The organism is Shewanella mytili (assembly GCF_046765975.1).
In the GTDB taxonomy this organism is placed as follows: Bacteria; Pseudomonadota; Gammaproteobacteria; order Enterobacterales; family Shewanellaceae; genus Shewanella; species Shewanella mytili.
This window is the reverse complement of sequence record NZ_JBKOUD010000016.1, coordinates 1-57671: the sequence shown is the minus strand read 5'-3', so window position 1 is coordinate 57671 and position 57671 is coordinate 1. Positions and strand designations below refer to the sequence as shown.

General features: G+C 55.4%; 51 protein-coding genes and 1 tRNA gene (1 of these 52 running past the window's edge). 24 read left to right on the top strand and 28 right to left on the bottom strand.

Translation table 11 applies throughout. The annotated features are described in order from the left end of the window. Nucleotides 1-343, top strand: partial view of an MATE family efflux transporter gene (locus ACIDEJ_RS13570; protein ID WP_411988600.1) — the 3' portion only. The gene continues 1067 nt to the left of window position 1, outside the view; 343 of the gene's 1410 nt are visible here — the last part of the coding sequence; its start codon lies off the left edge, out of view; its stop codon occupies nt 341-343. A 19-nt stretch (nt 344-362) separates the two neighbouring features. Here ACIDEJ_RS13570 and ACIDEJ_RS13565 read toward each other — a convergent pair whose 3' ends face one another. Further along, entirely contained in the window at nt 363-905 is a 543-nt protein-coding gene (locus tag ACIDEJ_RS13565) for an FxsA family protein (RefSeq protein WP_411988599.1), read from the bottom strand. A gap of 188 nt (nt 906-1093) precedes the next feature. On the opposite strand from ACIDEJ_RS13565, the gene cutA reads away from it, so the two are divergent. The 6 genes from cutA to ACIDEJ_RS13535 all read left to right on the top strand — a co-directional run bounded on the left by cutA (nt 1094) and on the right by ACIDEJ_RS13535 (nt 7755). Then, a complete protein-coding gene (gene cutA / locus ACIDEJ_RS13560; protein ID WP_411988598.1) occupies nt 1094-1426 on the top strand; it encodes a divalent-cation tolerance protein CutA in 333 nt (110 codons plus the stop codon). Then, a complete protein-coding gene (locus tag ACIDEJ_RS13555) occupies nt 1423-3219 on the top strand; it encodes a protein-disulfide reductase DsbD (RefSeq protein ID WP_411988597.1) in 1797 nt (598 codons plus the stop codon). Before cutA ends, ACIDEJ_RS13555 begins: the two co-directional genes overlap by 4 nt. Before the next feature lie 141 nt (nt 3220-3360). After that, a complete protein-coding gene (locus ACIDEJ_RS13550; protein ID WP_411988596.1) occupies nt 3361-4983 on the top strand; it encodes a cation:proton antiporter domain-containing protein in 1623 nt (540 codons plus the stop codon). 131 nt (nt 4984-5114) lie between these two features. Beyond that, nucleotides 5115-6269, top strand: coding sequence for a galactokinase (galK, locus tag ACIDEJ_RS13545; RefSeq protein WP_411988595.1), 1155 nt, complete (start codon nt 5115-5117; stop codon nt 6267-6269). 20 nt (nt 6270-6289) lie between these two features. Beyond that, entirely contained in the window at nt 6290-7360 is a 1071-nt protein-coding gene (locus ACIDEJ_RS13540; RefSeq protein ID WP_411988594.1) for an aldose epimerase family protein, read from the top strand. Continuing rightward, nucleotides 7360-7755, top strand: coding sequence for a DUF2391 family protein (locus ACIDEJ_RS13535; RefSeq protein WP_411988593.1), 396 nt, complete (start codon nt 7360-7362; stop codon nt 7753-7755). The genes ACIDEJ_RS13540 and ACIDEJ_RS13535 overlap by 1 nt, the downstream gene beginning before the upstream one ends. A gap of 8 nt (nt 7756-7763) precedes the next feature. On the opposite strand, the gene ACIDEJ_RS13530 is transcribed toward ACIDEJ_RS13535, so the two are convergent. The 5 genes from ACIDEJ_RS13530 to fdhD form a co-directional block, all read right to left on the bottom strand. After that, nucleotides 7764-8192 (bottom strand): hypothetical protein, encoded by a 429-nt coding sequence (locus tag ACIDEJ_RS13530; protein WP_411988592.1) that lies wholly within the window; start codon nt 8190-8192, stop codon nt 7764-7766. Between the two features lie 332 nt (nt 8193-8524). Next, the gene (locus ACIDEJ_RS13525; protein WP_411988591.1) at nt 8525-9502 is read right to left on the bottom strand and encodes an NAD(P)H-quinone oxidoreductase; all 978 of its coding nucleotides are present in this window, start codon (nt 9500-9502) and stop codon (nt 8525-8527) included. A gap of 151 nt (nt 9503-9653) precedes the next feature. Then, on the bottom strand, nt 9654-9878 hold the full coding sequence (locus tag ACIDEJ_RS13520) for a sulfurtransferase TusA family protein (RefSeq protein ID WP_411988590.1): 225 nt from the start codon (nt 9876-9878) through the stop codon (nt 9654-9656). Nucleotides 9879-9897: 19 nt separating this feature from the next. Beyond that, complete coding sequence (locus ACIDEJ_RS13515; RefSeq protein ID WP_411988589.1) at nt 9898-10941, bottom strand: YeeE/YedE thiosulfate transporter family protein; 1044 nt, start codon at nt 10939-10941, stop codon at nt 9898-9900. A 180-nt stretch (nt 10942-11121) separates the two neighbouring features. After that, nucleotides 11122-11952 carry a formate dehydrogenase accessory sulfurtransferase FdhD gene (gene fdhD, locus ACIDEJ_RS13510; RefSeq protein ID WP_411988588.1) on the bottom strand — a complete coding sequence of 277 codons (831 nt, stop codon included), beginning with the start codon at nt 11950-11952 and terminating at the stop codon, nt 11122-11124. A 139-nt stretch (nt 11953-12091) separates the two neighbouring features. On the opposite strand from fdhD, the gene ACIDEJ_RS13505 reads away from it, so the two are divergent. Further along, a tRNA-Sec gene (locus ACIDEJ_RS13505) sits at nt 12092-12186 on the top strand. Here the strand turns inward: ACIDEJ_RS13505 and selB are convergent. From selB to fdnG, 6 genes are all read right to left on the bottom strand, one after another. Then, a complete protein-coding gene (gene selB, locus ACIDEJ_RS13500) occupies nt 12187-14064 on the bottom strand; it encodes a selenocysteine-specific translation elongation factor (protein WP_411988587.1) in 1878 nt (625 codons plus the stop codon). After that, nucleotides 14061-15482 carry an L-seryl-tRNA(Sec) selenium transferase gene (gene selA / locus ACIDEJ_RS13495; RefSeq protein ID WP_411988586.1) on the bottom strand — a complete coding sequence of 474 codons (1422 nt, stop codon included), beginning with the start codon at nt 15480-15482 and terminating at the stop codon, nt 14061-14063. Before selA ends, selB begins: the two co-directional genes overlap by 4 nt. Nucleotides 15483-15548: 66 nt before the next feature. After that, the gene (gene fdhE, locus ACIDEJ_RS13490; protein ID WP_411988585.1) at nt 15549-16451 is read right to left on the bottom strand and encodes a formate dehydrogenase accessory protein FdhE; all 903 of its coding nucleotides are present in this window, start codon (nt 16449-16451) and stop codon (nt 15549-15551) included. Beyond that, complete coding sequence (locus tag ACIDEJ_RS13485; RefSeq protein WP_411988584.1) at nt 16452-17081, bottom strand: formate dehydrogenase subunit gamma; 630 nt, start codon at nt 17079-17081, stop codon at nt 16452-16454. Next, nucleotides 17078-17983, bottom strand: a complete 906-nt coding sequence (gene fdxH / locus ACIDEJ_RS13480; RefSeq protein ID WP_411988583.1) for a formate dehydrogenase subunit beta — start codon at nt 17981-17983, stop codon at nt 17078-17080. The genes ACIDEJ_RS13485 and fdxH overlap by 4 nt, the downstream gene beginning before the upstream one ends. A gap of 2 nt (nt 17984-17985) precedes the next feature. Then, nucleotides 17986-21003 carry a formate dehydrogenase-N subunit alpha gene (gene fdnG / locus ACIDEJ_RS13475; RefSeq protein ID WP_411988582.1) on the bottom strand — a complete coding sequence of 1006 codons (3018 nt, stop codon included), beginning with the start codon at nt 21001-21003 and terminating at the stop codon, nt 17986-17988. 595 nt (nt 21004-21598) lie between these two features. On the opposite strand from fdnG, the gene yegD reads away from it, so the two are divergent. After that, nucleotides 21599-22951, top strand: coding sequence for a molecular chaperone (yegD, locus tag ACIDEJ_RS13470; RefSeq protein WP_411988581.1), 1353 nt, complete (start codon nt 21599-21601; stop codon nt 22949-22951). Between the two features lie 86 nt (nt 22952-23037). Here yegD and ACIDEJ_RS13465 read toward each other — a convergent pair whose 3' ends face one another. Then, a complete protein-coding gene (locus ACIDEJ_RS13465) occupies nt 23038-23733 on the bottom strand; it encodes a 2'-5' RNA ligase family protein (protein ID WP_411988580.1) in 696 nt (231 codons plus the stop codon). 905 nt (nt 23734-24638) lie between these two features. Between ACIDEJ_RS13465 and ACIDEJ_RS13460 the strand changes: the two genes are divergently transcribed. Then, the gene (locus ACIDEJ_RS13460; RefSeq protein ID WP_411988579.1) at nt 24639-25199 is read left to right on the top strand and encodes a prepilin-type N-terminal cleavage/methylation domain-containing protein; all 561 of its coding nucleotides are present in this window, start codon (nt 24639-24641) and stop codon (nt 25197-25199) included. A 4-nt stretch (nt 25200-25203) separates the two neighbouring features. Here the strand turns inward: ACIDEJ_RS13460 and ACIDEJ_RS13455 are convergent, their stop codons facing one another. After that, nucleotides 25204-26409 carry an MFS transporter gene (locus ACIDEJ_RS13455; RefSeq protein ID WP_411988578.1) on the bottom strand — a complete coding sequence of 402 codons (1206 nt, stop codon included), beginning with the start codon at nt 26407-26409 and terminating at the stop codon, nt 25204-25206. A gap of 455 nt (nt 26410-26864) precedes the next feature. Here ACIDEJ_RS13455 and ACIDEJ_RS13450 point away from each other — a divergent pair, with 455 nt between their 5' ends. From ACIDEJ_RS13450 to ACIDEJ_RS13435, 4 genes are all read left to right on the top strand, one after another. Then, complete coding sequence (locus ACIDEJ_RS13450) at nt 26865-28163, top strand: c-type cytochrome (RefSeq protein ID WP_411988577.1); 1299 nt, start codon at nt 26865-26867, stop codon at nt 28161-28163. An 18-nt stretch (nt 28164-28181) separates the two neighbouring features. Continuing rightward, nucleotides 28182-28664: a (2Fe-2S)-binding protein gene (locus ACIDEJ_RS13445; protein ID WP_411988576.1), complete on the top strand. Its 483-nt coding sequence runs from the start codon at nt 28182-28184 to the stop codon at nt 28662-28664. Further along, nucleotides 28648-30951: a xanthine dehydrogenase family protein molybdopterin-binding subunit gene (locus ACIDEJ_RS13440; RefSeq protein WP_411988575.1), complete on the top strand. Its 2304-nt coding sequence runs from the start codon at nt 28648-28650 to the stop codon at nt 30949-30951. Before ACIDEJ_RS13445 ends, ACIDEJ_RS13440 begins: the two co-directional genes overlap by 17 nt. A gap of 85 nt (nt 30952-31036) precedes the next feature. Further along, nucleotides 31037-32092: an XdhC family protein gene (locus ACIDEJ_RS13435; protein ID WP_411988574.1), complete on the top strand. Its 1056-nt coding sequence runs from the start codon at nt 31037-31039 to the stop codon at nt 32090-32092. Nucleotides 32093-32117: 25 nt separating this feature from the next. Here ACIDEJ_RS13435 and ACIDEJ_RS13430 read toward each other — a convergent pair whose 3' ends face one another. After that, nucleotides 32118-32741, bottom strand: coding sequence for a nucleotidyltransferase family protein (locus ACIDEJ_RS13430; RefSeq protein ID WP_411988573.1), 624 nt, complete (start codon nt 32739-32741; stop codon nt 32118-32120). Nucleotides 32742-32949: 208 nt separating this feature from the next. Here ACIDEJ_RS13430 and ACIDEJ_RS13425 point away from each other — a divergent pair, with 208 nt between their 5' ends. After that, on the top strand, nt 32950-33168 hold the full coding sequence (locus ACIDEJ_RS13425; protein ID WP_411988572.1) for a hypothetical protein: 219 nt from the start codon (nt 32950-32952) through the stop codon (nt 33166-33168). An 11-nt stretch (nt 33169-33179) separates the two neighbouring features. Here ACIDEJ_RS13425 and ACIDEJ_RS13420 read toward each other — a convergent pair whose 3' ends face one another. Further along, complete coding sequence (locus ACIDEJ_RS13420) at nt 33180-34478, bottom strand: hypothetical protein (RefSeq protein WP_411988571.1); 1299 nt, start codon at nt 34476-34478, stop codon at nt 33180-33182. A gap of 293 nt (nt 34479-34771) precedes the next feature. After that, nucleotides 34772-35878 (bottom strand): glycerol dehydrogenase, encoded by a 1107-nt coding sequence (locus tag ACIDEJ_RS13415; RefSeq protein WP_411988570.1) that lies wholly within the window; start codon nt 35876-35878, stop codon nt 34772-34774. A gap of 205 nt (nt 35879-36083) precedes the next feature. Between ACIDEJ_RS13415 and ACIDEJ_RS13410 the strand changes: the two genes are divergently transcribed. After that, the gene (locus ACIDEJ_RS13410; protein ID WP_411988569.1) at nt 36084-36911 is read left to right on the top strand and encodes an SDR family oxidoreductase; all 828 of its coding nucleotides are present in this window, start codon (nt 36084-36086) and stop codon (nt 36909-36911) included. Here ACIDEJ_RS13410 and ACIDEJ_RS13405 read toward each other — a convergent pair. Next, nucleotides 36908-37555, bottom strand: a complete 648-nt coding sequence (locus tag ACIDEJ_RS13405; protein ID WP_411988568.1) for a MarC family protein — start codon at nt 37553-37555, stop codon at nt 36908-36910. The two genes, ACIDEJ_RS13410 and ACIDEJ_RS13405, sit on opposite strands and share 4 nt — an antisense overlap. A 260-nt stretch (nt 37556-37815) precedes the next feature. On the opposite strand from ACIDEJ_RS13405, the gene ACIDEJ_RS13400 reads away from it, so the two are divergent. Next, a complete protein-coding gene (locus ACIDEJ_RS13400) occupies nt 37816-39462 on the top strand; it encodes a LytS/YhcK type 5TM receptor domain-containing protein (protein ID WP_411988611.1) in 1647 nt (548 codons plus the stop codon). Nucleotides 39463-39475: 13 nt separating this feature from the next. After that, complete coding sequence (locus ACIDEJ_RS13395) at nt 39476-40219, top strand: LytR/AlgR family response regulator transcription factor (RefSeq protein WP_411988567.1); 744 nt, start codon at nt 39476-39478, stop codon at nt 40217-40219. Nucleotides 40220-40465: 246 nt separating this feature from the next. Here the strand turns inward: ACIDEJ_RS13395 and ACIDEJ_RS13390 are convergent, their stop codons facing one another. The 9 genes from ACIDEJ_RS13390 to lptM all read right to left on the bottom strand — a co-directional run bounded on the left by ACIDEJ_RS13390 (nt 40466) and on the right by lptM (nt 48106). Next, nucleotides 40466-40966: a hypothetical protein gene (locus tag ACIDEJ_RS13390; RefSeq protein WP_411988566.1), complete on the bottom strand. Its 501-nt coding sequence runs from the start codon at nt 40964-40966 to the stop codon at nt 40466-40468. A gap of 242 nt (nt 40967-41208) precedes the next feature. Continuing rightward, complete coding sequence (locus ACIDEJ_RS13385) at nt 41209-42390, bottom strand: MFS transporter (protein ID WP_411988610.1); 1182 nt, start codon at nt 42388-42390, stop codon at nt 41209-41211. 427 nt (nt 42391-42817) lie between these two features. Continuing rightward, on the bottom strand, nt 42818-43372 hold the full coding sequence (locus tag ACIDEJ_RS13380; RefSeq protein WP_411988565.1) for a HupE/UreJ family protein: 555 nt from the start codon (nt 43370-43372) through the stop codon (nt 42818-42820). 179 nt (nt 43373-43551) lie between these two features. Beyond that, nucleotides 43552-44268 carry an HAD-IA family hydrolase gene (locus tag ACIDEJ_RS13375; RefSeq protein ID WP_411988564.1) on the bottom strand — a complete coding sequence of 239 codons (717 nt, stop codon included), beginning with the start codon at nt 44266-44268 and terminating at the stop codon, nt 43552-43554. Between the two features lie 12 nt (nt 44269-44280). Beyond that, a complete protein-coding gene (gene xerC, locus ACIDEJ_RS13370; RefSeq protein WP_411988563.1) occupies nt 44281-45177 on the bottom strand; it encodes a tyrosine recombinase XerC in 897 nt (298 codons plus the stop codon). A gap of 2 nt (nt 45178-45179) precedes the next feature. Beyond that, a complete protein-coding gene (locus ACIDEJ_RS13365; protein WP_411988562.1) occupies nt 45180-45806 on the bottom strand; it encodes a DUF484 family protein in 627 nt (208 codons plus the stop codon). A gap of 26 nt (nt 45807-45832) precedes the next feature. Further along, nucleotides 45833-46660 carry a diaminopimelate epimerase gene (gene dapF / locus ACIDEJ_RS13360; RefSeq protein ID WP_411988561.1) on the bottom strand — a complete coding sequence of 276 codons (828 nt, stop codon included), beginning with the start codon at nt 46658-46660 and terminating at the stop codon, nt 45833-45835. 45 nt (nt 46661-46705) lie between these two features. Next, the gene (gene lysA / locus ACIDEJ_RS13355; protein ID WP_411988560.1) at nt 46706-47950 is read right to left on the bottom strand and encodes a diaminopimelate decarboxylase; all 1245 of its coding nucleotides are present in this window, start codon (nt 47948-47950) and stop codon (nt 46706-46708) included. 6 nt (nt 47951-47956) lie between these two features. After that, nucleotides 47957-48106, bottom strand: a complete 150-nt coding sequence (lptM, locus tag ACIDEJ_RS13350; RefSeq protein ID WP_411988609.1) for an LPS translocon maturation chaperone LptM — start codon at nt 48104-48106, stop codon at nt 47957-47959. A gap of 80 nt (nt 48107-48186) precedes the next feature. On the opposite strand from lptM, the gene cyaY reads away from it, so the two are divergent. Then, nucleotides 48187-48516, top strand: coding sequence for an iron donor protein CyaY (gene cyaY, locus ACIDEJ_RS13345; protein WP_411988559.1), 330 nt, complete (start codon nt 48187-48189; stop codon nt 48514-48516). 59 nt (nt 48517-48575) lie between these two features. On the opposite strand, the gene ACIDEJ_RS13340 is transcribed toward cyaY, so the two are convergent. Further along, nucleotides 48576-51005 carry a class I adenylate cyclase gene (locus ACIDEJ_RS13340; RefSeq protein WP_411988608.1) on the bottom strand — a complete coding sequence of 810 codons (2430 nt, stop codon included), beginning with the start codon at nt 51003-51005 and terminating at the stop codon, nt 48576-48578. A 201-nt stretch (nt 51006-51206) separates the two neighbouring features. Between ACIDEJ_RS13340 and hemC the strand changes: the two genes are divergently transcribed. The 5 genes from hemC to ACIDEJ_RS13315 form a co-directional block, all read left to right on the top strand. Next, entirely contained in the window at nt 51207-52139 is a 933-nt protein-coding gene (hemC, locus tag ACIDEJ_RS13335) for a hydroxymethylbilane synthase (protein WP_411988558.1), read from the top strand. A gap of 6 nt (nt 52140-52145) precedes the next feature. Then, nucleotides 52146-52871 (top strand): uroporphyrinogen-III synthase, encoded by a 726-nt coding sequence (locus tag ACIDEJ_RS13330; RefSeq protein ID WP_411988557.1) that lies wholly within the window; start codon nt 52146-52148, stop codon nt 52869-52871. Between the two features lie 36 nt (nt 52872-52907). After that, nucleotides 52908-54203, top strand: a complete 1296-nt coding sequence (locus ACIDEJ_RS13325) for a uroporphyrinogen-III C-methyltransferase (RefSeq protein WP_411988556.1) — start codon at nt 52908-52910, stop codon at nt 54201-54203. Then, a complete protein-coding gene (locus ACIDEJ_RS13320; RefSeq protein WP_411988555.1) occupies nt 54200-55369 on the top strand; it encodes a heme biosynthesis HemY N-terminal domain-containing protein in 1170 nt (389 codons plus the stop codon). Before ACIDEJ_RS13325 ends, ACIDEJ_RS13320 begins: the two co-directional genes overlap by 4 nt. 375 nt (nt 55370-55744) lie before the next feature. Next, nucleotides 55745-57671 (top strand): retention module-containing protein (locus ACIDEJ_RS13315; protein WP_411988554.1); only part of this gene is annotated, 1927 nt, incomplete at its 3' end.

The window sequence follows — 57671 nt, the reverse complement described above, 5'->3', positions numbered from 1 at the left end:
GCTGACCTTTTACATTCGGGTACTGCCGCTGGCCTATGGCGCGCTGGGGATGGTGATTCTGGTAGCTACCGTGCTCAACGCCTATCACCGTCCCATGGCATCCTTGTCGCTTAATCTGTGCCGACTGTTTTTGCTGATGCTGCCGCTGGCAGCATTGGGAGCTTGGTACGCGGGCGTTAAAGGCTTACTGATGGCATTGCCGGTGAGTAATCTGCTGATGGGGATTGCCAGTTACATGATTGCCCGTCAGGTGAAAGAGCCGGCCCATCTGCACCATGGCGAGTGCTGCCAGCATCCCGGCGCCCCGGGGAATCCCGAACCGAAGCGCCAAAGCCCTAAATAATCCTTGCCCGCAGCCCTCCTTAACGGCGCTGCGGCTTGTCATCCTCGTGGTTATCGCTGTGATCATCAGACAACTGATGGCTTTCCGGGCGCTTATCCGACGGGTCGGGCTTGTGCTCGTATTCACCGTCAATCACATCTCCCGATTTATTCTCCGGAGGCTGCTGCCCAAACGGAGGGCGGCGATAGTTGGACATCACCACCCGCAGCTGCATGCGCTTGAACAAAAATTTGGCAATCAGTTGCCGGCTCACGGGAGTCAGAAAAATCAGGCCGATAAAATCCGTGGCAAACCCCGGGATCACCAGTAAGATGCCAGCCAACGCCAGCAGCATGCCTTCCACGATTTCCGGCCCGGGCGCTTCACCGTGGGACAGTTTGCGTTGCACCACCATCAGGGTGCTCAACCCCTGGCTTTTCACCAGCGACACCCCCACCACCGCAGTCAGGATCACCAACGCGATAGTGTTGAAACTTCCCAGAACATCACCCACCTGCATCAGGATGGAGAGTTCCACCATGGGCAACACGATTAACAGTACCAGCAACAAGAAAAAAAGCATGGAGATCTCAATTATCTATCGATTGAACAAACTTAATGGGGATTTTGCGGTCACAATTCAAGACCTGCGTTGGCGCCCATACTCACTGTTTTGACAACAGTTTAATGCAACTGCCCCCCAAATACCGTAGAGTAGTCGGTCGGCTTGCCCTGTCAACCCATTATCCGTCAATAAACAGAGTGACACAGATGAACGGTAAAACGCCAGAATTCCTGCTGGTATTCTGCAGCTGTCCTGACCATAACACCGCCTTGCAACTTGCCCGCACGCTTGTGAATGAAGGGCTGGTGGCCTGTGCCCAGTTATCGGCGCCGGTAACATCCGTGTATCGGTGGCAGGGTGACACCTGTGAAAGCCACGAAATCAGCCTGCAGCTAAAATGTTTGGCGGCGGCTTATCCCCAACTGCAGCAACGCGTGCTGCAACTCCATCCTTACGAAGTGCCGGAACTGATTGCTGTGGATATTCAGCAGGGACTACCGGCGTATCTGCACTGGATAAAAGACAACACAAGATTATGAAACGACTCATCACCCTGCTGTTTGCCTCACTATTACTGTTGCCGTTAGCGCACGCCAGCGGCCTGAGCGACAAATTCCCTTTCCTTAAAAGCGAGCCGGAGCTGATGCCGGTAGACAAGGCTTTCGCCTTTGATGCTGTGCAACATGATCAGGTGGTGGAAGTCAGTTGGGTGATTGCCGACGGCTACTACATGTACCGGGACAAAATCTCCGTGACACTCGATGGCGGAACATTGGGAGAGATTGCCAAACCCCGCGGTGAAAGCCACCACGATGACTATTTTGGCACCCAGGAGGTGTACCGCAGTTATGTGGAAATCCCCATAGCTGTCAAGCAGGCAGGCGGCGAAGCCACCTTGAAAATCACCTACATGGGTTGCGCCGAAGGCAAATTGTGTTTCCCCCCCACCACCAGCACCTTGGCGTTAACACCCGTGGCGGAAAATGACGGCGTATTGGCCGGTGCCCAGGCAAGCGCCAGTGACAATGCCGCTCCGGCAACAACCGCCGCCGGCCCGGTAACCCAGCAAGACTCCCTGCTGGATGAACTGCTTAACAATGACAGCAAGCTGCTGACATTATTGACCTTCTTTGCCCTTGGCATTGGGTTGGCACTGACCCCCTGCGTATTTCCCATGTACCCGATCCTGTCGGGCATCATTGTGGGGCAGGGGCAAAAAGTCTCCACCGCCCGCGCCTTTACCCTGTCGATGACCTACGTGCAAGGGATGGCAATCACCTACTCCATTCTCGGGCTGATTGTGGCCACCGCCGGGATGCAGTATCAGGCCGCCTTGCAAAGCCCGCCGGTACTGATTGGCATTGCCATTTTGTTTGTCGCGCTGAGTTTGTCGATGTTCGGGGTGTATGAACTGCAACTGCCCTCGTCCTGGCAGCAAAAAATGAACACGCTTTCCAATAAACAGCAGGGTGGCAAACTCACCGGCGTCTTCATGATGGGGGTTTTGTCCGGGCTGGTGGCCTCCCCGTGCACCACCGCGCCGCTGTCAGCAGTGCTGGTGTATGTGGCCCAAAGCGGCAACCTGCTGCAGGGCTTTATCACCCTTTACATCCTCAGCATGGGAATGGGCTTGCCGTTACTGCTGATTGGCACCTCAGGCGGCAAACTGCTGCCCCGCGCTGGCGCCTGGATGGAAATCATCAAGCATGTGTTCGGCTTCCTGCTGATTATGGTGTCCATCATCATGCTGGGCCGTATCTGGCCAGGGCTGGTATCCGAACTGTTATGGTCCCTATGGGGCATCTGCCTGGTAGGCTACCTTATCCATCAGAACAAGCGCACTCAGTTCAACTGGCAGCAAACCGCCCGAGCCGTGCTGCTGCAACTGGCGCTGCTTGGCAGTTTTGCCTATGGTGCCCAGGCCGTGCTCGTGTCGCTGGGTTATGGCTTCGCTTCGCAAAAAGCCGAGATACATTTCAAGCATGTCAGCTCCTTGGCAGAATTTCAGGAAGAACTTGCCAACGCCAAGGCGGATGGCAAACCGGTGATGCTCGATTTGTATGCCGACTGGTGCGTGGCCTGTAAGGAATTTGCCAACATCACCTTTAAAGATGCTGCCGTACAGCAGCGGCTGGCACAAATGGTGCTGCTCAAGGCCGATGTGACCGCCATGAATGCCACCGATGAAGAGTTGCTCAATGCTTACGGCGTACTTGGGTTGCCCACCTTGCTGTTGGTGGGGGCCGATGGCCAGCTACGGGATGACTTGCGGATCACCGGTTTCATGGGGCCTGACAAGTTTGCCCCTCATCTGGATCTGCTGCTGGACTGAACCGGCACCGCCTGGCAGTTCAGCAAGCACTGTTTTAGCAACAGCGGAGTTACCTGGCGTAAACTCCGCTGTTTTTTAGGGCATTGAATGCCTTATAGTAAGCGCAGGACTCATTTTGCAAACTGACGGTATCTTGTTGCCATGGAACCTGCCATCCTCGTCATTACCCTCGCCTGTGGCCTGTTGGTCAGCCGGATTAACCTGCCGCCGTTAATCGGTTATCTGGCCGCCGGTTTCGTGTTGTATATCCTGGGGATACAGAACGAAAGCCTCCCGTTGCTCAACGCGTTGGCCAATCTTGGGGTCACCCTGCTGCTGTTTGCCATCGGCCTTAAACTTGATGTGCGCAGCCTGTTCAAGGCTGAAGTGCTGGCAGGCTCCTGTTTGCACCTGCTGTTTTCCATGTTGCTGTTACTGCCCCTGCTTAAACTACTGGGCATTATCGGCTTGTCCCAGCTGACCGGGCTTGACGGGACACAGCTGGCTCTGCTGGCCTTTGCCTTGAGTTTTTCCAGTACCGTGTTTGCGGTAAAAGTGCTGGAAGACAAAGGCGACATGCAAACGCTGTACGGCCGCGTTTCCATTGGCATCCTGATCATGCAGGACATTTTTGCCGTGCTGTTCTTAACCATTTCCAAAGGCAACATCCCCTCGCCCTGGGCATTGTTACTGCTGCTACTGCCACTGGCAAAACCCTTGATATACCGCATTTTTGATCGGGTGGGCCATGGCGAACTGCTGGTACTGTTCGGACTGGTCATGGCCCTGGTGGTGGGTGCCTGGCTGTTTGAGTCCGTGGGGCTAAAACCGGATCTGGGGGCCTTGCTTATCGGCATCATGCTGGCAGGCCACGCCAAGGCTTCGGAGCTTGCCAAATCCCTGTTTTATTTTAAAGAGCTATTTCTGGTAGCGTTTTTTCTCACCATCGGCCTTAACGGCTTGCCCAGTGGCAGCGACATTCTGTTGGCATTATTGCTGGTGCTGTTTGTTCCGGCCAAAATCATGTTGTTTGTCTGGCTGTTGACCCGTTTCAAATTACGCTCGCGCACCGCCATGCTCAGCGCCTTCAATCTGGGTAACTTCAGTGAATTCGGGCTGATTGTGGCCGCTGTTGCCACCGCCAAAGGCTGGTTGCCCCCCCAATGGTTAATCATCATTGCGGTTGCCCTCAGTATCAGCTTCCTGCTGGCTGCGCCCTTGAACAACCATGTTTGCAATGTGTACCAACGACTTCAGAAAAAACTGGTCCGGCTGGAGCGCCGTCCCCTGCATCCGGAAGACCGTCCCATTCCCATCGGCAACCCGCGCTTTCTGATCCTGGGGATGGGCCGCATCGGCAGCGGCGCCTATGACGAGCTGAAAAACCGTTTTGGTGGTGAAATCCTCGGCATTGAACACAAGCAGGAGTTGGTGAATTTTCACCGCCAGCACGGACGTAATGTAGTGAAAGGCGACGCTTCCGATACGGATTTTTGGGAAAAACTCGACCATGCCCCCAATCTGGAACTGGTGCTGCTGGCCATGCCTTATCATGCAGGCAACCTGTTTGCGGTGCAGCAACTCAAGAAGCTCAATTATCAGGGAAAAATCAGCGCCATCGTGCAATACGGGGAAGAAACCCAATCGCTGCGAGAATCCGGCGTACACAGCGTTTATAACCTTTATGAAGCGGCAGGTGCCGGTTTTGTGGAGCATGTGGTGACAGAGCTACTGCCGCCGGAGCCGCCCCGCAATGATGAAGGTGATAAAGTGTCCGCGGCCTGACCAGACAAAATCACCGTACCGCGAGCCAAATCCCGCTAACATCCGCTTGGATAGTCGTGATATAACAGCGGGATAGGCAAGTCTGTGCCAGACTGAAATCAACATGCTGTTTTGTGGAATACACCGAAAAAATGTCAAACCCCGCTCCCAGTGCAACCAAGCTGTTTGTGAAAACCTTCGGCACCAAGCCCGATGCCCTGTTCAGTGCGCCCGGCCGCGTTAATCTCATTGGTGAACACACCGATTATAACGATGGCTTCGTGTTGCCTGCCGCCATTAATTTTCACACCGTCATTGCGGTGAAAGTGCGCACGGATGACCAGTTCCGGGCCGTGGCGGATAACTACCCAGAAATTCGCCAGTGGCGTTATGGCGCCGAAGGGGAAATGGCGGCCAATGATGACTGGATCAATTACCTCAAGGGCTTCAGTGCCGCCGTGGCATTAAGCGGCCTGCCGGCCAAAGGGCTGGATTTGGCGGTGGTGGGCAATGTGCCCGTGGATGCGGGACTGGCCTCTTCGGCTTCGCTGGAGATAGCCTTTGGCTGTGCCATTAACGACACCAGCCAGTTACACCTGTCGCCCCTGGCCGTGGCACAACTGGCACAAAGGGGTGAAAACCACTACGTGGGCCATGCCTGCGGCATTATGGATCACATCACCAGCGCCATGGCCGAGGAAGACTGCGCCCTGCTCATTGACTGCATGGATCTGGAAAGCCAGCCGGTATCCATTCCCGATACCTTAAGCCTGATGATTATCAACTCAGGGTTACCGTCCGTACGCCACAGCGAAGATTTCAATGAACGTCGCCAGCAATGTGAACAAGTAGCGGAACATTTCGGGCTGGATACGCTGCGCCACCTGAGTCTGGCCAGCTTGCAACAGCAGCAGGCCACACTGGATGCCACCGCCTTTCGCCGTGCCCGCCATGTGATTAGCGAAAACCTGCGCACCCAAAAAACCGCCCGGGCACTGGCCACCGGTGATATTGGCCGCATCGCCCAGCTGATGGCTGAATCACACGATTCCATGCGGGATGACTTTGACATCGTGCCGCCTGCCATCGACACGCTGGTGCACATCATTCGCCAACAATTGGGTAGCCATGGCGGCGTGCGGATGACCGGCAAAGGCTTTGGCGGCTGCGTGATTGCCCTGGTGGAACATGAATACACCGACAAGGTGATTGCCGCCGTGGAGCGGCAATATCCGTCCGCTACCGGTCTGGAGGCCAGCATTTACCTGTGCAGTCCAACGGCCGGTGCCGCCCGGGTGGCCAAATAATCAATATGCAGGGTAAAGAGATGGAGCAGGTGCAACACAACCAGGTCACAGTCAGCATCCTTGAGCCCTGGCAAGACCCCCGGGGCGGCCAGATAGAACGCATCCTGCTGGATAACGGCATACTGGCGCTGGAAGTGCTCAGCCTTGGCGGCATTATCCGGGGGTTATGGGCACCAGACAGGCAAGGCAACCGGCAAAATGTGGTACTTGGCACTGACTCTGCCGCGGCATATCTTGCCCAAAAAGCCCATCTGGGCGGAGTTGCCGGGCGTTACAGCAACCGCATTGCCAACAGCCGTATCAACTGGCGCGATCGCAGCTATCAGCTGGACAACAATTTTCACGGCCACTGCCTGCACGGCGGCCATGAAGGCTTTAACCGCAAACACTGGCAAATGGATACGCTGCCAGATGGGGTGCGTTTGACCCTCAACAGCCCCGATGGCGACATGGGCTTTCCCGGCCATTGCCGGGTACAGCTGGATTACCGCCTGGCCGCCAATAACCTGTACGTGGAATTTACCGCCGATTGTGATGTCCCCTGCCCGGTCAGCCTCACCCAGCACAGTTATTTCAATCTGGATGGCAGTGATGACATCCGCCAGCAACACATACAGCTGCATGCTGACAAGGTGCTAGTGCCGGATGAGCATGGCATTCCGCAACGGATAATGGCGGTGGAAGGCTCGGTCTTTGACCTGCGCCGGGGCGTGATGATGGGCACCCATCTTGACAGCCAGCCACTGGCGGCAACCCGGGGGTATGATCACTGCTATCTCATGGAGATTGATGATGGGCCAGACACGCTATTACCGGTTGCCACCGTCAGCAGCCCCCTGTCAGGACGGGCCATGCGCCTCTACAGCAATCAGCCCGGCGTGCAATTTTATACGGCCAATTTCCTGCAAGGGACTCCCGGCCGTCAGGGGCAAGTGCTTCACAACTATCAGGGATGGTGCCTGGAGCCGCAAATGCTGCCGGACGCGCCCAATCAGCCCCACTTGCCCGGCAATCCCTGGTTGCTGCCCGGACAACAATATCACCACCTGAGCCGCTACCGTTTTACCAACGATGCGCCGGCGGACATGTGATGAACCTGCATTTTAACAGTGAGGATTTGGGGCAAATCACCATTGGTGCCTTTGCCTTGTCGGTGCCCATCGCCTTTTCCCAGGAAGCCTGGGAGCTGGCGGCCAACCTGCCGGCAGCCAACCTGTTACTGATCGTGTTACTCAGCCTGGGATTTATCGCCCTGTTCGCTTATCAGAGCGTATTTCAGGCACAAATACGCAGCCGCATCTGGGTGTTCCTGCTGCGGGTGGTACTGGCCTATGGCCTGACGCTGTTGGTCGTAAGTGTGGTGCTGCTGGCGCTGGACAAGTGGCCGGTGCTGACCACCCCGTTGCTGGCGCTGAAGCGTACATTGCTGATTGCCATGCCCGCCTCAATGGGCGCCATTATCGTCGACAGTTTCGATAAAGAGTAACTTACAGGTTACTCTTCAAAATCATCGTCATCCCAGCTGTCGTCGCTGTCATCCTCGAAATTATCGTCAATCACATCGCTGTCGCCATCTTCATCATCCAGTTGCGGCACAGGCTTGGCCTTGCGCGCCGGGGCGGTATCCTTGATGTTCGCCAGATTGATGCGGTCGGCATGTTTCTGCATGAATTCGGCCCGGGCGGTTTTCCAGGCGCCACCGAATTCGCTTTCGGCGGTCTTGAGTTGTTCGTCGCTCAGTTCGTGAAGGTTGGGTTTCACGATATCTTCCACATACTCCACGATGGCTTTGCGCTGCGTGTTGTACAGGTAGATGCGGCCGGCGGAGGCCTCGGGTAACTGATTGTCATGGATGACGATGGCATTGCCTCGTGAGGTTCTCAGTTCGCCATACCAAACTTGTTTCTTAGCAGTGTTATACATATATGCCAATACCCTTAAATCAACACATATACCAAAGGAATAAACCAAAAATACCCATCGTTGCTGCCATCTGCGGCGGCGCAATCCGCACGCGCCCCAAGGGCAATCAGACAACGCGTATTTTTACAGAATCTTTTACAGAATCAATGGCAAAAAGGTGATGCAGCAACCAAAAATGGTGCGTATTACACCGCAATTTTTCGGCCATTTGACGACAAAGGGGAATTTAGCCTAAAAACCCGTTAACGCAAACGAATTTATGCGAGAAAAATCCATTAATTGTTACGGGTGGCGAGTTTTCGACTGCCACCCATACAAAAAGGAATAAAAGACTACGGCGTTAGCACCACTTTGCCAAAATGCCGGCCGCTTTGTAGCAGTGCATGGGCATCTGCCGCCTGGGACAGGCTGAACTGCTGATGGATGTGCGGCTTGAGCAAGCCGTTGGCCAATAACGGCCATACCTGCTGGCGTAATTGCGCCGCGATGTCGGTTTTGGTGGCCACCGACAGCGGCCGTAATGCCGAACCGCTCCAGCTGATGCGCTTGAACATCAGCAAGCCCACATCCACCTGTGCCATGCGGCTTTCACGGCAGGCAACGGATACCAAGCGCCCGTCAGTGGCCAGTGCCCGCAAGTTGGCATTAATGTTATCGCCCCCGGCCATGTCCAGTACCACGTCCACGCCGCGGCCATCGGTAAAGGTTTTCACCGAGGCAATAAACGCCCCGTGCCGGGAGTCCAGCGCCGCATCCGCACCAAGCTTGATGCAGTATTGCCGTTTGGCCTCATTGCTGCTGGTGGCAATCACCCGGCAGTCAAAGGCCTTGGCAAGCTGGATGGCCGCCGAGCCGATGCCCCCGGAGCCGCCATGGATTAACACGGTTTCCCGGCGTTGCAGTGCCGCCCGCATGAACAAGTTATACCAAACCGTAAAGAAGGTTTCAGGGATGGCAGCAGCTTGTGCCATCTCCCAGCCCGGCGGCAGTGGCAAACAATGCCCGGCCCAAGTGAGCGCATACTCACTGTAACCGCCGCCCGGTACCAGTGCGCAGACGTTGTCTCCCGGCTGCCAGCGCTGCTCACCCTCGCCCACGGCCACAATCTCACCGGCAACTTCCAGTCCCAATACCGGTGAGGCATCTGCCGGCGGCGGATATAACCCCTGGCGCTGATAGAGATCCGGCCCGTTGACGCCGGCGGCAGCCACTTTTATCAGCACCTGCCCTGCCGCAGGCTCCGGCACGGGCACCTTTGCCACATGCAGCACTGATGGCTCGCCTGGGGTATCAAACTGAACTTGTCGCATAAGGCATCCTTTATCGCGGGAACGTGATGGCAAACCCGGCGTTTGCAATTATCGGCAATTACTGTAACAACCCGTATCCCTTACGTCACGGAAACAAAAAAGCACCGCCACAGCGGTGCTTTTGTCATCCCGGGTACGGGAAAAGGAACCCTTAGCCCTTGCGGATGGTCATGGTCCAGGCGGCATCACCCTTTTGGGCAAAATGCACCACGTCATGGCCTTCCTGTGCCGCCCAGCGAGGAATGTTCTCGGTGGCCTGGGCACAGTCATAATCCAGCACCACTTCAGCACCGCTAGCCAGTGGCGCCATGTATTTTTGCAATTCAATCAGTGGAAACGGGCACAGTTTGCCGGTGGTATCCAAATAGTGTTTCATCATCGACTCCTAGTAAAGGTTATATGCCGGCCAAACGCATGGGCCGGATCAGCATAAAATAATTAAAACTCCAACTCCCCAGCAGAATGGCCGGTATAAACAACCAGCCCTGCCAGGACAAAGTGGCGGTACCCACCAGTGCATTGCCCAGCATGCAGCCTCCGGCAATACCGCTGCCAAGCCCCATCAGCAAACCGCCAACAGCGCCCAACAGCAATGCTTTGGCTCCCGGATTACGCCAACGTTGTTCAGCGCTGCCTCTGGCAGCAATAAATGCACCGGCAAACAGTCCGATAAGGAAAAACCCGGACCAGCCAAAAAACTTGAGATTGCCGGTGGTCACAAGATCCCAGAGCTGGGCACTGGAACCACTGATCCCCACGCCGCCCACTCGCCCTGCCTGTAAACTGGCAGGCCAGGCCAGCAGGGCCAGCAGCCCAATCAGCACGGCGCTGACAAACGGATGCCAGCGTTTTTCAAACAGCAGATGGGCCAGTCCCTGTTTGCGGGGACTCATCAAGGCAACCGGGCGCCGTTGCCGCTTCAGGTAAACTGCGGCCAGAACCACGGTCAGCACGGTTAAGCACAGCACCACCAGCCACTGGGAGACCCCCAGGGTTTGATAAACGGTTTTATCCTGCAGCTGCAGTTGCTTGATGGGCGACACCAGCGCCTTGACGTCATCGGTGCGGATAAGCTTGCTGCCCACAATAAAGCCCAGCACGGCCAGCACACTGGCCGCCAGACCTTCTGCCGCACGGTAATAGGCACCGGTGGAGCAACTGCCTGCCGCCGCCATCCCTACGCCAAACAGCGCGCCGCCGATAATGGTGGCAAGCCAGGGAAAATGGCCGGAAGGCAATTTTACCCATTGCCACTCGGCCAGCAGGAACAAGCCGATACTTTGCACACTGATGGCAATCAAAATGGCAATCACCATGGTGAAATCTTTCTGCAAGTAGGTATCGCGAATGCCGCCTGCCATGCAAAAACGGCCACGCTGCATCACAAATCCCATGCCCAGCCCAATGGCACTGCCGGTCAATGCGGTGGTCATCATCATGGCTGCCTCCATAGGGCGGCATGGCCCGTGACAAGCGGCAGGCAATCTGCCCGATAAGCGGGGTAAAACGGTTGCGGGGTCATAAAAAGGCTCCAAAAAAGTACAACAATCCCAAAGCGGCTGCCCGAAAGCAGCCACTCACGGTTTCTCTTTCACATGTTCGTTAGATGAAAATGCGCGTTACAGGGTGTTTGTCGGCTCCAGCATGTTTTGCAAACGAAAGCCATGGCTGTATACGTTAGCCTTGCCTTTGCGACAAAAACCCACGAGGGTGATATTGCTCTTTTCTGCCAATTCCGCAGCCAGTGCTGTGACGGCCGACATGGCGAACAGGATTTGAATACCGGCGCTGGAAGCCTTTTGCACCATTTCAAAACTGGCTCGGCTGGTCAGCAGTACCGCTGCCGGTTTTTCCGCATCGCGGCGGGAAAACGCACCAATCAGTTTATCCAGGGCAATGTGTCTGCCAACGTCCTCGTATATATAAATCACGTCTCCCTGACTGTTTAATCCCATCGCGGCGTGGGTGGCGCCGGTCAATTCAAAGGTGCGTTGCTGCTTTTTGGCCTGGGTCAGGATGGACGGTAACAGTGCCATGTCAAACACCCCGTCTGAGGGCACGGTTTTAACCGGCTTTACCGCATCATCCAGCTGTGCCACCCCACACAACCCGCAACCGGTGCGCCCCGCCATGCTGCGGCGATGCTCTTTGAGCTCGGCAAAGCAACGCTGGGTAATTTCCACGTGGATAATAATGCCTTTTTCCACGTATTCCACATCAACGCCTTTGATTTCATTGATGTTTGAAACAATTCTTTCCGACAGGGTAAAGCCGACGGCAAAGGCTTCCAGATCCTGCGGGCTGGCCAGCATCACCGTGTGGGAGATGCCGTTGTAGGCCAGTGCCACCCGGACTTCATTTGCCAGTTTGTCGGTGAATTCTGAACGTTTGTCGCGTTCGAAAAGGGTGATATCTTTTTCAACTACAACATCTGCGCAATTACCGTACATAAACACCCCATCAAATACTTTTTTTGAAAATAACTATATTAAAAAACAAATGCATATCTCGATCACAAAGGTAAAAATGAGATAAAAGTTTCATTGAATAATCGCCCGTCATTCTTTATTATCTCCCGGTCTTTCTGATGGAAGAACGTCGTCTCCGGTGAGGCGTCCGGATTTCAAATCCGGGTGGGGCTGCCAGCAGTCCCGGGTAGGTTCGACTCCTATGTTCTTCCGCCACTATCCCTGTTCCCGAAACAACTCCCCGTCACGCAGATCCCGACTGTTGGAGCGGAATTTCCGACGGGTAAAACCACTGCGATCAAAAAACTCCAGCAGCTGAATGGCCACTTTTCGCCCCAACCCCACCAGGGTCTTGAACTCGGCGGTTTCCAGCGCATCATGGTAACGGAAATGCTCACGGATGCTATCTGCAATTTCACACAATCGGACATTGAGCATGTAACGGTCTTTCACGATGGCGTTGATGTAGCCCTGTTGCACCAGCTGGATGCACAAGGGGCGAATGTCATCCGCATCCAGCGTTAACGCGGTGGCCATGTCGGTCACCCATACCGGTCCGTCCTGTTGCAACAACCAAGGCTGCAACTGCTGCCAGAACTGCTGCGCCTGCGGACTTAACTGTTGCTTGTGCTCGGTCAGGCACCACATGGAGCCCCGCTGCAACAACCGTCCGTCGGCGACCAGTTGAGCCATGACCGCCTTGGCCACGGGCAGCGGCAGATGACTGTGGCTCATGCGCAGCAAGCGGCTCAAGCCCACGCCCAGTTGATCTGGCGAGTGCTGGTGAAACTCCCCCAGTACCGCCACGAAATGCTCGGCTTCCTGGGCCAGCAAGGATGGCGCCACCAGCCACTGCTCAATTTGGCGCAGTCCGGCCTGTTGCTGCAGTTGCTGCAACCCCGCATCACTCAACTGCCAGCGCCAGCGAACCTCTTCCAGCGGCAAGGCCGCTTTGGCGGTTAACAACTGCAAACTGCCTGCGGCATCCGTGGTCTGCGCCAGTGCCCAGAGGCTTTCCAGCCGTTGGGCCGTGCGCTTGCGGCGGTTGGGCACACTCAGCGCCAACACCCGCCCGGCGCCCAGGGTCTGCTTGCCTGCCGCATGGCGCAGGATAATCCGGTCATCCTGACACAATAACAACGGTTGCTGCAGCACCAGCTCCGCCAGTTGTTGCCCTTGGGCATTGGGCTCGCCCAGCAAAGACACATGGGCCAGCGTGTGCTCGGCGCCGTGGTGGCAATGTACGCTTTGCCAGTGCCCCAGTGCTTCCTGCGCCCTGAGCAGCACCACCGGTCGGCCACTGGCGGCAGGAGGCACCATGGTGCTTAACCAGTCACCCCGCTGCGGTGGACGATGATTGTCGGTGCCAGCAAGATTGAGCGCCACCCGATTACCGGCAGCAACCGATGTTACCGCCTGCCCTTGGGCATGAATGGCCCGCACCCGCAATGCATCTTTCTGGGCCGAGCTGTACAGGGTATCGCCCACGGCAACCGCGCCGCTAATCAAGGTGCCGGTGACCACGCAACCCGCGCCCTTGACGGTAAAGGCCCTATCCAGCGTCATGCGAAATGCCAGTTCATTCCCGTCAGAAATGGCCGACAGGCCGTAAATATGCTGCCGCAGAGCGTCAATGCCCTCGCCGCTCAGGCTCGATACCGGAAAAATGCCCGCAGCCTGCAAACCGAACGATTGCAGCAACTGCTGGCACTCTTCAGCCACTTGCAACTGCCGTTGGGGGCTGACCAAATCGGTTTTGCTGAGCACCAAGGTGAGGCTTTGCAATGGCAGCAGCGCCAGGATTTCGAGATGCTCGCGGGTTTGCGGCATCACCCCATCATTACAGGCCACCACCAGCAGGGCATGGCGGGCATGACTGACACCCACCAGCATGTTGTTGATGAATTTTTCATGACCCGGCACGTCAATAAATGCCAGGCGGCTACCATCAGGCATGGGTAAAAAGGCATAGCCCAAATCGATGGTCATGCCCCGGCGTTTTTCCTCCGGCAGCCGATCCGCATCCGTGCCGGTAAGCGCCTGAATGACCGAGGTTTTGCCATGGTCCACATGGCCTGCGGTAACAATGATCATAAGGCGTTACCCAGGCTTAGCAGCTCATTTAGCAATTCGTCAAAATCATCGGCACCGCGCAAGTCCAGCAGTAATTGCTCGTTGGCGATACGGCCGATGACCGGCCGGGCGGCGCCTTTGAAATGACGCTCCAATGCCAGCACCGAGCCACCATTGGTGGCGCTGAATGCCAGCGCCACTGACGGCAAAAAGGTATCGGGCTGGGAGCCGCTGCCCACCTGGGTATTGCAGCTGATGCTACTGAGCTGGTACTGGGGGGCGAAACGTGGCGCCAGTGCGCTTATCAGCCGCTGCGCCTCTGCCTGCAACTGGGACTGGCTGCGGGCGAATTTCGCCATGATGGGCAGTTGCTTATCCAGGGTTTGCGGATTGAGATAGTGACGCAATGTGGCTTCCAGTGCTGCCAGGATCAGTTTGTCGCAACGCAGCGCCCGCTTGAGCGGATGGCGCTGCATTCGGTCTATCAGCGCCTGTTGCCCCACAATCAGCCCCGATTGGGGGCCACCCAGCAGTTTGTCACCGGAAAAGCTCACCAGATCCACGCCGTCAGCCAGCATGGCCTGGGGGGTGGGTTCGGCTTTCAGGCCAAAGCGGCGCATGTCGGTGAGTGCACCGCTGCCCAGATCCGACAGCAAGGGAATGCCGTGCTGCCGGCACAGTTTGCCCAACGAGGCTTCGTCCACCGAGGCGGTAAAGCCGCTGATGTGATAATTGCTGGTGTGCACTTTCATGATGGCACCGGTGTTGTCGGTAATCGCCGCTTCATAGTCCCGCAGGTGGGTGCGATTGGTGGTACCCACTTCCACCAGCGTGCATCCGGCCTGACGCATGATGTCGGGAATGCGGAACGCGCCGCCGATTTCCACCAGCTCACCGCGGGAAACAATCACCTCTTTGCCGGCAGCAACCGCCGACAGCATCAGCAGAACGGCAGCGGCGTTGTTATTGACCACGCAGCAACCGTCAGCACCGGTCAGGCGCTGCATCAGCTCACTGATACAGTTGTCCCGGTGGCCGCGCTTGCCCGCCTGCAGTTCAAATTCCAAGGGGGTGGGATAACGCATCACGGAAGTCACCGCATCAATGGCCGCCTGGGATTGCTGGGAGCGGCCAAGATTGGTGTGCAAAAGCGTGCCGGTCAGGTTCCAGACCGGTTGCAAGCTGTGGCGATGGCTCGCCTGCAGCTGATCAGCCAAATACTCAAAAACTGCGCCTTCATCCGCCAGCCACTGGGGCAGGCAGCCGTTGTCGGCAATCTCACTGCGGGCCGCCGTCAGCATCTGGTTAACGGCAAGTTTAAAGGCGGATTTACCATAGTGCTGCAGCAGGGGCTGCAACGCGCTCATGCTCAGCAAAAGATCCATCGAGGGCAAGGCACGGTAAAGCTTTTCAGGCGTATCAAATACTTGGGTCATCATCTGTCACAAATAGCCAACAATAATGGGAGGGCAACCGCCCTCCCGGTGTAGTCAGGATGGCAGTGCCTACGACTCATGTGCCAGCAGTAACGGGTTAATCGTGGTGGCACGATAACCCTGTTCGCTCAGTTGGCCGTCCAGCCCCAAAGACGCCAGATCGTCTGCTACCACTTCCATTCGCGGATCTTTGGCAACAAACAGCATCTTGGTGTAACCATGGCAATTATCGCAACTTTCAATGCGAATATTGGCCTTATGATCATCCAGGGCCCATAACGACAACTGTTTGGCATCATCACAGTTAGTACACTGTGCGCGCACATAATGCCACTGTGTTTCGCATAAACTGCAATGCAGGTAACGCAATCCTTCCCTTGGCTCTTCCCGGATGACACTGGCCACCGGATGACTGCCGCAAACCGGACACAAGGTGGTTTGCTTCACCGCTGCCACGTCCATTCTGGCAATCACCATGGGCGCCCAATGGGCCCAGTACAGCGACAGCGCCGCCCATAAAAACAGGCTGTATTGGGACGGCACCTCACTGAGTTGCCCCAAACGCAGGCTGTCGCCATAGGCGGCAAGCTGCGCAGGGCTTAGCGACATCAGCTCGCGGATAACCTCGGCCACCTGCGCTGGCACCTGGGGCAGCAGTTCACTTAACAGTGACTGCAGCAGCCCCAACCAATACGGGTTACCAAGGGTATGCGCGGCCGCCAATGGCACCGGCACAGACATGTCGAGCTCTGGCGCCGGGCCAAAGGGCGCTGTGCTGGCAACGGTGAGCTGCGCACTCACCAGCAACTGGCACAGTTTGAGGTAGTCTGCCAGTGGCGATCCCTCGGCGAGGGTGGCCAGCCGCTGGCTGCGATGGCGATAAATCTCCAGGGGAGTGGCCGCCAACAGCGGTTTGAGCGCCAACGGGGAGGCATCTCCCGGACTCAAGGGGATCTCACTGGCAACACTCATTTACTTTTCCTCTTCTTTAAAGTCATCCAGCATCACCGGATGGTGCTTGCGGGCCCAGGCTTTGGAAACCTTGCCATACAGCATGCCGGTAATGGAACCTTCAATCCAGGTGGCCATCCAGAAATGCACCATAACTGCAAGCAGCATCAAGATGGCGCAAGCGGCATGGATGAGGGTTGCCCAGTTAACGGTATCAGCATCAAACATGGGGGCAAAATAGGGCTGCCACATGATCACGCCAGTCACGATAAAAGCGATCACAAACACCACGAAGGAACGAAACAGCATTTTCTGCCCGGGGTTGTAATGGCCCACCGGCGGAATTTTTTCCTCGTTTTGCAGCAACACCCACACCACGGATTTTATCCATGGCCAGTCGTACTTGTCCCACTTGTTATGGTGGTAGTAACGCACCAGCATCACCCCCAGCAGCAGGCACATGGCAATCCCGAAAAACGGGTGCATCACCTTGGCCAGCTGCGGGGTACCCACAATGCCGCCCAGCCACTGGAATGACGGATACAAAAAGGCAAAACCCGTCATGAAGGTGACCAGTCCCACCGCCACGATGCCCCAGTGGCACAACCGGTCAAACAGCTTATGACGTACAATCATCTCTTGCTTGCTCATTTGCTGTCCTCCTCTTTTGCCGCCGCGGCGTCAATGTAACCGGGCTGATCCTCCTCCACGATGTTGCGCCCCACCGTAATGCGGTGCATCAGCGCAAATGCGGCGGTGGCCAACAGCCCGGCGGTGCCCAGCGGTTTCAGCCAGTCCTGACGGATTTCCGTGGCCAGCGGCACTTTGGGATCCTTGGGCATGTAATAGCTTTCCGGATCGTTGATGTCGTGGAAAATCATCATCATTGCCGTGCCGCCCACCCCTTCGGGGTTGTATAACCCCGCATTGGGGAAGCCCCGCTGCTGCAACTCCGCCACCCGTTTTTCGGCGTAAAACAGCATGTCTTCCCGGGTACCGTAGCGCAGGGCGCCGGTGGTACAGGTTTTCACGCAGGAGGGTTCCAGCCCTACCGCCGTGCGGTCAGAACACAGGGTGCATTTATAGGCCTTGTTATCCTTGGCGCTGATTTTGGGGATGTCGAACGGACAGGCACTGGCGCAATAGCCGCAACCAATGCATTTGTCCGAGTCAAAATCCACCGTACCGTTGGCGCGCTGGATAATGGCACCGGCGGTAGAACAGGCTTTCAGACAGGCCGGATCGGCGCAGTGCATGCAGGCCGAGTGGGTAAACTGCCAGCGCAGTTTGCCCGCGTCCTCGATTTCGTTGTACTTCATCAAGGTCCAGCACTGGGGCGACAATGACGGCGGATTCTGGTAAGACCCGCTGAATTCGCCCACGTCCTCACGCAAGTCGTTCCATTCCGAACACGCCACCTGGCAGGCCTTGCAGCCGTTGCACTTGGTGGCATCGAACAGTTTGGCCACTTGCTTTACGCCACCTACCCGCGCCTGGGGAGCGGGTGTCATGTCCGCAGTGCCCGAGCGGCGAATGATATCTTGTTCAGCCATAATCAGATGCCCTCCGCCTTTTCAACGTTAACCAAAAATGCCTTGTACTCCGGAACCCCGGTGTTGGCATCGCCCATTTCGGTGGTCAGCACGTTACAGGTATACGCCTTTTTGGTCAGCGCATTGTGGCTGCCATGGCGGGGAATGCCCAGGGTATGCACAACCTGCCCGTTTACCTGTAATGGCCGCAGCCGTTTGGTGACCAGTGCCTTGGTGATGATATGGCCCCGTTTGGAGCTGACCTTCACCCAGTCACCGTTGTGGATGCCTTTCTCCGCCGCCAGCACTTCGTTCATTTCCACAAAGGTTTCCGGCATGGAAATCGCGGCCAGACGGCAGTGGGTGGTCCAGAAGTTAAAGTGCTCGGTCAGGGAGTAGGTGGTACAGGCATAAGGGAACTCGTCCTTGGTGCCGATGGTTTCCTTCACCCCGTCAAACCAGCGCAATACCGGACTGTGCACCACGTTGGGATGCAACGGGTTGGTACCGATGGGCGATTCTACCGGCTCGTAATGTTCCGGGAACGGCCCTTCTTTCAGCAGCTTGAGCGCGAACAGACGACCCACGCCTTCAGGCTGCATGATGAATGGCCCGGTGGTTTCCTGCGGAGTCAGCTTCGTGTTGAAGTCGCCAACATCAATCCCCTGCCACTTGCCGTCTTTCCACTCAACGATGGTGCGTTCAGGATCCCACGGTTTGCCGTTAACATCGCAAGAGGCGCGGTTGTACAGCACCCGGCGGTTCATGGGCCAGCAGAAGGTCCAGCCGGGAGTGATGCCTTTACCTGACGGGTCATGGTTGTCACGGCGGGCCATGTTGTTGCCCTCTTCCGTCCAGGAACCGGCATACACCCAGCAACCACACACGGTGCTGCCATCGGCTTTGAGCTCGGAGAAACTGCTGACTTGCCGCCGGCTGTTCCTGTGGTAACCGTTGAGCTCCTTGGTGATTTCTTCAGAGCTTGGATTATGCTCAATGGCATAGTGCCAGTTAACCGCCGCTATCGGCTCAGGCAATACGCCGCCTTCTTCCCGGTAGAGTTTTTTCAGCTCCAGCAGGATGCCAGAAACGATTTCCGAGTCGGCCATGGCTTCGCCCGGGGCATTGGCGCCTTTCCAGTGCCATTGCATCCAGCGTCCGGAGTTGACAATCGACCCTTCTTCCTCGGCAAAGCAGGTGGTGGGCAGACGGAAAACTTCGGTCTGGATGTCAGCGGTGTTCACCTCGTTAAAGCCAGGTTCATGCTGCCAGAAAGTGGCGGTTTCGGACGACAGGTTGTCCAGCACCACCAGATATTTCAGCTGGCTCAGGGCCTTGAGGGTTTTATGGCGGTTGGGCATGGAGTTGATGGCATTGACCCCTTGCACCAGCAAGCCGTTGACCTGACCGTGATACATCATGTCGATGTGCTGGCCAAAGTCATACATCTTGTCCCATTTTGGCAGCCAGTCATAACCGAAGTCATTGTCAGCTGTGGCCGCATCACCCCAGAAGGCTTTCAGCAGTGACACGTAAAAATTGGGATAGTTTTGCCAGTAGTTGGTCTGCCCGGGACGCAAAGGTTTGGGCGTGTGGGCACTCAAGTGGGCCGCAAGCGATGGCTCATTGTCGTTTGGCAGTTTCAGGTATCCCGGCAGGCTTTGCGCCAGCAAGCCCATGTCGGTAGAGCCCTGCACGTTGGCATGGCCACGCAGCGCGTTCACGCCGCCGCCCAACTGGCCGATATTCCCCAGCAACAACTGCACCATGGCCATGGTACGGATGTTCTGTGCGCCTTTACTGTGGTGAGTCCAGCCCAGCGCATACATAAAGGTAGCCACCCGCTTTTTGGTGTGGGTGCTGCCAATCATTTCACATACGGTCTGGTAATCACTGACCGGGGTGCCGGTAATGTTGCTGACGGTCTTGAAATCGTAACGCGCTACGTGCTGTTTCAGCAGGTTCCACACACAACGGGGATGCTGCAGGGTGTTGTCCACCTTGGCATAGCCCTGTTCATCCAGTTCGTAATACCAGGATTCGGTGTTGTAGCTGCCTTTGTCTTCATCAAAGCCGCTGAACAGGCCGTCATGGAAATCAAAGTCTTCGCGGATGATGTAACTGGCATTGGTGTATGCCTTGACGTAGTCGTAGTTCACCTGGCGGGTTTCAATCAGATAACGGATTAACCCCAGCAGGAACGCGATATCGGTACCGGAACGAATTGGCGCATAGTGATCGGCCAGTGCCGCACTACGGTTAAAACGCGGGTCGACCACAATCAGCTTGGCGTTGTTGTGTTGCATCGCTTCTGTCACCCAGCCGAAACCGACAGGATGCGCTTCTGCAGCATTACCGCCCATGATAATGATCAGGTTGGAATTCTTGATATCTATCCAGTGGTTGGTCATGGCACCACGCCCAAATGTTGGAGCAAGACTTGCTACCGTTGGGGAGTGTCAGTTACGGGCGATAGTATCAATGGCGACCATGCCCAGCGAACGGGCAAATTTCTGGGTGGCAAAACCGCTTTCATTGCCCATCCCGGAAGAGGTCATCATGCCGGTGGTCAACCAACGGTTAACCGTGGTGCCGGCAGCATTCTTTTCAATCAGGTTGGCGTCACGATCCTGTTTCATCAGGCGGGCGATGCGCTTGAAGGCTTCATCCCAGCTGATGCGCTGCCATTGGTTGCTGCCGGGCGCGCGATATTCAGGATACTGCAAACGATGGGGACTGTTCACATAGTCCACCAGCCCGGCACCTTTCGGGCACAAGGCACCGCGGCTGACCGGATGGTCTGAATCACCTTCAATATGGAAAATGGCGTGTTCCGAGTTTTTGCCGCCGCTGTTTTGACTGTACATCAACAGGCCACAACCCACTGAGCAATAAGGGCAGTTATTGCGGGTTTCTTTGGCTCTGAGCAGCTTGAATTCTCGCACTGCGGCGTAAGCCTTGTCAGACATCAACCCCAGCGCAGAAATCGCTGAAGTGGTTGCCCCGGCAGCGCACAGCTTGAAAAACTGTCGTCTGTTCATAGGTAATCTCACACTGGTTGTTATGAGTATGATGGGCGGTTTTCACCGCAAATACGGGGCGCTAACCGTAAAGTCCACACCCGTAGTGTGATTATCCTTAAACAGAATTTTAATAACAAATAATGACATGTGATATTGATCACAACAGATATTTGACAGATTTAATATCCAAATAACTAGCAAATTAAAGAATATTAATTTTTATAATATTGTGAATACGGATTTATATTCCAAAATAACACAAAAATGCTGTTGGACATTTTGTCCATGCAAAATAAGACAATATATCACTAAATAACCTCACACAAGATTAAAACGTGATGCACATCACCAAAATGACCTAGTACTGACGATTTAATAATCTCCCTCATTCACCTCCATAACGCGCAGGATTTTAAGCGGGACATTTTTACCCATAGTATTTGGCTGTTTTTTGTTCAGTTAAAACGTGAAGCACTACCGCTACGCCATCTGCAATGGCGTTGGCATTCACGGAAGATTTGCGTTAGCTTATGCGGTTTTCTCTGGCGGCAAGCAAGCGCTGTTGCCAGATCAGCACCATCTCAGGATCATCTCAAGACTTTAGGGGCCAGGCATGTTTATCGGGTTTGATTACGGCACATCCAATTGTTCGGTAGCGTTGCTGCAGGAGGGAGCGCCGCGGTTACTGCCGCTGGAAAACGACAGTTTCTATCTGCCATCAACCCTGGCGGCGCCCACCCGGGAGTCGGTGTCTGAATACCTGTTCCGCCATCATCAGATCCAGCCGCTGGATGCGGTGGGGCAACAGGTGCTGCGCCGTGCCATGGCGCTGAACCGCGAGGAAGGCATTGAGTTGCAGGCAGAAGACGTGCTGTTTGGGCAGGCGGCGCTGGCGCTGTATCTGGCCCACCCGCAGGATCTGTATTACGTCAAATCCCCCAAGTCGTTTCTCGGCGCCATGGGGTTGCATGCCGTGCAGCTGAGCTTTTTTGAAGATCTGGTATGCGCCATGATGGCCAATATCAAGCAGCAGGCAGAGCGGGTTTGCGGCCAAACCATTGAGGATACGGTGATTGGCCGGCCAGTGAATTTTCAGGGCCGGGGCGGCGAGGACTCCAACCGACAGGCAGAAAACATTTTGCGCCGCGCCGCCAGCCGCGCCGGTTTTCGCCATATTGAATTTCAGTTTGAGCCGGTAGCGGCCGGGCTGGAATATGAAGCCACCCTCACCGAGCCACAAACCGTACTGGTGGTGGACATTGGCGGCGGTACCACCGACTGCTCCTTATTGCAGATGGGGCCACAGTGGCGCCAGCAGAGCGATCGCAGCGGCAGTTTGCTGGCCCACAGCGGCCAGCGGGTAGGCGGTAATGATCTGGACATCCATCTGGCGTTTCGCCAGCTCATGCCCCATTTCGGGCTGGGCAGTTTGCTGGACTCCGGGCTGGAGATGCCCATGAAGCAGCTGTGGAATCCGGTGGCGATTAATGATTTGGCAGCGCAAAACGATTTTTACGCCCAGCGCAATCTGGCGGAATTAAGGCAACTGCAAAAAGAGGCCCAAGAGCCGCACAAATTGGCAAGGCTGCTGCAGGTCTACCACGACTCGCTGGGTTACCATCTGGTACGCCGCGCCGAAGAAGCCAAAATCGCCCTGTCCCGGCAACCTCAATTTCATACTGAGTTGGCACTGGAAAGCGGCCCTCTGCCGCTGGATATCAATAATGCGGAAATGCTACTTGCCCTGGAAGAACCCAAACAGCAGATCATCAAGCTGGTGCGCGAGGCCATTGAGCAAGGGGGCTGCCAGCCCGACGTGATATTCATGACCGGCGGCTCGGCCCGCTCGCCGGTGCTGCGCCAGGCCGTGGCGGCAGTATTGCCCCAGGTGCCACTGGTAAGCGGCAACGACTTTGGCTCGGTTACCGCAGGCCTTAGCCGCTGGGCTGGCGTTTGCTTCAAATAATGTGCGGTAACCGACATGCGTTAACTAACGCCAACGGTCACCCCGCACTTGTCTTGGGCATGACCGCAACACCTTCGGCGTAACGCCTACTGGCGGAAAAAATACTCCGCCAGCACCTGCCGCTGCTGTCCCCATTCATCAGACAGCCCAATCCCCAACCCGATAACCTCACCACGGGCTTGCGGCACCTGTTTTTGCATCAATTGCCCAAATGCCTGCAAGCGGGGGTTTTGCTCTGCCGCCAGTAAGGTGAGGTGCGGTTCAAAATTCTGGAACACATTGGGGCTGCCATAACGCTCAAACGCCGCCAGCTTGCCGGGATAGGCCTTTACCCACGCTGGCAATGGCGGGTTTGGCTCCCGCAATGGCGCCAGTGCCAAGGTCACCTTGTCTGCCAGACGCTGCAGCTCCCGGCCAGACACCACATCAATAAACGCCCAGTTGCCTTTGGTAACCGTAAAACCCTGCGCCTGCAGCGGCAGTGGCGCCAAGTTCTCTGCTAACTGCTGCACGGCTTGCTTGACCGCCGCCTCGCTACCATCGGGAAAGGAGGTCATGTACAAGGTGACATGCACCGGACGCCCCTGCCGGTAAAAGCTTTCCATGCCAAACGTTGCCAGTTGCTTGCTGGTCTCATCCACCAATTGCACCACCGGCGCTGACGGAATGGCGTACACGTTCAGCATCTGCGCCGCAAAGGCACCGGCAGCGCTCCAGCACAACGCCAAACCACATGCCCACCGCCCCGCTACTGCCATGCCCTTTTTGATATTGCCGCCCACATTCACTCCTGTTAGCCAATCGCTCATCCGCCGGAATTATAACGGCATCCCCCATAAAAACGGCATGATATCCGCCACCTGTTACCGGAAAATGTTGCGCAGCGGCTCATCTTCAGCTGCAAATGACCGGATGCCAATGGCCGATACCGCGCCGTTTCCACCCGTAAGCGCCATCCATCCCTGGAGCGCCTCACTTCAGTCATCCGTGACCTCACTTCCTCAAGCGAAGCTTGAGCTTCGTCTTTCGTCACCTAAGCTGCCTGTGCGCTGCGCCGTTTCCACCCGCCGCCAGTACCATCCGTCCCTGGAGCGCCTCACTTCGGTCATCCATGACCTCACTTCCTCAAGCGAAGCCTGGCTTCGCCTTTCGTCACCTAAGCTGCCTGTGCGCTGCGCCGTTTCCACCCGCCGCCAGTGCCATCCGTCCCTGGAGCGCCTCACTTCGGTCATCCATGACCTCACTTCCTCAAACGAAGCCTAGCTTCGCCTTTCGTCACCTAAGCTGCCTGTGCGGCAGTGAACCTGGCGTTTTCCTTTACCTTCAAATCGACTTTTTTCTAAGCTGCCTGTGCGGCAGTGAACGACAAATCATCTGTATCTCGGTGGAGTACGATTTTCTAAGCTGCCTGTGCGGCAGTGAACTAGGAAAATCTATCATAAAACGCTGTCACGGCAAGTGGTTAACCCAAGTAAAAGGGAAATACCCTTTATTTGGCACTTTTTATAACCATTTGTTTTCAATATTTATTTTTAAAGAGCGAAAAATTTGGGTGCTGACGGCAAACATAGTACGGTACACATGGTTATTGTGGGCATGCAAGCGGAGCTTATGCCTGATAGCGGCTTGCCGCGCCACCGTTTACGCACTATAAAACAGGCAATGCTGAATAACAGAAAGGATGCCCATGATGAAAACCGTTGATTCGAAAGGATTCACGCTGGTAGAACTGGTACTGGTATTGGCGCTACTGGCCATTGTGGCAGCAGTGGCCCTGCCCAAATTCGTCAGTTTGCGACAAGAAGCGCAGGTGGCCAAGGTGCAATCGTTAAGTGGCAGCTTGAGTGCCTCGTTGGCACTGGTGAAAGCGCAGGTGGCCATCAGGGGGGCAGGCACCACGGTGCAAGTTAATGGTGCCGATGTGGTGCTCACAGGCAATATGCCCGCAGCCAGTGCCGACAGTCTCAGAGCGCTGCTGCAACTGGAGGTGCCATCCAGCTGGACCCGCAACTGGCAGACACAACCCTGCCAAGGCAGCGATTTTTGCATTCTGGGCAACATGTTCGTGGGTAAAAACGGTTATGTGGCCGTGCCTGGGCATCCGTTGCAGGGCAATGGCGGCATCGACCGGGCGGCTTATCTCTGGCCCCGGGGCTACACCTTGCAATCCCAGGGCTGCTACATGTATTACATCAATGAAGTGACCACTAACACCACTTACAGCGGCGCCATCACCAGCGGTTGCTAACGGCTCAGGCCACGGCACTGCAAAGTTGTCGCCGCTGGCGGCGCAATTGCAGCAGGCTCACGCCCCACATGATGAAACCACCGCCAAACAGCAAGGCTGCCACATAGCCGGTGGCATTGGCACTGTAACCGCCGGCGAACACCAGACCGCCGGCCAGCGGGCCGATGGCATTGGCACTGTTGAATGCGCACTGCAACAACGCGCCAATCACCGCATATCCGCCTTTGGCAACCCGCATCAGCATGGCCTGGATAACCGTGGTCAGCCCCAGGCTGGCACCCAATAAAAACACCGTGAAATACAAAAACCACAAGCTGGTGGCCGCCTGCACATAAAGCAGCGCCAGCACGGCGCAATACACCAGCCCGATGCCGGTAACACGCACCACCATGCTGTCCCGTACCCGGCCAAACAGCCAGTTGCCCACGGTAGAGCCCACCCCGAAAATCACCATGGCAATGGAGATATGCACCGCGGCAACCTGGGTCACGGCCAGCATGGTATCGGCCAGATAGGTGTAAAGGCAGAATACGCCGCCAAAACCAATGACGGCAATGCCCACAATCGGCCAAATTAACGGGTTTTTTAGTACGGCCAAATCGCTGCGAAGCCCCTGGCTTTCAGCCGCCATGACCGGCAGGTTACGCCATAGCATCAGCGTGGTCAGCAAGGCCAGCGACGCCACCAGCAACAATGACCAGCGCCAACTGAAATGCTGTGCCAGCAAGGTGGCCAGCGGCACCCCCACAATGGTGGCAACCGTCAGTCCGGCAAACACCCGCGACATGTAAAGCGTGCTGCGCCCCTCTGGCGCCAACCGGGCACCAAACAGCAGCGCCGTGCCAAAATAGGCGCCGTGGGGAATGCCGCTCAAGAAGCGAAACAGCAGCATCTGCTCAAAAGAAGCCGCAATGGCACTTAATCCGTTGAAGACAAAAATCATCAAGGCAAACAGAATGAGTGCCGTGCGCCTGTCCAGCTTTGGGGTCAGCAGCATCAACAGCGGCGCACCCACCACCACACCAGCGGCATAAGCGCTGATCACGTGGCCTGCCTGCCCGGCCGATACCGCAAAGCTTTGGGCTATCAAGGGCAGCATGGGCATCAGGGAAAATTCTGTCAGTCCCAAGGTGAAAGTGCCCATTGCCAGCGCCAACAACACGGGCAGCAGCGGTTTTTGCGTGGTTCTATTGTCAATGGCTGACGTCATCATTACTCCCGTACTTCATCTCAGGCCACAGATTATGCCGGCATTGTTGCCACCCATTGTTACGGTGGTATTGCCATGGCGCTAATAGGATGCACACGGCACCAGCACATACCGCTGCGCAGCTGCTGGCTGCCGCCACACAACAAGGGGGCAGCATATTAGTCGAGTATTTCCGGGCAATCCAGTCAGGTGTGGTAAAGCGTTACCGCAGTTGGCGGATAAATATCCAGCAAATGGGCGCGAATTAACATAATCACTTAACAACAGGAAGGGATTTTGTATTAAAATGGGGCGATTTTGCAAACTTGCTCACAAGATTTGCAAAAACAAAACATTGCGCACACCGGACAGGTGTTGCAATGAGACACAGACAACCAAGAACAACAATTGAATACGAAAGGGATTTTTAGATTTTCCCCTTCATTATCATCCACTGATATGTGAGGCAATGTGATATGCGCAAGCGCATCATTTATAGCATTTGTGGGGTGGTGGCAGCCGGAGTGGTTTTGTTCGGCATCTACGCCTGGCACCCGGAAATTGCACCCGTAACGCCACCTGACAACAGCCAGTTTTCAGCAGAAACCATCGCCAAAGGCAAAATGCTGGCCGCCGCCGGTTACTGCAGCACCTGCCATACCGCACCGGGCGGGCAGGAATATGCCGGCAACTACCAGATGCATACCGATTTTGGCACCATTTACAGCAGCAACATTACCCCCGACCCGGAAACCGGCATAGGCAACTGGTCAGAAGCGGCCTTCATCCGTGCCATGCGTACCGGGGTCAGCCGTGACGGTCACCATCTGCTGCCGGCATTTCCGTTTGAGCACTTCAACAAGATGACCGACGACGACATCAAGGCGATTTATGCCTATATCATGACCTCGGTACCGGCAGTGCAACAGCAAAAACAGGAAAACGGCATTCCGTTCCCGCTGAACATCCGCTTCCTGCAGGCGGGCTGGAAAATGCTGTTTGCCGACGGCAGCGACTTTAGCGAGCAAGCCGACAAGTCTGCCCAGTGGAACCGGGGCGCCTATCTGGCACAAGGGATAGCGCACTGCGGTGCCTGCCATACACCCCGTAATGCGCTGGGGGGCGAGCAATACGACAAAATGTATCAGGGCGCGGCCATTGACGGCTGGATTGCCCCGTCGCTGACCACCAGCAGCACCTCACCGCTGCCATGGCGCCAGCAGGATTTTTACGAATACCTGCGCACCGGTAACTCACCTTTCCACGGCAGTGCCGCCGGGCCGATGGCGCCTGTGGTACACCATGGTCTGGCCGCGCTGTCCGATGACGACATCAAGGCCCTGAGCGTGTATTTTGCCGATCTGGCCGGTAATCACACCGAAGACCCTGCCACCAACCCCAAACTGCAGGCCGCCATTGATGCCCAGCACCCCATGCCGGATGCCCGCATCAACAAGGGCGCCCGCCTGTATGCCAGTGCCTGCGCCGCCTGCCACTTCAGCGGTAACAAGCTGAAAAAAGGCCGTCCGCTGCTGGCGCTGGGCAGCGCCGTGCATCTGGACGATCCCGCCAACCTGGTGAATGTGATTCTGGACGGCGTTCGCCGGGATCAGGGCATTCAGGGTGTGGTAATGCCCGGATTCCGCAAACGCCTTAGCGATGAAGACATTGCCGCCATCAGCGAATACCTGCGCCAATCTGCCGGTGAACAACCCTGGCCGCAACTGCAGCAGCGCGTGAGCGAAATTCGTCTTCAACCCCGTTTTGAACATTAATCACAAAAGAGTGAGTCAATGGCTAAGTTTATATTGAATGGTAAGCCCGTTGTCGCAGACGTCGATGGCGATACCCCACTGCTGTGGGTGATTCGTGACGAACTGGGGATGACCGGCACCAAATTTGGTTGCGGTATTGGCACCTGTGGTGCCTGTACCGTCCATGTGGGCGGGCGAGCGACCCGCTCCTGCATCACCCCGGTATCAGCAATTGAAGGGGCCAGCATTACCACCATTGAAGGGCTGTCCGCCACCGGTGAGCATCCGCTGCAACAGGCATGGCAAAAACACCAGGTGCCCCAGTGCGGTTATTGCCAGTCAGGACAGATCATGCAGGCCGCCGCGCTGCTCAAGGACATCCCCCAACCCACCGATGCCCAAATCGATGCGGTAATGGGCGGTAACCTGTGCCGCTGCATGACCTATGTGCGCATCCGCGAAGCCATCCATGAAGCCGCCGATGCCATGACACAGGAGGTCAAACATGATCAGGCTGACTAACAAGCGCGAAGCCAACGGCATGACCCGCCGCGGCTTTCTGGTTGCCATGACCGCCGTGGGGGTCAGTTTCGGCTTTCCCCGCAGCGTGATGGCCGCCATGGACCCGGCCACCAGCGACGGTCGAGTACGGCCGGATGCCGGCGCCCTTTACGAGCCGTCCTTGTGGTACTCCATCGACCCGGCCGGCAAGGTGAAAGTGAATATCATCCGCGCCGAAATGGGTCAGCACGTGGGCACTGCCATTGCCCGCATTCTGGCTGATGAGCTGGAAGTGGCCTGGCAGGATGTGGAAATCGTGCATGTGGACAGCGCCAAGAAATGGGGCCTCATGGTCACCGGCGGCAGCTGGTCGGTTTCCCAGAGCTGGCCGGTATACCGTCAGGCCGGCGCTGCCGGGCGCACCGCATTGATTGAAGCGGCCGCCAAAAAATGGGGCGTTTCCCCCAACGCCTGCGAAGCCCACCACGGCAAGGTGATTTCCGGCAAACGGGAAATCAGCTACGGCGAGCTGGTGGCACAGGGCATTACCCGGCAGTTCAGCGCCGACGAGCTCAAGGCTCTGCCGCTGAAACCCAATGATGACCTGAAACTGGTCGGCAAGGCGGTAACATCGCTGGACATCATCCACAAAACCACCGGCAAGGCGGTATTCGGGATTGACGCCAAAGTGGATGGCATGGTGTATGCCGCGCCATTACTGCCGCCCACCCGTTACGGCGCAAAAGTCACCCAACTGGATGACAGCGCCGCCAAAACCGTAAAAGGCTACCAGCAAACCCTGGTGCTGGATGACCCCAGCAATACCGTGCCCGGTTGGGTGATGGTGATTGCCGACAGCTTCATGGCCGCGCAAAAAGCCGCCGCCAAAGTGAAAGTGAGCTGGCAGGCAGGGGCCGCGGCCAAGGTATCGGAAGCCGATATCATCAACCATGGTCGGGCGCTCATCAAAGACGGCAGCAAAGGTGCCATTCTGGATACGGGTGACACCAATACCGAGGCCGTGTTTGCCAAGGCCAGTGACACCCTGGAGCAGGAATACCTCACCGCCACCGTGCTGCACGCCCAGATGGAACCCCTGAACGCGTTGGTCTTCCGCAACCCTGACGGGCTGTGGGAAGTGCACTCCGGTTGCCAATGGCAATCGCTGACCACACCGGTATTGGCAACCGCGCTGGGGGTCAGCGAGGATGAAGTGACCATTCGCGCCTATCTTCTGGGAGGCGGTTTTGGCCGTCGCCTGAACGGCGATTACACCATCCCGGTGGCGCTGGCCTCCAAGGCGCTTGGCGGTAAACCGGTCAAGATGGTGATGATGCGCCCCCAGGACATGCTGTTTGACAGCCCACGCTCCGCCTCGGTGCAGCAGGTGAAAATGGCCTTTGATGCACAACATGGCGTAATTGCCATGGAACATCATGCCACCGCCGGCTGGCCCACCGAAGTGATGCTGCCGGCCTTCATGCCCAAAGGGGTCAACGGCGAGCCGTTTGATCCTTTCTCCATTGCCGGTGGCGATCACTGGTACAACGTGGGCGCCCACAAGGTGCGGGCGGTATCCAACGACTTGGCCAATGATTCCTTCCGCCCCGGCTGGCTGCGTTCAGTCAGCCCCGGTTGGGTGGGCTGGGCCGTGGAAAGCTTCATGGATGAGGCCGCCCACCATGTGGCACAAGACCCGCTGGAATTCCGTTTGGGGCTGTTAACCGCCGAAGGCCGTAATGCCGGCAGCGGTCCCATTGCCGCCGGTGGTGCCAAGCGTCAGGCAGCGGTACTGAAAAAAGCCGCCGCCATGATTGGCTGGGGCGCCCCCCAACCGGAAGGCACGGGCTTGGGGATTGCTTCCACGTTTGGTCAGGAACGGGAGATGCCCACCTGGGTAGCCGTGGCCGCCCAGGTTCAGGTAGACAAAACCAGCGGTCTGGTGAATGTGCAAAAACTCTACGTGGTAGTGGATGCAGGGATTATCGTGGACCCGGACGGCGCTGAAGCCCAGTGTCAGGGTGCGGCGCTGTGGGGCTTGTCCATGGCGTTATATGAAGGCACCGAGCTGGTGAACGGTAACTTCAAGGACACCAACTTTGACCGTTACACACCGCTGCGCATCGGCCAGACACCCGAGATAAAAATCGAGTTCATGCCCAGCACCATGGCCCCTTCAGGGCTTGGGGAACCTGCGGTAACGCCTGTGGCACCCGCCATTGCCAATGCCATCTACCAGGCGGTGGGCGTGCGCTTGAGAAAGCTGCCCATGACCCCGGATGATGTCAAAAACGCGTTAAAGGCATAAGCCTTACCCCAAAAGGCCCGGTCATCCGGGCCTTTGTCATATTGCCCGGATGACCACCGCCCTCCGGGCTGACAAGGAATACTGTATGTCGTACATTTCACAGCCTCTTGATGCCAAAGTACTGCAACAGGCCTGCGACTGGGCCGCCAACCGTGATGTCTGGTTATGCACCGTGCTGCATACCTGGGGCTCATCGCCGCGCTCCCCCGGCTCGCTGCTGGTGGCACAACAAGACGGCAGTTACTGTGGGTCGCTCTCCGGCGGCTGCGTGGAAGAGCATTTTCTGGCGCAGATTGCCAAGGGATGCTGGCGCGAGGCCAGTCAGGTGATCCGCTATGGCGATGGTGAACTGGCGCCCCAGCTACGGCTGCCCTGCGGCGGCGTACTGGAGGTGTTGGTGGAATACCTGCAAGCCGTGCCAGAAACCGTGGACTACCTGCAGCAGCAACTGCAAGCGTTGCAGGGGTATCAGGCCATCCGCAAACAGTTGACCCTGCCCCATGCCTGTCACCAGCTCACACCGGGGGATTATGCCGCCGACACGGCCATCAGCTATCAGCATCCTGACATCCACATCTGCCTTGCCGCAGCGCCCTGCCTGTTACTGGCGGGGTATTCGCCGGTGGCCCATTACTGCGCGGAGTTTGCCCATGCACTGGGATTTGAAGTGATATTGTGCGAGCCCCGCGCCGAGCAGCTGCACATGCTGCAACAGGATTTGCCCAAGGGCGTGAAGCTGCTGCAAACCTTTCCCGCCAAATATCTGGAACAAACCGGCTGCCACGCCAATACCGCCATTGTGGCACTGACCCACGATCCGCGACTGGATGATTTAACCATGATGGAAGCGGTGAACACCCCGGCATTTTACATTGGCGCCATGGGCTCGGCCCGCAACTCCGGCAAGCGCCGTGAGCGCTTGAGCCGCATCGGGGAACTGACCGATGCCCAGCTGGCACGGGTGCATGGCCCCATAGGGTTGGCCATCGGCAGCAAAACCCCCGCCGAAATCGCCCTGGCCATCATGGCGGATATCGTGCGGGTGAAAAATCTGGGGCCGCAGTCAGCCATGCCGGTAGTGCAACGCACACTGGACATGCTGGAGAGCATCCCCGATGAGGGCGTCAGCTGCGCCATTTAAGCAAAGCGGCAACCAGCCTCCGGCGTCACTCAGGGCGCGGCAGGTCTGCATCCCGGATAACGCCGGCATGGCCGGGCAACAAATGCAAATGGGCGGCAGATAACAGCCGCCTTGCCCCGAGATCCCCGCGCAAGGCGCTCAGGCTGGCAAAATAATCCCGCCCGAAGCCCACCGGATGACCGGGCTGCCCTTGCCACACTGGCCGCGCCTGGGCCCAATCATCTTGCAGCGCCGCAGCCACCTGCCGATAATCCCCAGCGGTTACCCAAGCCATGTCTCCCGGCACCACCAGCCAGCCACGCCAATGGGCGCAGTCCCGCACTCCGGCGGCAATGGAGTCACCGCTGCCGCCACTGCTTAGCAATGTCACCGACGCCGAGAACTGCTGTGCCAGCGCGATGATGCCTGATGACCCCGGTCTGGTTACCAGATGCAACGGCAAACCGCTGGCAGCGGCTTGTGTCAAGGTCAGTGCCAGTAATGGCTGCAGCTGCCCCGCCCCATCCGGATAAGGCGCCAGTAACTTGTTGCCACAGCCACCTGCGGCCAAAAAACGCCGCCCCTTGCCGGCAGCCAGCACCACAATGCCGATACCCGTTGCGGTATGGGCGATAGATGAACGCTGTGGTGATAACCCAACCTCAGCCATGAGTTTTTATCCTGTTGATTATCCTTACCATGTCGCCTTTTCAGCACGGCCAGCCGACAAGTGCGGCATTACCGCAAATGCTGCCTTCCCACATGTGTCCCCATCAAAAAAATCATCCATCTGTGGATTACAACCTTGATGAGATGCGCCATAATTGATAATAATTCTCATTTGTGATGATACCATATACAACAGGCCGGAGAGCAACATGTCAAAATCACTCAATATCGCCATCAGCGAGCAAAAGCTGGCAGAACTCATCCTGGCAGGCCACCTGTGCGCCGCCGATGTGCAATGCCTTGACCGGGACAGCAAACAGGCCCTGTGGCAACTTTGCCTTTGGTGTTGCAGTAAACGCACCCAATGCCAGCATTGCCGCCACCCTTGCGCCCTGACAGCACCAAAAGCACCGCTCAAGGCAACATGACAGAGTAAACCTCATGCAAACAGCAGCACGTTGATGCCTCCGGCAGCGAACCACATCAACAGCATGTAACGCCAGTTTTGCTGTAAAATCATGCGACTACTGGCATTGTAACGGCTCACCATCGACAGCCCCACCCCTGACAGCGGACTCACCGCCGTGGTGGTGCCCCATACCGACAGATACAAAAACGCCAGTTGGTTCATGTTACTCACCAGCGGCATCAGCAACGGTGCCACCAACGACACACTCACCACCGGGTGCAGGCCAATCAGCCCCGCCAGGATCATCAAGGCACTTATCCCCCAAAAAAGCCAAGGGGTTAGCTGGCTTGCCTCAAAGCTGAACAACTGGGGATAACAGGCAATAATGGCGGCCACACCGGTGGAAAACACCCCCGCTGCCAGAAACAGCGAAAACTGACTGGCCACATTGGGCAAGCGCTGCTCCACGTATTCCACCATCACTTTGCGCCGGGGGCGGCCCCGCAAGAACAGCAAAGCGCTGACCGGCGCCACCATGGCAATGAGGATGAGAATGTTCACCTGCGGATACAAACTGTGCAGCAGCAATACCGCCAGTGCCAACAGCGCCGGGATCACCAGGCTGTCGCGCTGCAATGGGTAGCCCCGAAATTCCGGCAGGTTGCCCAGACGGGTTTTCAGGTAGGTCAGCATAAACATCAAGCCGGCCATCATGGCCCCGGGAATAAACGTGGAGGACCACTGGGCACCGGGGGCATAGGTCATGGCCACCCCAAAAGCCACAAAAAATGGCGACCAGTAGGCGCCGGCACAAAAGCCCCGCATCAGCACCAGAATCTGTTCATCACTTAACGGTTTTTTCCGTTGCAGCCGATCGCCCACCACAAAAATGATGGACAGGTTAATCACCGCCCCCAACAGGTGGCAGGACAAAATGGTTGACCAAAAACCTTTATTGCCCGTGGGCTGGGATGCATCTTCCTGCTCCGGATTGGTCAGCGCCAAAAAACACACTGCCACAAACATGGCCAACAACGGCAGATTGCGGGTGGTAGCGCTGTACACATCCAGCGACACCCCGTGCAGTACGCCCCAGAGCAGCATGCCAATGCCGGCAGAAAATAAAATGGCGGATTGCTTTTTGGCGGAGCGGCTCAGTTTGTGCCAGCAAAACCCGATGGCCAGCCAGGATGCCAGCGCCGGTAAGTACAGCGACCAGTCAACAACCCATACCAGCAGATACAAGCCCCAGGTGGCCAGCACCAGCCAGCCCGCCAGTGGTCTGGGAGACAAGTGGGAACGCAGGAATGACATGGACAGGAATGACATGGCGTGTTCGGCCTCCCGGACAACACGGGCAGCAAACGCACGGTCACATGTCACCGCACCATGGCTGCCCTACACGAAAGAACCGCACCATCTTAGCAGGTTTGCACGCAGGAATAACCCGTGATGACAAACATCAGCGCAGCGCTTATGAGGCAGCTTTCATGGCCGTTGTCATGGCACATGTGCCACAAAAAAAGGCCGTTGAAATGCCCGGTAAAAAGCGGGCATTCCCAAGGCGGATAACGCCGTGCAGGATGCCCTCTCATGTTAGGTGCGGCAACAATACCGGTGCGTTATTGGTTTTTATAGCGCAAGGCCATGGCATTGGCGGCCACCATTGCCTGATAAACGTCATCTTCGCTGAGCGCCATGGTCATATTACCCATGGTATCGCCTTCTGCGCAGGCAATTTTTGCCACTTGGCGCCACTCGGCCTCCACAAAGTTTTTCAGCCCCATGTCTTCCAGCGTTAACGGCAAACCGGCCACTTTGATAATGCGCATCACTTCATCCACCTCGGCCTTGGGGGTATTTTCCAGCACCAACTGGGTCAGCAGGCCGAACACCACTTTTTCGCCGTGCTGGGCACGGTGCAAATCTTCCACCGCCGACATGCCGTTATTCACCGCATGGGCACATGCCAGGCCCCCGGCTTCGGCGCCCACACCACTCAAATAGATGGTGGCCTCAATGGTTTGCTCCAGTGCGGGGGTGACTATCTTGTTATTCACGGCATCCATGGCCGCCTCGACGTTTTCGCTCAGCAGCTCAAAGCACAATTTGGCCAGCCCAAGGCCGGTACGGGAAGGCTTTTTCAACACCAGGTTCACCCCGTCAGCGGCATAACAGCTGCGGGCCTCAAAATAGGTGGCCAGTGCATCCCCGACCCCTGCCGCAAAAAAGCGCGCAGGTGCGGCGCATAAAATGCCGGTATCGGCAATGACGGCATCCGGGTTCTGGGGCAAAAACAGGTAACGGTCAAATTCGCCGCTTTGGCTATAGATAACCGCCAGCGCGGTGCAAGGGGCATCGGTAGAGGCAATGGTGGGATACAGGATCACCGGCAGCTTGTGGTAGTAAGCAACCGCTTTGGCGGAATCGAGGGTTTTGCCGCCGCCCACACCCACAATCACGTTGGCGTGTTGCTGCTCGGCCAGTGTGCCCAGCCGCTGGATTTCCGCATCACAACACTCGTAATTGAATTTTTCAGCCACGGCTTCAATGCCGCCCTGTTTCAGGCTGCCAACCGCTTCGTCCTTGACCCGGTTTAAAATGAACTCATCGCTGATGATAAAGGCATTGTCGCCAAAATCCTTTACATAATCATGCATCTGGCCCAAAAGGCCTTTACCGATAATGAATTTTTTGGGTGAGGTTACGGTACGCGGGGTAATAGACATAGCTCCTCCTGGAGAATCAATGTTGCATCCATGATTGTCCGTCCATCATACCCCAATAACACCACCACCGCTGGTTTTATGTTCATGCTTGATTAAAAACCACACAGGTTGTTTGCAAGGTTAAAAAACAAACAGATAGCGTTAATGCTTGGTATCAGCTAGCATCGATAATCATCATCCAGCAGCGATTTTCAGGTAACTGCCCATGACTGACATCACCCAACGGACGGTACTCATCACCGGTGCGGCTTCCGGCATCGGCTTGCTGATGGCGCAGCATTTTGCCCGGGAAGGCGCTGCCAAGGTGGTGCTGTGGGACATGAATAACGCCGCGCTGCAACAGGCGCTCAACAGCTTGCAAAAAGGGGTTGGTCAAGCGCGGATTTACGGCTGGCAGCTGGATATTACCCAGCCAACGCAAGTGATGGCCATACTGCAACAGATGCAGGAAGCCGGAATCGAGGTGGATATTCTGGTTAACAATGCCGGCATAATTGTGGGCAAACAGTTTACCGAGCACACCGCAGCGGACATCAACCGCACCATGGCGGTGAACACCCTGGCCCCCATGCAGTTATGCCGCGAGCTGCTGCCGCACATGTGCCGCCAAGGCCATGGGCACATTGTCAATGTTTCCTCGGCAGCCTCACTGGTGGCCAATCCTGGCATGTCGGTTTACTGCGCCAGCAAATGGGCCACCACGGGTTGGTCAGACTCCCTGAGACTGGAACTGCAGTCTCAGCAGCCCGGGATCAAGGTGACCACTGTCATGCCTTACTATATCAGTACCGGCATGTTCGCCGGGGTGCAATCAAGGCTGCTGCCCATTCTCAAACCTGAATATGTGGCAATGCGTATCGTAAAGGCGGTGAAGCAGGATAAAACCCTGCTGAAAATGCCGCGCCTGCTCCACTTCTTGCCGCTGTTTCAGGGATTGCTGCCCCAAGCCTGGTTTGATGTGGTGGTGGGCCAGTGGCTGGGCATTTACCATACCATGGACCACTTTCGTGGGCGCCCGCCCCGGGACGATTAGCCGTTAACCCCCAGCGCAAAGGCGTTTTTAATGCCTTCAATCACCATGCCGGTACCAATCACCGCCACAATCAGCCCCATCAACCGGGTGATGACTCCCATGGCCGCCCGGCCAATGTACCGGATAAAGCGCTCGCCAAAAATAAACAGCAGATAGGTGATCAGGCACAAAAGGCCAAAGGCCAGGATGATGAAGCTGATATTCACCAGCCCGCCGTCTGCCGACAGGTTCATGGCAGTGGTGATGGTGCCGGGCCCTGCCAGCATGGGCATGGCCAGCGGGAAAGTGGCCGGGTCGTCTTCGCTGGCATCGTTGGGAATGGCATTATCCAGACTGTGAGGATAATGCATCCGCGAATGCCGCCCCTGCAACATGTTGATGCCAATCAGAAAAACCAGACAACCCCCGGTAATGCGAAACGCATCCATGTTAAGGCCGAAAAGGCCGAAAATCATTTTGCCCGCCACTGCAAAGGCCAGCACGATAATGAACGACTGGATCACCGCCCGCTGGGCGATTTCCACCCGATGCACCGAACTGACGCCTTCGGTTAACCCGAGGAACACCGGGGTATTGGCAATGGGATTCATAATGGCGAAAAACGCCATGAAGGCCGTGACAAAGTGCAGAAACAGTGCGTCCATCAACAGATCATTTCAGTAGGGGGCAAGAGGCGCTATGTTAGCAAGTCGTTATGGGCTTTTCAGCCATGTTTTCCACAAAAAACACGACCTGAATCACTGCTGATGAAATTGCCGGGGAAAATATGCCCGTTGCCGCCAGCGCCCGCCTTGCCGCCATGTTTTTGTATGTCAGCACATGTTAATCTAACGCCCCATCACTGAGACAAGCCGTCCCTACCCAACGGCCCCGGGGTGGTTGACTCAGGACAAAGGGAGACGTGATGTATTCTGAGCAGTTGATGATGTTGCTGGCGGTGCTTGAGCGGGCGGCACTGATGTTAATGGCGCTGTTTTTACTCACCCGCAGCCAGCGTTTTCAGCAGATTTTCCAGAAAAAAGACCGCCATCCCTGGGAGTTGGGGCTGGTTTCCCTGCTCTTTATCTGTTTTGCCGTGTTCAGTACCTATACCGGCATTCATGTGGCCGGCTCGCTGGTGAACGTGCGCATTATCGCCATTATTGCCGGCGGTCTGCTGTTTGGCCCAGCGGTCGGGATCCCCGCGGGCATTGTGGCCGGCATTCACCGTTACCTGATTGACATTGACGGCCCCACATCCATTCCCTGCCTTATCACCAGCATTACCGCCGGGGTTTTGTCCACCTGGATGTATTTTCGCTGTAAACGGGAAAACCTGTGGTTTTGGGGCATTATTGGCGGCATGTTGTGCGAAGGCCTGACCATGCTGCTGATTGTGCTGCTGGCGCCTGACATCGCCCAGGGCTGGAACATTGTCAAGGCCATCGCCTTCCCGATGATTTGCGGCACCATCTGCATTGGCCTGATTGTGCAGCTGGTACAGAATCTTGATGATGAAAAAGAACGCATTGCCGGTCAGCACGCCAAGTTGGCACTGGACATTGCCAGCCGCACCTTGCCGTTTTTCCGGGAAAACAACCACAGCGGCCTGCACAGCGTATGCCGCATCATACGCGAGCACATCAATGCTGATGCGGTAGCCATTACCGATACCGATAACGTACTGGCCTATGTGGGCCATGCAGAAGCCGATTACTGGCAACACTATCACGGCATGAGCAGCGTTACCCGCCGCGCCGTGGACAGTGGCCGGCTAATCATCAACAACGGCATTGATTATGCGGATTTCCATTCGCTGATGATTGTGCCGCTGACCGAAAACAATCAAGTCACCGGCACCTTGAAAATCTACTATTGCCACGAAGGGCGCATTACCGACTCCCTGAAAGAGATGGCCATCGGTTTGGCCCACGTGATCTCCACCCAGATTGAAGCCGCCCGCAGCGACCAGCTCAAGCAGATGGCGGCCAAGGCGGAATTTTCAGCCCTGCAAAACAAAATCAATCCCCACTTTTTGTTCAACAGCCTCAACGCCATCTCCTCCTTGATCCGCCTGCGCCCGGACGAAGCCCGTCAGCTCATTTCAAATCTGGCAGATTTTTTGCGCTACAACCTCAAACGCAATGAGGAGCTGATTGACATTCAGGAAGAGCTGATACAGGTACGCGATTACGTGGCCATTGAAAAAGCCCGCTTTGGCCAGAAACTCACGGTGATATTTGATGTGGACGATGTGCATGTAAAAGTACCGGCCCTGCTGTTGCAGCCCCTGGTGGAAAATGCCATTTTGCATGGCATTCAGCCCATCCGCGGCAATGGCGTGGTGACCATTGCCATTAAACAACGCCCCCGGCAGGTGCAAGTGACCGTGCACGACACCGGAAAAGGCATTGACGAGTCCGTTATTGATGGCCTGTATAACGGCCAGGTGCCCAGCAACCATATCGGCCTGATGAATGTGCATGAACGGGTAAAACTGCTGTACGGCAAAGGACTGAACATCCGCCGCTGCGAACCCGGCACTGAAGTTTCTTTTATGATTACCCGTTAATGGTGACACCAAAATGAAAGCAATTATTGTGGAAGACGAACCCCTGGCGCTGGAAGAACTGCTGTATATCATTGAAAAACACAGCCAGTTACAGGTGGTGGCAACCTTTCAGGACGGGCTGGATGCCTTTAAATACCTGCAGCAACAGCAAGTGGATGTGGCCTTTTTAGACATCAACGTGCCCTCCATTGACGGCATGTTACTGGCCCGCAACATTCATCAGTTTGCCAAAAAGCCCCATATCGTCTTTACCACCGCCTACAAGGACTTTGCCGCCGAGGCCTTTGAAATCGAAGCGTTTGATTACATTCTCAAACCCTTTAACGAAAGCCGTATCCAGGGCGTGCTGCAAAAACTGGAAGCCACCACAAAAACCAGTACGCCTGCTGCCCCCGCATCCCCGCCGTCCACCGCCAACACCCCGTTAAGCAATACGGTTAACCTGTACAAGGGGGAGCGCATTTGCGTCACCAGCATCAGCGCCATCTACTATATGGCCGCCGCCGAAAAACAAACCCGGGTGTTTACCGCCGATGACGAATTTGTGGTGCCATTGACCATCAGTGAATTCATCGAAAAACTGCCCGACGCGCAGTTTTTTCGCTGCCATCGCTCCTACTGCATCAACCTGTCAAAAATCCAGGAGATCATCCCTTGGTATAACAGTACCTATCTGGTGAAACTTGAGGGCATAGAGCAGCAATTACCCGTCAGCCGCAGCCGCATTCGCGAGTTTCGCGAGCTCATGAGGCTGTAAAATCGCAGGCAAAAATGCAGGCGGCTAAACGTTATAAAAACCAATACTGACAGTATTGTTGCAATTAAGACGAAGCCGCAATGTAAGACGGAGACATGCCAAACCTTGTTATCCGCAGCAGAGTGTTTCTCGCAAAATCGGTATTCCTTGGTAATATTGAACACATAACATTGCCCATAGACAGCAATGCTTAATAAAGCCAAAAGCAATGCTGCAAATAGGCGCGCGGCTTGACCTGGTTATTTTTCATAACTGCACGGGTTTTAACCAAAGACTAATGAATGCTGCGCCCACGCTCAGGGAATTAGCCACTAGCAGCCAGAGAAATGCTTTACTTTTAAACCTGAACTCAGAAAAAAACCACTTCTTATAGACAGCGCCCTCAAGTAACCCATTAACCAGGAAGCCAAGAACGAAGGTGGCACCCCATGTAATTGGATTAAATGTGCCCCAGCTAAAAGTCCAGTTTATGACTGAGCCTGGGAATAGCTCCCAGACTATGCCTGCCAAAGGTATTAACACTATACCTGCAATAGCAGAAACAGCATTTGCTGATGTGGTCGCTATGACCGCTTTTTTTGTTGGGAAAGTAAAAAGCCATTTTACAAAGAAAAACTCAACCAACAGACCGAGACCAATTGCCCACCACGAAAAAAGCCGTGTTTCCAAATAAAGTGCCGGCCAAACAACATTTGCGTAAGCCGCAGTCGGTAAAAGACACAATATAAATATTAATGACCTACGCACTATTGCTCCTTGAAATGTAACCCCCTATCTAGGGATAGCCAACAATACCGTAAAACGTCAATAGGCCACCGTAAATGCCAAACACTTTCTTGGCCTTGCATTTAGTGCTCACTCAACATCAGGATACGTGCAATTACTTGCCCGGTAAACGGCAATCCGAGTATGGCTGTTTAGCAGCTAAGGAAGATAAAAAAGACCCCATCATAGATGGGGCCAAAAGTGCCTGCGAGTGAAAATGTGGGTTATGCCCGAGAGGCAGTACGGGCAGGAGTTTTAATCACCAGCGACAGCAACAACGACAACATGAGCAAACCGAGGATCACACTGAACGTGGCACTAAAGCTGCCAAGGGCGGCGGCAATCAGGGAGCCGCACAGACTGCCGATGCCAAAGCCAAGATAGATGGCGCCATAGTTCTTGGTGAGATTGTTCAGTCCGAAGAAGTCACTCACCAGTGAAGGGTAAACGGTAATGGTGCCGCCAAAACTGAAGGCGATGCATCCCAGTGCCAGATAAAAATTCACCATGTTCATTTCGGTCAGCAGCAAAATGGCCATGCCTGCAAGGCTGGATAACAGCGCCAGCGACACCACGCGAATGCAGGGCATTTTGTCGGACAATACGCCCAACACCAACCGCCCAGCCAGATTGGCCATGGCGATAACGGCAACCGCATTGGCGGCAATCGAGAACGACAACCCGGCATACTGCTCACCAATGTCTTTTGCCACGCCAATCACATACAAGCCGCTCATGCACACGGTGAGGAAAATCAGCGCCAGCATCCAGAACTGCGGGCGGGCCACCGCTTGCGCCAGGGTAAAGTCATTGGATTGCTGCTGGCCATTGGCGCTTTGTTGCGGGGCATCGGTCATCAACAAGCCGCCGCCAACCACCATCACGGTGGCAATGGCGCCCCAGAACAAAAAGGTGGAATTCAGCCCTGCATGTTCCAGCAACGCCAAATTAATGTATTTGAAACCCAAACTGCCCAAGCCGTAAGCCCCGATGGACAGTGCGGAGATGGCGCCTTTGCGCTCCGGAAACCAGCGCACGCAGTTGGACAGGGTCAGCAAATACCCGGTGCCATCGGCAAACCCCAGCAACAGCCCGGCGCACAGGTACAGCATCGCCACACTGCTGGCCTGTGCGGTGAGCAGCAATCCCAGCCCCATCATCAAACCGGCGGCAACGGTGACTTTGGTCACCCCGAAACGTTCCTGCATTTTGCCTGAAATGGAAGATGCCAGCGCCAGGGACAAACTCAAGATCCCGAATGAAAACGCCACATTGTCCACCGGCACATTCAGCTTATCGGCAAGCCCGGCGTTAAACAGGCTCCAGGTATACACCGAGCCCAGGGCAAACTGCGCAATCACAGTGCCGATTAATGTGAGTATTCTAAGCCGGGCAACCGATACCATCTGCGGCTGTTGGCAGGAATAGTTTGCCAGGGAAATCGTTTGATTAGCGCTCATAACATACACCTCGCAACCGGACATCATTCATTGAAATTCATTGGGTACAACCCTAATAAAACCCGTCTGGCGGGCATGAACAATAGTCAGGATGAAAGATAAAATGAGCGGTAATCAGGCAGGAATGAAATGCAAATAACGCGCATGAGTTGCAATTAAGGAATGGCTAAAATAATGTTTTCCCGGTTGTCAGGCATTTGCTGAGCACTGGCGGCTATCGCGATGAGATGGGGAGTCAAATGCCAGCGAGGGGGTAACGGCACAAGGTTACAATCCAATGGGTATGAACTGAATACGGCGTCAAGCAACAGCATTGACGGGATCATGAATCAAGGCGGGATGGAGCATCCGGGATTTCATGGCCGCGTGGCTGTCAGGCAGAAAACCCCAACACCAGATAACCGCCAAACAGGGCGATGAGCCAGCCGCCACTCTGAAGCAGGCGCTTGCTGCGGTCAATGCCGATAAGCAACCGGCCGGTGAAAATGCCCAGCGACTGCAAAATCAGCGCACCGGCAAACAACCCGGCCAAATAGGCAAACGGCAGCGCCCCCTCCGGCATCATCCTGCCGTGTTCATGGCCGTAAAACAGCGCGAAAATCCCCACGATGGCCATGGCAAATGACACGGGCATTTTCCGGTTCAGGGCAATGATGCCGCCCAAGGCCAACACCCCAAAGGCCAGCACCAGATCGCCACTGAAAAACGGTACATCCAGCACGCCAACCACACCACCAAGGCTCATGAAAAATAGAAAAGCGGTAGGGATAAGGCAAAAAAAACCGCGCTCCAGCAAGGTGCAGAACAGGCCGACACTAAACGCTATCAATATGTGGTCAATGCCCTGAAAGGAATGTTGCAAACCATAACTGAAGCCATCACTCCCCCCCATGGCCTTGGCAACAACAGGAAAGCTGATGCTCAACATCAGCAACAGAACCACACGGTAAACAAAGGAAGGCAATCTCGACCTCAGCACCAATATCACTACTGCACATGTAACGTAATGATAAAGTATTTGTTACACAAATGATAACCAAAGCTGAGGCATTGCTTAAAAATCAACGCTGGGTCATGGTTTGCGCACCCGGCAGGGGCGGCATGCCCCTATAACAGTTGCTGCAGTTGCGTGATGGCCGATATTTGCAAATGGGGTAACAGCGGGCCACTGTGTTTGGGCGTGGTTCGCCCATAACCGGGGTTAAGCCAAACCGCCTGACAACCGGCAAGGCGGGCGCCCTGCACATCGGTCAGCGGGTGATCGCCCACATGCAACAACTGGGATGGTGCAATGGCCAAGCGCTGAGCAGCCAAAGCAAACAGATCCGGATAAGGCTTCATCCTGATGCCATTGCCCGGATGCAGCACAACCGCCAAAACATCCCCAAGCCCGATGGCCTGCTCATTCACATTGCCGTTGGTAATGCCGATGAGCGGCCAGCGCTCGGCCAATTGTGCCAACAATGCCAACACACCGTCCGCCACCCGAAAGTGACTGCGCTGTGAGGCAAAATAACCCAATCCGGCTTCAGCGCCTTCAGCGGCCAGGCGGGCGGAATACCCCAGCACCCCCAGCCCATGTTGCAACACCGCCAGCCGGGTGGCGGAGGTGTCATGCACCAGCTGGGGCTGCGCACTCAATACCTGCTTTTTGAGCTGACGCCAGTCATCCCGTGACCAGTTGGCCGCTAACGGATAATGCTCGGCCAGCCACGCCAACAGGGCATCTTCCGCTGCTGCCATGATGGGCTTGTTGTTGTAAAGGGTGTCATCAAGATCAAAACTGATGGCTTGAAACGGTGCCAACCGCATAAAACTTTGCATCACATGTCCCGGTTATTTGTCTTTTTTGGCATGGGGATGGGCACGGTCGTACACCTGGGCCAGATGCTGAAAATCCAGACTGGTATAGATTTGCGTGGTGGCCAGATTGGCATGTCCCAAAAGTTCCTGTACGGCCCGCAAGTCGCCACTGGATTCCAGCATGTGGGTGGCAAATGAGTGGCGCAGCTTGTGGGGATGCACCCGTCCGGCAATCACCTGTTGCTGCCCCCAATAGGCCAAACGCGCCTGGATGCTGCGGTGGGCCAGCCGCCGACCTTTGGCGCTGACAAACAAAGCATTATCTTCACAGGCAATCTGCTGCCGGTAATCAAGCCATACCTTAATGGCGGCAATGGCTACGGAACCTACGGGCAGCAACCGCTCCTTGGCCCCCTTGCCCAGCACCCGCACTTGCGCCTGGCATAAATCCAGATGCTCCAAATCCAGCGCTGCCAACTCCGCCAAGCGCAAGCCGCTGGAGTAAAACAGCTCCATTATGGCTTTATCCCGGGCACTGATGGCATCGGTCACCTCAATCTCCAGCAGATGGCTGACACTGTCAGTGTCCATGTTTTTAGGCAGGGGTTTGGCTTGCTTGGGGGCGGATAACAGCTTGGCCGGGTTACTGTGAATGGCATCTTCACGCAACAGGAAGTTGAAAAACTGCTTTTGTGCCGACAGGCTCAGCGACAGACTGCGGGGACTGAGCCCACGCCGGTGCAGTTTTGCCAAAGCCCCCTGCAGCTGATTGTACTGCACCTCCTCCCAGCGGCTTACCTCCGGCAACAAGCTGGCAATACGGCGCAATTCGGTGAGGTAATTGCGCACGGTATAGGGCGAGAGCTGGCGTTCGGCACTTAAAAACCGTGCAAACGCGCTTACCCAGTGGGAGGCGCTTAGGGCATTCATGGCTACAGCTTAGGCAACAGGTGATCCAGTAATTGCCGCACCTGCTCCAGTAACATGCTGTCCATCTCCGGATGGAAATGGGTGACATCCTCGCTGGCCATGGCAAAAATCACCTGGCCATTGTCTTCTGACAGCCGAGCCAGAGACACCGAGCCCACATCAGCGCCAAACAGGCGGTGGGATTCCTGATGGGTCAAACGCCCGAAGTAATACCCCTGTTTCAGCCGCTTATGCCAAATGGCCGACAGCTCCGAGTCAATATCGTGCACGGTTATCAGGCGTACATGGCTGAACTGAAATGCCTGTTTGAGCTCACTGGTGAGCACTTGGCGCAGTTCGCCGATATCCTCACAATCGAGTAATTTGCGGCACAACTGGGTATTGAAACGGTAAATCTGCTCATTGCGGCTGGCCATGGACATCAGCGAGGTGATCTCCTCTTCCAGCTGATGCACCCGGTGGCGCAACAACTCCTGGCGTTTTTCCACCAACGAGACGGTGCCCCGCTCGCCGTGAGGCATGGCCAGGGTAAGTAACAACTCCGGATAACGTTCAAAAAAATCCGGATTATCGGCCAGGTATTCTCTTATCACAGCTTCGTCAAAAGGTGCATCCATCGTTTTTTGCATGTCTGTCTTCATGGTGACTGTTTCGGTCATAACTGTATTTGTCCGTCGTACACCTGCTCTGCCGGGCCGGTCATCCATAATGGCTTGCCTTCCCCGTCCCAGTTGATGGTCAGCGTGCCACCGGGAAGATCCACCCGCACGGTTTTACCCAGTTTTCCCTGCAACTGCCCCACGGCAACGGCAGCGCACGCGCCACTGCCACAGGCAAGGGTTTCCGCCGCCCCGCGTTCATACACCCGCAACTTGATGTAACCGGCATTGACCACCTGCATGAACCCCACATTGACCCCTTTGGGAAAACGTTCATGTTTAGTGAGCATAGCACCTAACTGATGCACGTCCGTGGTGGCCACATCTTCCACTTCAATCACGCAATGGGGATTGCCCATGGAGATGGCGCCGCATAAAAAAGTCTGGCTGTCGGCCTGTATCAAATAGGTCTTTTCCGCTTTTTTGGCCTTAAACGGGATCCGGCCGGGATCGGTAATCGGCACCCCCATGTTGACCGTTACGCTGCCGTCACGCTCCAGGCGCAGGGTCATTTTCCCGGCCGAGGTGCTGACACGGATTTTCTGTTTGGTGGTCAAGCCTTTATTACGTACAAACCGGGCAAAACAACGGGCACCGTTGCCGCATTGTTCCACTTCACTGCCATCCGCATTAAAAATGCGGTAATGAAAGTCCAGATCCGGATCATAAGGGGGCTCAACCAGCAGCAGCTGATCAAAGCCTACCCCGAAGTTACGGTCGGCCAAGCGCCGGATCTGCTCCGGAGAAAAGAACACGTTCTGGGTGACGCCATCCACAACCATGAAGTCATTGCCCAGACCATGCATTTTGGTGAACTGAATCAATCTTGCTCCTTGTCGCCACTGGCGCAAAAGGGTACTGGGGCTAGTTTACGGCAGCAGGTGTTCGCCTTGCCACAGTTGTGGCAGATTTTCGCGTTCACGCACAACATAATGGTTGTCACCGTCCACCATAATCTCGGCCGCCCGCGGGCGGGTATTGTAGTTGGATGACATCACGAAACCGTAAGCGCCACTGGAGCGCACCGCCAGCAAATCCCCTGGGCGAATGGACAACTCCCGGGATTTCCCCAAAAAGTCACCGGTTTCGCATACCGGCCCAACCACGTCATACACTTGCGGTTCGCTGCGATACTGGCGTACCGGAATGATTTTTTGCCAGGCGCCATAGAGCGACGGGCGGATCAAGTCATTCATGGCACCATCGACAATGGCAAAATGCTTGCCTGCATTTTCCTTGAGGTACAAAACTTCGGTGACAAAAATACCCGCATTGGCGGCAATGGCGCGCCCGGGTTCAAAAATCAGCTGCAAATCGCGCCCCTGCAGTTTTTCCATCAGGGCGGCTGCGTACACATTGGGCATGGGCGGGTTTTCCGCATCATAGGTCACCCCAAGGCCGCCGCCCACATCCAGGTGGCGGATAACAATGCCTTTGGTGGCCAAGCGCTCAATTAACGCCAGCACCCTATCCATGGCATCCAAAAACGGTTGCAGCTCCGTCAGTTGCGAACCGATATGGCAATCCACCCCTTTTACCTGCAAATAAGGCAGTTCCATGGCGCGGGCAAAGGCGGCATCGGCATCACTCATGGCAATGCCGAACTTGTTTTCTTTCAATCCGGTCGAGATGTAAGGATGGGTGCCGGCATCCACATCCGGATTTATCCGCAACGATACCGGCGCCTGGGTGTTCAGTGCCGCTGCCACGTCATTGAGTTGCTCCAGCTCTGCCAGGGATTCCACATTAAAGCAATAAATGCCCAGCTCCAGTGCCATTTTCATTTCAGCAGCGGTTTTCCCCACCCCGGAAAAAACCACTTTTGCCGGATCGCCACCGGCGGCCACAACCCGCGCCAGCTCGCCGCCGGACACAATGTCAAACCCGCTGCCAAGGCGCGCCAGCACATTCAGCACCGCCAGGTTGGCATTGGCCTTTACCGCATAACAGATAAGGTGGGGATGCTCGGCAACGGCGGAGTCAAAGGCGTGCCAGTGGCGCTCCAGCGTGGCTCTGGAATAGATGTACAGCGGCGTACCGTACTGAGTTGCCAATTCGGCCACACTGCAATCTTCGGCAAACAGATGCTTGTCGCGGAAATTAAAATAATCCATGGGGCCTCACTTTGACTGTGGTGACGGTGGTACAGGTGCCGGTTGCACCGCTTGTGCCTGATTGGCTGTGGGCGCTGGGCTTTTGTATAACGGGCCTTTTTGACCGCAAGCGGTCAGCAACAGGCCTGTAAGGGTCAGGGCAATAAGCAGTTTCATTTCCATCAACATCTGTGCAGGAGATTTACAATGGTCTTATAATCGCATTCATCTTAATGAAAGCAAAGGACAGAAATTGCATGGCCATGACAGACACCGAATATCACCAGTTGGTTGATAATATGTTCGATATAATCGAAACCGCAGTGGAAGACGCCATTGATAATGCAGATGCGGACGTGGATATTGATGCCAGTGGCAATGTGTTGCAGCTGGAATTCGCCGACGGCTCCAAGATTGTGATTAACAAACAGGAACCGTTGCATGAAATCTGGCTGGCAACCCCCACCGGCGGATATCACTTCGGTTATGTGAATGGCCAATGGCTGGATGGACGCAACAACAATGAATTTTTGCCTTTCGTGCAAACGGCCATCGCCCAGCAAAGTGGCTTGCAACTGTCGTTCTAATTGAGCATCAGCCCACACGCCCCTCGACGTAGGGGCGTATATCTCCCCCAGACAAGCACTTAAAATTCTGACTGATCATGCTCTGACGCCACCCCGAAAGGCACCGCCACAATATTGTGTTCTTCATCCTGCAACATGAAAAACTGCGGGAAATTAAAACGGTCGCGCATGTTCTGGATGGTGCCAAAGGCATAATGACGGGTAAGCTGGGAGACCAGTTCACTGACATCCACATTGGATTGCACGTAGTGTCCCAGTTGATTGGCCTCATCCAGCACAAACACGTCCAGCGAGTTATCCCGGTGTCGCAAGAAATACTGCAGTATGCCCTTGACGGCAAAATCCCGGATCACCTGAGGCACGGCCACCCGTTTGGTTTTATCCTCAATGGCGCTGTCTGCCAATGGCTGCAATTCGCCGCGCACCAGCTGCTGGTACAGGGAGGTGACATCAGACAAATCCCGGTAACTCATGCCTTTGGCATCAAAAAACAGGCCGTAGCGTTTGTCTCGCAATTGCAACGGCTGCACCAGGGTTCTGCCGTCCCGGGCATCCCGAATGAGGTGATAAATCTGTTTCAGTATCCGGCGCAGGCCATGCTCCAGTTGGGGGCGGATTTTTTTTGAAGCGCTGACCACATCCAGCTCCACCTTACCCAGACTGCGTTTCAGCCCCGGCGCCACATGGCTCACCAGCTCCAGCAATGCCTGCTCGCCGTGAAAACCGTGGCAGTGCCACTCGCCCCAGGAGTTAAGGCTGATAAGATGAATGCTGCCCAACAAGCACCGTTGCTGCTGCCCTACCGACAACAGGTTGCTGTCCAGCAAGTCCAGCATAATGCCCTGCCCCAGCCAGTCGGCGGTGGGGTCTTGATCCATGTTGAGCAATAACAACAACTTGCGGTAATGCCATGGTTGGCATAAGTCCATTTTGGACACCCGCCAATGGCGGTTTGCCAAATGGGGCAGCAGGCGTCTGGCCACGCGGCGCAAACGCCGCCCACGGGCCCGGCTGCGGCCGTATTCATGCCAACGGGTATGATGATCACACACGCCGTTGAGGCATGCCCAGGCAATCACGGCAGCGGTATTGATGGTCTGGTAAATGGCCACTTCACCCAAAAACTGTTTGGGCTCTGGCGGCAAACGGTACAAATAGCTTTTGGCGTCAGTGCTACTGCGGATCACCGTTAAATGGTTTTCCGCCAGACTGCGGCTCCACAACGGGTTCAATAACAGAATTTGCTGCTCGTTGTCACTGAAATAGGTATGCAGTTTACGGGTCAGCAGCCCCAGGTCTTCTATTTTGAAATGTTCGCTCAAGCTATGGGTGGAGGCAAAGCGCAGCAAAGTCTGATAACTCACCAGCATCAGCTCATTAAGCTGGGCGTTAAACCACTGCAGCTCGCCACTATGCCACTGCTCGCAGTGATCCAGTGTCAGTACCAGGCTGTAGGGCCACTCCCAGTCCAGCACCATTTTGCGCAGCTGGGCATAACGCCAGTCCTGCGCTTGCTGGGGGTTGCTAAGCTGGATGCCGCATTTCAGATACAGGCAACGCCGGGCGATTTCCAGCCGCCGGGTGTCCCCAATCCGCTTGAGGTAGCGTTCAATCACCTGATACAGCAACAGATAAGGATCATTGGCAATGGAAAAATCGCCTGCCAGACTCTTGTCCCAAATGGCATCGGTAATCAGGCAACTGCCGGGATAATTGCTGGCGTAGGCTTCCAGCAGCAACACCTTCAGCAAGGCCTTGTGGGGTTTTTCCAGCCCTTTGTATAGTTGCCACAGTGATGCCCCGAAATATTCGTTTGCCGGCAGCTGGTGCACATCCCCAAAAAACAGGTGCCGTTCATCCGCTTTTGCGCCCGGCCACCAAGCAACGGGTTTACCGGCCAGACGAATGTGGCTACGATAAAATTCTTCCAGCAACAGCCAGTGTTGCGCGCTGCCGCTGTGTTCCTGCCCCAGCACTTCCCATTCGTTTTGAATGCGCTCGTGATAATCGCGGCTAAATTGGGTGGGATGCACCAGGTAAAAGTTCACCTCAAACTCGAATCCGGCAAACCAGTTGGTCAGCATCCGGCTTTTCTGCTGCAAACGCGCAATGGCTTTGGCATCAAGGCTGCTGTCGTAAACCAGCCAGACGTCCACATCACTTTTCGGATGCTGCCCGAAACTGGCGGTGCTGCCCATGGCATACACCCCTTCCAGGCAAGGAGCAATGGGCTGCTCTTCTTCAACATCTTCAAATTTGAACAGTGCCAGCGCCGCCAGATGACGGGCATCCGTGCGAAACGCTTTTACACCATGAGGCGTCGCCTCGCCGTTATAGCCGGGCAAGGACTGATGGTGGTGATGCATCAAATAAGCTATCAGCGTAAAAAGCTGTCGGTGTAATGGAGGGAATAACGCCTGTGCCCGCTCCAGCCGCATACAATTAAGACGCTCGGCAATCTCGGCTTTTTGCTGGGTGAAGTCGATCATCCGGATCATTATTTAACCCTATGCGTAATGAGGCAACATGCTAACACTTTTCACACTATGAGCAAACAATGAGAGATTGATCACAAAATTAGCCGATAAATAACGAGTTTGATTTCAAAGATTGAGCAATGACGCGTGCCATTATTTTTTCGGCAATGTTAGCATTGCTGCATTTACACTCTGTGACGGAAAAATTCGGGCATGTCTGAAAATTGTATTCGCATTGCAACACGTAAAAGTCCGCTGGCCATGTGGCAGGCTGAATTTGTTAAGGCTGAGTTGGAAAAAATCCATCCGGGATTGGTGGTTGAGTTATTGCCCATGAGCACCAAGGGTGATGTCATTCTTGATACACCATTGGCGAAAGTGGGCGGTAAGGGACTGTTCGTAAAAGAGCTGGAAGTTGCCATGCTGGCAGGACAGGCCGACATTGCCGTGCACTCCATGAAAGATGTTCCCGTGGAATTTCCTGAAGGCTTAGGCCTTGAGGTCATCTGTAAACGTGAAGACCCCCGCGATGCGTTTGTCTCCAATAAATACCAGCATATTGAAGAGCTGCCCCAGGGCGCGGTTGTGGGTACTTCCAGCCTGCGCCGCCAATGTCAGTTGCGGGAGCGACGTCCTGATCTCGTCATCAAGGATCTGCGGGGCAATGTGGGCACGCGCCTAAGCAAACTGGATGCCGGTGAGTATGACGCCATCATTCTGGCAGCCGCGGGGCTTATCCGCCTTGAACTGCAAGAACGTATTGCCAGTTTCATTCCGGCAACAGATTCGCTGCCCGCCAACGGCCAGGGAGCGGTAGGCATTGAATGCCGCACCGACGATGCCCGGGTTAAAGCCCTGCTGGCACCGTTGGAGCACAAAGAAACCCGCCACCGGGTATTGGCGGAGCGCGCCATGAATACCCGTTTGGAAGGTGGTTGTCAGGTGCCTATTGGTGCTTATGCCGAAATTACCGGCGATGACATGCTGCTGCGGGGGCTGGTGGGTAATCCCGACGGCTCGCAGGTGATCCGCGGTGAAGTTAAAGGCCATAAACAAGATGCGGTTGCTTTGGGAAATGCATTGGCAGAAGATCTATTGTCAAAAGGCGCCAAAACCATTCTTGATGCGGTTTATGGTGAACTCTGAGCGCCCATGAGAGTGCTCCTCACCCGTCCTTCGGGACGTAACCAGTCCATGGAAGATGCCCTGCGCCAGCGGGGCATCCCCTCATTGACCACGCCACTGCTGGCCGTGGAGCCCTTGAGTAACCCTGAGGGTGAAACCCTGTTTCATCAGGCCGATATCATCATCTTTATCAGTACCAATGCGGTGGAGTTCGCTCAACAGGCAATCGGTAAACCCTGGCCCGCCAATAAACACTATGTGGCGGTGGGTGAAGCCACCTGCAACGCACTTTCCCGTCTTGGCATCAAGGTACTATCTGCCCCTAAAGCATTGCAGCAAACCGAAGGGTTATTAACCCTGGCCGAACTGCAACCTGCGGCGGTGAACCAGCAACAGCTCCTGATTGTGCGCGGTCAGGGCGGCCGGGAAGATTTGGGCGAGGCCCTCAGGCAACGGGGAGCAAAACTTAGCTATTGGGAAGTCTACCGGCGCACCTGCCCTGCCTATGACCCACGGCAATTATGCCAACGCTGGCAGGAATTTGGCATTGATACCATTGTGCTGACCAGTGGTGAAGTGCTGCAAAATCTGTTAACACTGCTGCCAAAAGAGTATTTTCCTTGGTTGCAGGCATGTCATATTATAGTGCCCAGTATCCGGGTAGAGCGCCAGGCGCTGACAGCGGGATTGCCCCGAGTAACCAATGCTGCAGCAGCCAACAGCCAAGCCGTGCTCAAAGCACTGGCGCTGTAACACATCGCTGCCCTTCATTGTTCAAGGACTGTTTTTATGGACAACAAAAAGCCACAGGACGGGACCCATTTGCCCGTTGCATCAGAGATAGCACAGCCCGAAGCAGTAACCGCAGCCACCCCTCCAGCGCCATCGAAAGCAGGAGACGCCGCAACAGAGGCAGCGCCGGATAACACCTCAGCAGACTGTCAAGATGCCCTTGATGACCAAGGGCCAGCAGCAGACAAGAACACTTTTGCCACCAGTGGCCACGCGACAGACAAAACGCCGCCGAACAGCCCAAATGCCGGCGATGCCAACACACAACCGCCACAAAGCAGTAGCTCACGTTTACGCCTGCTTTTACTGTGCACATTGATGCTGGCATTACTTGCCAGTATGGCCTGTGGCTATTTGTACTGGCAAATGCAGCAGCAATCCCAACAACTTTCGGCGACAGCGACCTCATTGCAACAAGCCTTGCAGGCCCCCAAAGCGCGTATTGCCAGCTTAGCGGAGCAATTGCAGCAATCCAGCCAAACCAATGACACGCAACAACTTACCCTAGAGCAACTCCAGCAAGACCAACAGCAATTGCAGGAGAAGATTGCCACATTGGCCCAGCGCCATCCCAACCACTGGTTGGCTGCAGAAGCTGAATATCTGGTACGCATCGCAGGGCGCAAACTCTGGCTGGAAAAAGATCCACAAACCGCAGCCGGACTATTAAAAGCCGCAGATGAACGCATTGCAGCCATGCAGGAGCCGTCATTAACACCGCTGCGCAAGGCCTTGGCTTTGGACATTGCCAATGTTCAGGACATCAAAAACGTGGATGTTGCCGGCACGGTGTTCACCCTTGACGGTGTTATCAGCAAACTGTCCAAAATGCCACTGCGCCAGTTAACCGCCAGCAAAACGGCAACCGACAATGCACAGCAAATGACAGACTCCGTCACCGACTGGAAAACCAATCTGGCTAAAACCTGGAAAGCCCTGACAGCGGATTTTTTCACCATCCGCAAAATTGATACGGATATTGCCCCGTTGCTGTCACCCAAGCAGTCCTGGTATCTGGAAGAAAACATCCGCAATAAACTGCTGCAGGCCCAGTTGGCACTTTATCAGTACAACGCCCTTAATTACCGGCAATCCATCACCATGGCCCGTAATTGGATCCAGCAATACTATGATCTGGACAATGCCCAGACCCAGGAAGTGTTACAGGCCCTTGCTGCATTATCAGATTTGACCCTTGACCCCATCAATGTGCAGCAATTTAATGCCAGCGCCCAACTGAAACAGCTGGTGACCTATGGACGACTGGTGCCGATGGCGGAGGCACAACAATGATCCGAGCGTTGGTTTATCTGCTGATTATTCTTGCGGGTCTTTGCATCAGCCCCTTTATCGTGGGAAAAAGCGGTTACGTTTATGTGGCCTTCCTCGACTGGCAACTGGAAACCACCGTCACCTTTGCCATTATTGCCCTGGTGGTGTTTTATGGCGCGCTGCAGTTACTGGAATGGTTACTGGTGGGGCTGTTTAACCTGATATTAAGCAGCCGCTACCTGCCACAGCGCTGGCGCCGGAATGCGGCCAGGAAACACACGCTGGTAGGGGCGCTGGCACTGGCAGAGGAAGACTGGCCAACCGCCGAACGCGCCATGCGAAAAGGCGCCGAGCAAGGGGAGCTTCCGGCGCTCAATTATCTGGCCGCCGCCAGAGCCGCACAGCATCAGCTCAACATTGAGGCCCGGGACGGTTATCTTGATAAAGCCGCCTTGCTGCCAATGGCACAAACTGCAGTGACCACCACACGAATCCGCTATTTGTTGCAACAAGGCGAGCTGACACAGGCACGGCAATTACTGGATGCCCTCAAACCCGACAGCAAAAGCAAAGCTCCCATTCTTAAGCTGGCAGCTGAGCTGTACCAACTGCAACAGGACTGGCAGTCCCTTAAATTGCTGTTGCCGGCGCTCAGTAAACGCAAAGTGTTTGCCAATGATGCACTGCAACAACTCACGGTAAAAGTGAATGTGGCCCTGCTTGAACAAGCCGCAAACAGTAGTGAGCAAGCGCTGAATAAATGCTGGCACTGGCTTAGCCGTGCAGAAAAAAATGCCGATGCCAACATTGCCGCTTACGCCAGGGGGCTGGATAAACACAACCAGCACGATAATGCCGTCAAGCTACTGAGCAAGCATCTCCGAAAGGAAGCCTCCAGCATCATTCTGGAAACCATCGCCCAAGTGTGGCAAACAGAAGATAACGAATTATTAACATTACTGCAGAAACTACAGCCAAAATTAGAGAAACATGCAGACTATCAACGCTGCATGGCCACAATTTATGAAAATAAACGTGATATTGCTGCAGCAATAACCGCCCGGGAAGCATTATGCAAACTGTTACCCAAAGCTGATTATTGGCGGGCATTGGGCCGACTACAGGAACAATTGGGTGATAATCTGGCAGCATTAAACAGTTACAAGCAAGCCAGCAAAAACCTATAAAAATAATGCGTTAGTTCCTTAATTTCATAAAACCGCCGCAAATGGCGGTTTTTTCATGCCAAATCAGCATTGCTGCATTTTTCACCCGCAACAAAAGAAATAATCTTTATACCCCTTTTTTAACCCACTAATTATAAACTAAATTTTATAACGCTCATTGCCACAATGCCGTCATAAAAAATACATAAAAGGGTTATTTATCACCCTGTTTTATAATGATTTTTTACATGTCAATAAATTGACACAGCTTAACTAATCGCCTAAAATTTTTGTATAGCTGTAAAAAGACGCTCTAGACTTTATAGGCATCTCTAACAAATCATTATCAATTCAGACAGGCCATCTTGGACGACCTGTAGCGGGGCAGTGGATAGTATGAATACCGTAATTACCCAACAAGACAGTCAAATCATCAATGTGAATGGACAAATTGCTGTAGTTATTAACGGTGAACAGCGCTTGGTAAAAGAAGGTGAATTCATCCCCAAAGGGGCTGAACTCATTCTGAATGAGAACGCCAGTGCAAATTTGATCCAGCCAGACGGCAACACGATTGCGGTAAATGGTGTGGAACAAACCGATGAGGTTGCCACTGCCGCCACAGCTACAGATGCTGAAATCCAACAATTACAAGCCCTGATTGCCGCCGGGGAAGATCCCACTGCCGCCCTGCCTGAAACCGCCGCCGGTACAGAGCTCGCCAACAACGGCAACTCCGGCTATGTTTCCGTTTCCCGTGACGGTGCTGAAGTGCTGGCCAGCTCTGGTTATGATACTGCAAGCTTTACAACCGATACGACAAACACGCCCGATACCATCCAGGTAATACCTAGGCTAACACTACCAGCTAGCACCGTCACCCTGGACGCTCCGGCGGAAGTGAGTGAAGGCGGCAGCATTACCTACACGGCGTCGGTCGACAATGCCCCACAAACCGATCTGGTACTGACCCTGTCCAACGGCGCCAGCATCACCATTGCCGCCGGACAAACCTCCGGCACCGTCACCGTTGATGCACCGACGGATGATGTCTATCTGGACGGTGAAACCCTCACGGTCAATGTCACTGGATCAGCTGGCGGCAACTATGAAGAGCTGGATCTCGGCAACAGTGTCGACACGACGGTCAATGACACCCTCGATACCACCACCGTCACCCTGGACGCTCCGGCGGACGTGAGTGAAGGCGGCAGCATTACCTACACCGCCACGGTCGACAATGCCCCACAACAAACCGATCTGGTACTGACCCTGTCCAACGGCGCCAGCATCACCATTGCCGCCGGCCAAACCTCCGGCACCGTCACCGTTGATGCACCGACAGATGATGTCTATCTGGACGGTGAAACCCTCACCGTCAGCATCACCGATGCCCAGGGCGGCAATTACGAAAACCTGGACAGCAGCGACACCGCCTCGACCCAGGTCAATGACACCCTCGATACCACCACCGTCACCCTGGACGCTCCGGCGGACGTGAGTGAAGGCGGCAGCATTACCTACACCGCCACGGTCGACAATGCCCCACAACAAACCGATCTGGTACTGACCCTGTCCAACGGCGCCAGCATCACCATTGCCGCCGGCCAAACCTCCGGCACCGTCACCGTTGATGCACCGACAGATGATGTCTATCTGGACGGTGAAACCCTCACCGTCAGCATCACCAATGCCCAGGGCGGCAATTACGAAAAGTTGGATACCAGTGATACAGCTTCCACACTGGTAAATGACACTACCGACACAGTTTTTGCCCAGATCAGCGTAGACAAATCCAGTGTCACTGAAGGTGGCGAAATCACTTATACAGTTACAGTGACTTTGGTCGATGCCAGCGGTAACTCGGTAACCCTTCCTAGTGGTGCTTCGGTTAGCGTTTCTCTTGATTGGAGTGGTTCCGCATCTGCAGCAGATGTTGATACCTTACCTCCAAGCGTAACCATTAGCGGAGATAGCCAGCAAAGCTTTACAGTAAATACCATCAACGATGGTATTTATGAAAATAGCGAAAATCTAAACGTCACCATCAGTGGTGTTACTGATGTTGATAATAGCCTTGAACAACTGGAGATAAGCGCCAACAACAGCGCCAGCACCACCATTCTTGACGCCCAGGATGCACCTATCGTAACAAGCATTATCGGTGACACCGTGGTCGAAGGCGCTGCCAACACTTTCACCGTCAACCTGAGCAACACCGCCAGCAGCGACACCACCCAGACGCTGACACTGGCCGGCAATACCGCCACCAAAGGCGTGGACTTCAGCGATACCGAAGTCACGGTCACCATCAACGGGACAG

Bases quoted from the DNA above. Each gene is read 5' to 3' on its own strand.
- ACIDEJ_RS13565 (WP_411988599.1), bottom strand. From the start codon at position 905: ATGCTTTTTTTCTTGTTGCTGGTACTGTTAATCGTGTTGCCCATGGTG.
- cutA (WP_411988598.1), top strand. From the start codon at position 1,094: ATGAACGGTAAAACGCCAGAATTCCTGCTGGTATTCTGCAGCTGTCCT.
- ACIDEJ_RS13555 (WP_411988597.1), top strand. From the start codon at position 1,423: ATGAAACGACTCATCACCCTGCTGTTTGCCTCACTATTACTGTTGCCG.
- ACIDEJ_RS13550 (WP_411988596.1), top strand. From the start codon at position 3,361: ATGGAACCTGCCATCCTCGTCATTACCCTCGCCTGTGGCCTGTTGGTC.
- galK (WP_411988595.1), top strand. From the start codon at position 5,115: ATGTCAAACCCCGCTCCCAGTGCAACCAAGCTGTTTGTGAAAACCTTC.
- ACIDEJ_RS13540 (WP_411988594.1), top strand. From the start codon at position 6,290: ATGGAGCAGGTGCAACACAACCAGGTCACAGTCAGCATCCTTGAGCCC.
- ACIDEJ_RS13535 (WP_411988593.1), top strand. From the start codon at position 7,360: ATGAACCTGCATTTTAACAGTGAGGATTTGGGGCAAATCACCATTGGT.
- ACIDEJ_RS13530 (WP_411988592.1), bottom strand. From the start codon at position 8,192: ATGTATAACACTGCTAAGAAACAAGTTTGGTATGGCGAACTGAGAACC.
- ACIDEJ_RS13525 (WP_411988591.1), bottom strand. From the start codon at position 9,502: ATGCGACAAGTTCAGTTTGATACCCCAGGCGAGCCATCAGTGCTGCAT.
- ACIDEJ_RS13520 (WP_411988590.1), bottom strand. From the start codon at position 9,878: ATGAAACACTATTTGGATACCACCGGCAAACTGTGCCCGTTTCCACTG.
- ACIDEJ_RS13515 (WP_411988589.1), bottom strand. From the start codon at position 10,941: ATGATGATGACCACCGCATTGACCGGCAGTGCCATTGGGCTGGGCATG.
- fdhD (WP_411988588.1), bottom strand. From the start codon at position 11,952: ATGTACGGTAATTGCGCAGATGTTGTAGTTGAAAAAGATATCACCCTT.
- selB (WP_411988587.1), bottom strand. From the start codon at position 14,064: ATGATCATTGTTACCGCAGGCCATGTGGACCATGGCAAAACCTCGGTC.
- selA (WP_411988586.1), bottom strand. From the start codon at position 15,482: ATGATGACCCAAGTATTTGATACGCCTGAAAAGCTTTACCGTGCCTTG.
- fdhE (WP_411988585.1), bottom strand. From the start codon at position 16,451: ATGAGTGTTGCCAGTGAGATCCCCTTGAGTCCGGGAGATGCCTCCCCG.
- ACIDEJ_RS13485 (WP_411988584.1), bottom strand. From the start codon at position 17,081: ATGAGCAAGCAAGAGATGATTGTACGTCATAAGCTGTTTGACCGGTTG.
- fdxH (WP_411988583.1), bottom strand. From the start codon at position 17,983: ATGGCTGAACAAGATATCATTCGCCGCTCGGGCACTGCGGACATGACA.
- yegD (WP_411988581.1), top strand. From the start codon at position 21,599: ATGTTTATCGGGTTTGATTACGGCACATCCAATTGTTCGGTAGCGTTG.
- ACIDEJ_RS13460 (WP_411988579.1), top strand. From the start codon at position 24,639: ATGATGAAAACCGTTGATTCGAAAGGATTCACGCTGGTAGAACTGGTA.
- ACIDEJ_RS13455 (WP_411988578.1), bottom strand. From the start codon at position 26,409: ATGACGTCAGCCATTGACAATAGAACCACGCAAAAACCGCTGCTGCCC.
- ACIDEJ_RS13450 (WP_411988577.1), top strand. From the start codon at position 26,865: ATGCGCAAGCGCATCATTTATAGCATTTGTGGGGTGGTGGCAGCCGGA.
- ACIDEJ_RS13445 (WP_411988576.1), top strand. From the start codon at position 28,182: ATGGCTAAGTTTATATTGAATGGTAAGCCCGTTGTCGCAGACGTCGAT.
- ACIDEJ_RS13440 (WP_411988575.1), top strand. From the start codon at position 28,648: ATGATCAGGCTGACTAACAAGCGCGAAGCCAACGGCATGACCCGCCGC.
- ACIDEJ_RS13435 (WP_411988574.1), top strand. From the start codon at position 31,037: ATGTCGTACATTTCACAGCCTCTTGATGCCAAAGTACTGCAACAGGCC.
- ACIDEJ_RS13430 (WP_411988573.1), bottom strand. From the start codon at position 32,741: ATGGCTGAGGTTGGGTTATCACCACAGCGTTCATCTATCGCCCATACC.
- ACIDEJ_RS13425 (WP_411988572.1), top strand. From the start codon at position 32,950: ATGTCAAAATCACTCAATATCGCCATCAGCGAGCAAAAGCTGGCAGAA.
- ACIDEJ_RS13420 (WP_411988571.1), bottom strand. From the start codon at position 34,478: ATGTCATTCCTGTCCATGTCATTCCTGCGTTCCCACTTGTCTCCCAGA.
- ACIDEJ_RS13415 (WP_411988570.1), bottom strand. From the start codon at position 35,878: ATGTCTATTACCCCGCGTACCGTAACCTCACCCAAAAAATTCATTATC.
- ACIDEJ_RS13410 (WP_411988569.1), top strand. From the start codon at position 36,084: ATGACTGACATCACCCAACGGACGGTACTCATCACCGGTGCGGCTTCC.
- ACIDEJ_RS13405 (WP_411988568.1), bottom strand. From the start codon at position 37,555: ATGGACGCACTGTTTCTGCACTTTGTCACGGCCTTCATGGCGTTTTTC.
- ACIDEJ_RS13400 (WP_411988611.1), top strand. From the start codon at position 37,816: ATGTATTCTGAGCAGTTGATGATGTTGCTGGCGGTGCTTGAGCGGGCG.
- ACIDEJ_RS13395 (WP_411988567.1), top strand. From the start codon at position 39,476: ATGAAAGCAATTATTGTGGAAGACGAACCCCTGGCGCTGGAAGAACTG.
- ACIDEJ_RS13385 (WP_411988610.1), bottom strand. From the start codon at position 42,390: ATGGTATCGGTTGCCCGGCTTAGAATACTCACATTAATCGGCACTGTG.
- ACIDEJ_RS13380 (WP_411988565.1), bottom strand. From the start codon at position 43,372: ATGTTGAGCATCAGCTTTCCTGTTGTTGCCAAGGCCATGGGGGGGAGT.
- ACIDEJ_RS13375 (WP_411988564.1), bottom strand. From the start codon at position 44,268: ATGCAAAGTTTTATGCGGTTGGCACCGTTTCAAGCCATCAGTTTTGAT.
- xerC (WP_411988563.1), bottom strand. From the start codon at position 45,177: ATGAATGCCCTAAGCGCCTCCCACTGGGTAAGCGCGTTTGCACGGTTT.
- ACIDEJ_RS13365 (WP_411988562.1), bottom strand. From the start codon at position 45,806: ATGCAAAAAACGATGGATGCACCTTTTGACGAAGCTGTGATAAGAGAA.
- lysA (WP_411988560.1), bottom strand. From the start codon at position 47,950: ATGGATTATTTTAATTTCCGCGACAAGCATCTGTTTGCCGAAGATTGC.
- lptM (WP_411988609.1), bottom strand. From the start codon at position 48,106: ATGAAACTGCTTATTGCCCTGACCCTTACAGGCCTGTTGCTGACCGCT.
- cyaY (WP_411988559.1), top strand. From the start codon at position 48,187: ATGGCCATGACAGACACCGAATATCACCAGTTGGTTGATAATATGTTC.
- ACIDEJ_RS13340 (WP_411988608.1), bottom strand. From the start codon at position 51,005: ATGATCGACTTCACCCAGCAAAAAGCCGAGATTGCCGAGCGTCTTAAT.
- hemC (WP_411988558.1), top strand. From the start codon at position 51,207: ATGTCTGAAAATTGTATTCGCATTGCAACACGTAAAAGTCCGCTGGCC.
- ACIDEJ_RS13330 (WP_411988557.1), top strand. From the start codon at position 52,146: ATGAGAGTGCTCCTCACCCGTCCTTCGGGACGTAACCAGTCCATGGAA.
- ACIDEJ_RS13325 (WP_411988556.1), top strand. From the start codon at position 52,908: ATGGACAACAAAAAGCCACAGGACGGGACCCATTTGCCCGTTGCATCA.
- ACIDEJ_RS13320 (WP_411988555.1), top strand. From the start codon at position 54,200: ATGATCCGAGCGTTGGTTTATCTGCTGATTATTCTTGCGGGTCTTTGC.